Annotated in this window: 60 protein-coding genes and 3 pseudogenes; 29 read left to right on the top strand and 34 right to left on the bottom strand. The window is 35.4% G+C overall.

From position 1 onward, the window contains the following. The first annotated feature begins 353 nt into the window (after positions 1–353). Together H8B04_RS00005 and H8B04_RS00010 are read left to right on the top strand one after the other, a co-directional pair. Complete coding sequence (locus H8B04_RS00005) at positions 354–2,801, top strand: phosphocholine-specific phospholipase C (RefSeq protein ID WP_190301065.1); 2,448 nt, start codon at positions 354–356, stop codon at positions 2,799–2,801. Positions 2,802–2,856: 55 nt separating this feature from the next. Then, a complete protein-coding gene (locus tag H8B04_RS00010) occupies positions 2,857–3,774 on the top strand; it encodes a hypothetical protein (protein WP_190301066.1) in 918 nt (305 codons plus the stop codon). 35 nt (positions 3,775–3,809) lie between these two features. Here the strand turns inward: H8B04_RS00010 and H8B04_RS00015 are convergent, their stop codons facing one another. The 6 genes and pseudogenes from H8B04_RS00015 to H8B04_RS00040 form a co-directional block, all read right to left on the bottom strand. Next, positions 3,810–4,151, bottom strand: coding sequence for a cupin domain-containing protein (locus H8B04_RS00015; RefSeq protein ID WP_190301067.1), 342 nt, complete (start codon positions 4,149–4,151; stop codon positions 3,810–3,812). Beyond that, complete coding sequence (locus tag H8B04_RS00020) at positions 4,141–4,401, bottom strand: hypothetical protein (RefSeq protein WP_165292215.1); 261 nt, start codon at positions 4,399–4,401, stop codon at positions 4,141–4,143. Before H8B04_RS00020 ends, H8B04_RS00015 begins: the two co-directional genes overlap by 11 nt. Positions 4,402–4,607: 206 nt before the next feature. Continuing rightward, positions 4,608–5,126, bottom strand: coding sequence for a GNAT family N-acetyltransferase (locus H8B04_RS00025; RefSeq protein WP_165292216.1), 519 nt, complete (start codon positions 5,124–5,126; stop codon positions 4,608–4,610). An 11-nt stretch (positions 5,127–5,137) separates the two neighbouring features. Beyond that, positions 5,138–6,094, bottom strand: a pseudogene (locus H8B04_RS00030) (5'-nucleotidase). Between the two features lie 84 nt (positions 6,095–6,178). After that, positions 6,179–6,673 carry a type 3 dihydrofolate reductase gene (gene folA, locus H8B04_RS00035; protein ID WP_165292217.1) on the bottom strand — a complete coding sequence of 165 codons (495 nt, stop codon included), beginning with the start codon at positions 6,671–6,673 and terminating at the stop codon, positions 6,179–6,181. Positions 6,674–6,719: 46 nt separating this feature from the next. Further along, a complete protein-coding gene (locus tag H8B04_RS00040) occupies positions 6,720–7,541 on the bottom strand; it encodes a thymidylate synthase (protein WP_165292218.1) in 822 nt (273 codons plus the stop codon). 162 nt (positions 7,542–7,703) lie between these two features. Between H8B04_RS00040 and mtaB the strand changes: the two genes are divergently transcribed. The 5 genes from mtaB (at position 7,704) to H8B04_RS00065 (ending at position 12,088) form a co-directional block, all read left to right on the top strand. Then, positions 7,704–9,023, top strand: coding sequence for a tRNA (N(6)-L-threonylcarbamoyladenosine(37)-C(2))-methylthiotransferase MtaB (gene mtaB / locus H8B04_RS00045; protein ID WP_165292219.1), 1,320 nt, complete (start codon positions 7,704–7,706; stop codon positions 9,021–9,023). Between the two features lie 100 nt (positions 9,024–9,123). Next, positions 9,124–9,795, top strand: a complete 672-nt coding sequence (locus H8B04_RS00050) for a response regulator transcription factor (protein WP_190301068.1) — start codon at positions 9,124–9,126, stop codon at positions 9,793–9,795. Then, complete coding sequence (locus H8B04_RS00055) at positions 9,796–11,082, top strand: sensor histidine kinase (protein ID WP_190301069.1); 1,287 nt, start codon at positions 9,796–9,798, stop codon at positions 11,080–11,082. 80 nt (positions 11,083–11,162) lie between these two features. Then, positions 11,163–11,603, top strand: a complete 441-nt coding sequence (locus tag H8B04_RS00060) for a PepSY-like domain-containing protein (RefSeq protein WP_165292222.1) — start codon at positions 11,163–11,165, stop codon at positions 11,601–11,603. A 29-nt stretch (positions 11,604–11,632) separates the two neighbouring features. After that, entirely contained in the window at positions 11,633–12,088 is a 456-nt protein-coding gene (locus H8B04_RS00065) for a PepSY-like domain-containing protein (RefSeq protein WP_190301070.1), read from the top strand. Between the two features lie 115 nt (positions 12,089–12,203). Here H8B04_RS00065 and H8B04_RS00070 read toward each other — a convergent pair whose 3' ends face one another. After that, positions 12,204–13,265, bottom strand: coding sequence for an aldose epimerase family protein (locus H8B04_RS00070; RefSeq protein ID WP_190301071.1), 1,062 nt, complete (start codon positions 13,263–13,265; stop codon positions 12,204–12,206). Between the two features lie 87 nt (positions 13,266–13,352). On the opposite strand from H8B04_RS00070, the gene H8B04_RS00075 reads away from it, so the two are divergent. From H8B04_RS00075 to H8B04_RS00085, 3 genes are all read left to right on the top strand, one after another. Then, positions 13,353–13,823, top strand: coding sequence for a hypothetical protein (locus H8B04_RS00075; RefSeq protein WP_165292225.1), 471 nt, complete (start codon positions 13,353–13,355; stop codon positions 13,821–13,823). A gap of 59 nt (positions 13,824–13,882) precedes the next feature. After that, positions 13,883–15,229 carry a deoxyguanosinetriphosphate triphosphohydrolase gene (locus H8B04_RS00080; RefSeq protein WP_165292226.1) on the top strand — a complete coding sequence of 449 codons (1,347 nt, stop codon included), beginning with the start codon at positions 13,883–13,885 and terminating at the stop codon, positions 15,227–15,229. Positions 15,230–15,315: 86 nt separating this feature from the next. Further along, entirely contained in the window at positions 15,316–17,427 is a 2,112-nt protein-coding gene (locus H8B04_RS00085; RefSeq protein WP_165292227.1) for a type IA DNA topoisomerase, read from the top strand. A gap of 86 nt (positions 17,428–17,513) precedes the next feature. Here H8B04_RS00085 and H8B04_RS00090 read toward each other — a convergent pair whose 3' ends face one another. The 5 genes and pseudogenes from H8B04_RS00090 to dctA form a co-directional block, all read right to left on the bottom strand. Further along, complete coding sequence (locus H8B04_RS00090) at positions 17,514–18,119, bottom strand: DoxX family protein (RefSeq protein WP_165292228.1); 606 nt, start codon at positions 18,117–18,119, stop codon at positions 17,514–17,516. 98 nt (positions 18,120–18,217) lie between these two features. Further along, the gene (locus H8B04_RS00095) at positions 18,218–18,733 is read right to left on the bottom strand and encodes a hypothetical protein (RefSeq protein ID WP_190301072.1); all 516 of its coding nucleotides are present in this window, start codon (positions 18,731–18,733) and stop codon (positions 18,218–18,220) included. Positions 18,734–18,905: 172 nt separating this feature from the next. Then, positions 18,906–19,283: pseudogene (locus H8B04_RS00100) on the bottom strand (lysoplasmalogenase family protein); the annotation flags it as partial. Then, positions 19,168–19,416, bottom strand: a pseudogene (locus tag H8B04_RS17375) (hypothetical protein); the annotation flags it as partial. The pseudogenes H8B04_RS00100 and H8B04_RS17375, both read right to left, overlap by 116 nt. 104 nt (positions 19,417–19,520) lie before the next feature. After that, positions 19,521–20,789 (bottom strand): C4-dicarboxylate transporter DctA, encoded by a 1,269-nt coding sequence (gene dctA / locus H8B04_RS00110; RefSeq protein ID WP_190301073.1) that lies wholly within the window; start codon positions 20,787–20,789, stop codon positions 19,521–19,523. Between the two features lie 175 nt (positions 20,790–20,964). Between dctA and H8B04_RS00115 the strand changes: the two genes are divergently transcribed. After that, complete coding sequence (locus tag H8B04_RS00115) at positions 20,965–21,948, top strand: hypothetical protein (RefSeq protein ID WP_165292232.1); 984 nt, start codon at positions 20,965–20,967, stop codon at positions 21,946–21,948. Here H8B04_RS00115 and H8B04_RS00120 read toward each other — a convergent pair whose 3' ends face one another. From H8B04_RS00120 to H8B04_RS00145, 6 genes are all read right to left on the bottom strand, one after another. Next, the gene (locus H8B04_RS00120; RefSeq protein ID WP_165292233.1) at positions 21,949–22,218 is read right to left on the bottom strand and encodes a hypothetical protein; all 270 of its coding nucleotides are present in this window, start codon (positions 22,216–22,218) and stop codon (positions 21,949–21,951) included. A 41-nt stretch (positions 22,219–22,259) separates the two neighbouring features. Beyond that, positions 22,260–24,203 carry an ATP-binding protein gene (locus H8B04_RS00125; RefSeq protein WP_190301074.1) on the bottom strand — a complete coding sequence of 648 codons (1,944 nt, stop codon included), beginning with the start codon at positions 24,201–24,203 and terminating at the stop codon, positions 22,260–22,262. Between the two features lie 185 nt (positions 24,204–24,388). Further along, positions 24,389–25,162 carry a succinate dehydrogenase/fumarate reductase iron-sulfur subunit gene (locus tag H8B04_RS00130; protein ID WP_206366760.1) on the bottom strand — a complete coding sequence of 258 codons (774 nt, stop codon included), beginning with the start codon at positions 25,160–25,162 and terminating at the stop codon, positions 24,389–24,391. 79 nt (positions 25,163–25,241) lie between these two features. Then, entirely contained in the window at positions 25,242–27,176 is a 1,935-nt protein-coding gene (locus H8B04_RS00135; protein WP_165289837.1) for a fumarate reductase/succinate dehydrogenase flavoprotein subunit, read from the bottom strand. A gap of 21 nt (positions 27,177–27,197) precedes the next feature. Continuing rightward, positions 27,198–27,983, bottom strand: coding sequence for a succinate dehydrogenase cytochrome b subunit (locus tag H8B04_RS00140; RefSeq protein ID WP_165289838.1), 786 nt, complete (start codon positions 27,981–27,983; stop codon positions 27,198–27,200). Between the two features lie 186 nt (positions 27,984–28,169). Then, complete coding sequence (locus tag H8B04_RS00145; RefSeq protein WP_190301075.1) at positions 28,170–28,787, bottom strand: porin family protein; 618 nt, start codon at positions 28,785–28,787, stop codon at positions 28,170–28,172. 50 nt (positions 28,788–28,837) lie between these two features. On the opposite strand from H8B04_RS00145, the gene H8B04_RS00150 reads away from it, so the two are divergent. The 9 genes from H8B04_RS00150 to H8B04_RS00190 all read left to right on the top strand — a co-directional run bounded on the left by H8B04_RS00150 (position 28,838) and on the right by H8B04_RS00190 (position 36,569). Further along, a complete protein-coding gene (locus H8B04_RS00150; protein ID WP_190301076.1) occupies positions 28,838–29,053 on the top strand; it encodes a hypothetical protein in 216 nt (71 codons plus the stop codon). A gap of 8 nt (positions 29,054–29,061) precedes the next feature. Next, positions 29,062–29,397, top strand: coding sequence for a tRNA-binding protein (locus tag H8B04_RS00155; RefSeq protein ID WP_165289841.1), 336 nt, complete (start codon positions 29,062–29,064; stop codon positions 29,395–29,397). 1 nt (position 29,398) lies between these two features. Continuing rightward, positions 29,399–29,869 carry a nucleoside deaminase gene (locus tag H8B04_RS00160; protein ID WP_190301077.1) on the top strand — a complete coding sequence of 157 codons (471 nt, stop codon included), beginning with the start codon at positions 29,399–29,401 and terminating at the stop codon, positions 29,867–29,869. A 104-nt stretch (positions 29,870–29,973) separates the two neighbouring features. After that, positions 29,974–30,582, top strand: a complete 609-nt coding sequence (locus tag H8B04_RS00165) for a superoxide dismutase (RefSeq protein ID WP_165289843.1) — start codon at positions 29,974–29,976, stop codon at positions 30,580–30,582. Positions 30,583–30,762: 180 nt separating this feature from the next. Then, positions 30,763–31,305, top strand: coding sequence for a peptide-methionine (S)-S-oxide reductase MsrA (msrA, locus tag H8B04_RS00170; RefSeq protein ID WP_223815175.1), 543 nt, complete (start codon positions 30,763–30,765; stop codon positions 31,303–31,305). 9 nt (positions 31,306–31,314) lie between these two features. Then, complete coding sequence (locus tag H8B04_RS00175; RefSeq protein WP_190301079.1) at positions 31,315–32,184, top strand: AraC family transcriptional regulator; 870 nt, start codon at positions 31,315–31,317, stop codon at positions 32,182–32,184. A 426-nt stretch (positions 32,185–32,610) separates the two neighbouring features. Then, the gene (pruA, locus tag H8B04_RS00180) at positions 32,611–34,245 is read left to right on the top strand and encodes an L-glutamate gamma-semialdehyde dehydrogenase (protein ID WP_165289846.1); all 1,635 of its coding nucleotides are present in this window, start codon (positions 32,611–32,613) and stop codon (positions 34,243–34,245) included. A gap of 129 nt (positions 34,246–34,374) precedes the next feature. Next, the gene (locus H8B04_RS00185) at positions 34,375–35,853 is read left to right on the top strand and encodes a DUF5687 family protein (protein ID WP_190301080.1); all 1,479 of its coding nucleotides are present in this window, start codon (positions 34,375–34,377) and stop codon (positions 35,851–35,853) included. 20 nt (positions 35,854–35,873) lie between these two features. Next, positions 35,874–36,569 (top strand): ABC transporter ATP-binding protein, encoded by a 696-nt coding sequence (locus tag H8B04_RS00190; RefSeq protein ID WP_165289848.1) that lies wholly within the window; start codon positions 35,874–35,876, stop codon positions 36,567–36,569. A 55-nt stretch (positions 36,570–36,624) separates the two neighbouring features. On the opposite strand, the gene H8B04_RS00195 is transcribed toward H8B04_RS00190, so the two are convergent. Then, complete coding sequence (locus H8B04_RS00195) at positions 36,625–37,791, bottom strand: dicarboxylate/amino acid:cation symporter (RefSeq protein WP_190301081.1); 1,167 nt, start codon at positions 37,789–37,791, stop codon at positions 36,625–36,627. Between the two features lie 258 nt (positions 37,792–38,049). Between H8B04_RS00195 and H8B04_RS17380 the strand changes: the two genes are divergently transcribed. From H8B04_RS17380 to H8B04_RS00220, 5 genes are all read left to right on the top strand, one after another. Beyond that, positions 38,050–38,211 (top strand): DUF4372 domain-containing protein, encoded by a 162-nt coding sequence (locus H8B04_RS17380; protein WP_190301082.1) that lies wholly within the window; start codon positions 38,050–38,052, stop codon positions 38,209–38,211. Positions 38,212–38,456: 245 nt separating this feature from the next. Then, entirely contained in the window at positions 38,457–38,816 is a 360-nt protein-coding gene (locus H8B04_RS00205) for a hypothetical protein (RefSeq protein WP_190301083.1), read from the top strand. Positions 38,817–38,820: 4 nt separating this feature from the next. Next, positions 38,821–39,369, top strand: a complete 549-nt coding sequence (locus H8B04_RS00210; RefSeq protein WP_190301084.1) for a hypothetical protein — start codon at positions 38,821–38,823, stop codon at positions 39,367–39,369. Positions 39,370–39,414: 45 nt separating this feature from the next. Continuing rightward, positions 39,415–40,101, top strand: a complete 687-nt coding sequence (locus H8B04_RS00215; RefSeq protein ID WP_317170628.1) for an ATP-binding protein — start codon at positions 39,415–39,417, stop codon at positions 40,099–40,101. Position 40,102: 1 nt separating this feature from the next. Further along, entirely contained in the window at positions 40,103–41,614 is a 1,512-nt protein-coding gene (locus tag H8B04_RS00220; protein ID WP_190301086.1) for a contractile injection system tape measure protein, read from the top strand. A 70-nt stretch (positions 41,615–41,684) separates the two neighbouring features. On the opposite strand, the gene recA is transcribed toward H8B04_RS00220, so the two are convergent. From recA to H8B04_RS00240, 4 genes are all read right to left on the bottom strand, one after another. Further along, positions 41,685–42,710, bottom strand: a complete 1,026-nt coding sequence (gene recA, locus H8B04_RS00225; protein ID WP_165289853.1) for a recombinase RecA — start codon at positions 42,708–42,710, stop codon at positions 41,685–41,687. A gap of 108 nt (positions 42,711–42,818) precedes the next feature. After that, entirely contained in the window at positions 42,819–43,487 is a 669-nt protein-coding gene (gene nth / locus H8B04_RS00230; RefSeq protein WP_190301087.1) for an endonuclease III, read from the bottom strand. Positions 43,488–43,556: 69 nt separating this feature from the next. After that, entirely contained in the window at positions 43,557–43,733 is a 177-nt protein-coding gene (locus H8B04_RS00235) for a hypothetical protein (RefSeq protein ID WP_165289855.1), read from the bottom strand. A 71-nt stretch (positions 43,734–43,804) separates the two neighbouring features. After that, positions 43,805–45,430 (bottom strand): S8 family peptidase, encoded by a 1,626-nt coding sequence (locus tag H8B04_RS00240; RefSeq protein WP_190301088.1) that lies wholly within the window; start codon positions 45,428–45,430, stop codon positions 43,805–43,807. A gap of 340 nt (positions 45,431–45,770) precedes the next feature. On the opposite strand from H8B04_RS00240, the gene H8B04_RS00245 reads away from it, so the two are divergent. Both H8B04_RS00245 and H8B04_RS00250 read left to right on the top strand, forming a co-directional pair. After that, positions 45,771–47,927 (top strand): S9 family peptidase, encoded by a 2,157-nt coding sequence (locus H8B04_RS00245; protein ID WP_190301089.1) that lies wholly within the window; start codon positions 45,771–45,773, stop codon positions 47,925–47,927. Between the two features lie 14 nt (positions 47,928–47,941). Next, positions 47,942–48,523, top strand: coding sequence for a YceI family protein (locus H8B04_RS00250; RefSeq protein ID WP_190301090.1), 582 nt, complete (start codon positions 47,942–47,944; stop codon positions 48,521–48,523). 62 nt (positions 48,524–48,585) lie between these two features. Here H8B04_RS00250 and H8B04_RS00255 read toward each other — a convergent pair whose 3' ends face one another. The 5 genes from H8B04_RS00255 to H8B04_RS00275 form a co-directional block, all read right to left on the bottom strand. Next, the gene (locus tag H8B04_RS00255) at positions 48,586–48,741 is read right to left on the bottom strand and encodes a FeoB-associated Cys-rich membrane protein (RefSeq protein WP_165289859.1); all 156 of its coding nucleotides are present in this window, start codon (positions 48,739–48,741) and stop codon (positions 48,586–48,588) included. A gap of 134 nt (positions 48,742–48,875) precedes the next feature. Further along, positions 48,876–50,978, bottom strand: coding sequence for a ferrous iron transport protein B (gene feoB, locus H8B04_RS00260; RefSeq protein ID WP_190301091.1), 2,103 nt, complete (start codon positions 50,976–50,978; stop codon positions 48,876–48,878). Beyond that, positions 50,978–51,217 (bottom strand): FeoA family protein, encoded by a 240-nt coding sequence (locus H8B04_RS00265; protein WP_165289861.1) that lies wholly within the window; start codon positions 51,215–51,217, stop codon positions 50,978–50,980. The genes feoB and H8B04_RS00265 overlap by 1 nt, the downstream gene beginning before the upstream one ends. A gap of 176 nt (positions 51,218–51,393) precedes the next feature. Further along, the gene (locus tag H8B04_RS00270; RefSeq protein ID WP_190301092.1) at positions 51,394–52,245 is read right to left on the bottom strand and encodes a ZIP family metal transporter; all 852 of its coding nucleotides are present in this window, start codon (positions 52,243–52,245) and stop codon (positions 51,394–51,396) included. A 3-nt stretch (positions 52,246–52,248) separates the two neighbouring features. After that, on the bottom strand, positions 52,249–52,842 hold the full coding sequence (locus H8B04_RS00275; protein WP_190301093.1) for a phosphatase PAP2 family protein: 594 nt from the start codon (positions 52,840–52,842) through the stop codon (positions 52,249–52,251). A 187-nt stretch (positions 52,843–53,029) separates the two neighbouring features. Between H8B04_RS00275 and glmM the strand changes: the two genes are divergently transcribed. Further along, on the top strand, positions 53,030–54,415 hold the full coding sequence (gene glmM / locus H8B04_RS00280) for a phosphoglucosamine mutase (RefSeq protein WP_190301094.1): 1,386 nt from the start codon (positions 53,030–53,032) through the stop codon (positions 54,413–54,415). Positions 54,416–54,450: 35 nt separating this feature from the next. On the opposite strand, the gene H8B04_RS00285 is transcribed toward glmM, so the two are convergent. The 4 genes from H8B04_RS00285 to H8B04_RS00295 all read right to left on the bottom strand — a co-directional run bounded on the left by H8B04_RS00285 (position 54,451) and on the right by H8B04_RS00295 (position 55,541). Then, a complete protein-coding gene (locus H8B04_RS00285) occupies positions 54,451–54,696 on the bottom strand; it encodes an NADPH-dependent FMN reductase family protein (RefSeq protein ID WP_190301095.1) in 246 nt (81 codons plus the stop codon). Positions 54,697–54,714: 18 nt separating this feature from the next. Next, complete coding sequence (locus tag H8B04_RS00290; protein WP_190301096.1) at positions 54,715–54,951, bottom strand: flavodoxin family protein; 237 nt, start codon at positions 54,949–54,951, stop codon at positions 54,715–54,717. Between the two features lie 86 nt (positions 54,952–55,037). Beyond that, positions 55,038–55,238, bottom strand: coding sequence for a YqaE/Pmp3 family membrane protein (locus H8B04_RS17385; protein WP_394354865.1), 201 nt, complete (start codon positions 55,236–55,238; stop codon positions 55,038–55,040). A 12-nt stretch (positions 55,239–55,250) separates the two neighbouring features. After that, on the bottom strand, positions 55,251–55,541 hold the full coding sequence (locus H8B04_RS00295; RefSeq protein ID WP_165289866.1) for a DUF4342 domain-containing protein: 291 nt from the start codon (positions 55,539–55,541) through the stop codon (positions 55,251–55,253). Between the two features lie 228 nt (positions 55,542–55,769). On the opposite strand from H8B04_RS00295, the gene H8B04_RS00300 reads away from it, so the two are divergent. After that, on the top strand, positions 55,770–56,216 hold the full coding sequence (locus tag H8B04_RS00300; RefSeq protein ID WP_165289867.1) for a hypothetical protein: 447 nt from the start codon (positions 55,770–55,772) through the stop codon (positions 56,214–56,216). Between the two features lie 64 nt (positions 56,217–56,280). On the opposite strand, the gene H8B04_RS00305 is transcribed toward H8B04_RS00300, so the two are convergent. After that, positions 56,281–57,012 carry a tRNA threonylcarbamoyladenosine dehydratase gene (locus tag H8B04_RS00305; RefSeq protein WP_165289868.1) on the bottom strand — a complete coding sequence of 244 codons (732 nt, stop codon included), beginning with the start codon at positions 57,010–57,012 and terminating at the stop codon, positions 56,281–56,283. Continuing rightward, complete coding sequence (locus H8B04_RS00310; RefSeq protein WP_190301097.1) at positions 57,009–57,665, bottom strand: TatD family hydrolase; 657 nt, start codon at positions 57,663–57,665, stop codon at positions 57,009–57,011. Before H8B04_RS00310 ends, H8B04_RS00305 begins: the two co-directional genes overlap by 4 nt. Positions 57,666–57,671 lie beyond the last annotated feature (6 nt).

Consider the following 57,671-nt stretch of genomic DNA (forward strand, 5'->3'; position numbering starts at 1 on the left):
GTACCACCCATCTTTTTGCCTTCGTAAAGGCCTTTCATAGCTTCTTCTTTGAAGCGCTCAAAATCAAATTTCTCGTTGTTCATTATACTGTGTCTAAAAATAAGTATTTATTTAATGACACAGTTTAATTTACACCCTCTTTATTAAGAACTCATTCGATATTTTTAAATTGATTATTCCTTTCAAATAATAATAGTGTGTGTGTTAGGGGAGTTCTCTGCCTAGAGGCTCATCTTTATTGATCTATAATTTATTATTTACTTCATCTTTGTACAGCTTCTAATAGATTTTACTATATTTTCTTTTGAAGGTTTTATATCTTGTACACATTATAACCAATATGTTTCTCTTGCATGGAAAACAGAAGATCATTTATTAAAAAAGCTGGAATATTAGCTGGTTCATTCGGAATATTTTCACATTTACCCAAATCTATTGAAGCGGCATTGGCCATAGACCCTATTGAAGGTTCGACCTTTTTAGATGCCGAACACATCGTTTTGTTGATGCAGGAAAACCGTTCTTTTGACCATTCTTTTGGTACATTGCGAGGCGTGCGAGGATTTAATGATCGTCGTGCCATCACGCTTACAAATGGTAATCCTGTCTGGCTTCAATCGAATAAGCAAGGACATACATTCGCACCATTTCGCATGGACATCAAAAATTCGAAGGCAAGTTGGAGTGGTGATTTACCCCATTCATGGGAAAATCAGATCGGAGCCTGGAATGAAGGTAAGTTTGATAAATGGTTGGATTGGAAACAATCTGGTCGCAAAGAATATAAATATTTACCGCTGACATTGGGGTATTACACACGCGAGGATATTCCATTTTATTATGCTTTTGCGGATGCTTTCACCATATGCGATCAGCATTTCTGCTCCTCTATCACAGGAACAACGACTAACCGCCATTATTTTTGGACAGGTAAATGTACGGAGTCTGCTGATTTAAAACCGTTAGTGCGCAATTCTGATACCTATTATAACAACATGGCGAGCTGGAAAACTTTTCCCGAACGCCTGCAGGAAAGCGGAATCAATTGGAAAGTTTATCAGAACGAAATTAGCTTACAAAATGAAGTGTCTGGTAATGACGAAGGATTATTGGGCAATTTTACGGACAATAACTTGGAGTGGTTTGAGCAATACAATGTACGTTTTAAGAAAAGCCATATCGAGTTCTACCAACGTAGAATAAAGGAGCTTCCAGCAGAAATAGAAGCACTGGAAAAAGAACTTGCTGCTGATCCAAATGCCCAAAAGGTTAAAAATACGCTGACGCAAAAACAGAATCAGTTAGAAAGTTTCAAACGTGAGGCGGAACAATATTCCGCGGAAAACTATGCTAAGTTGTCAGATTTTGAAAAAGAATTACACGAACGAGCTTTTCAAACCAATGAAGGAGAGCCTTTTTATCACGAAACAGAAGAAATAGAATTCGAAGGTACTACGATTCGTGTGCCAAAAGGTGATGTATTGCATCAATTTCGCCAGGATGTAGAACAAGGCAAATTACCTACAGTAAGTTGGTTGGTCGCTCCTCAACATTTCTCCGATCATCCAAGTGCACCGATGTATGGTGCTTGGTATGTTTCGGAAATATTGAATATTTTGACCAAGAATCCAGAAGTATGGAAGAAAACCATCTTTATTCTCAATTACGATGAAAACGATGGGTATTTTGATCATATTCCTCCTTTCGTAGCGCCTAAACCATCAGATATTACTTCAGGTATGGTATCGGAAGATTTAAAATCAGATTTGCTGACAGAATATGTAACCAAAGAACAGGAATTGGCTTCGGGAGTAAGTGAATCCAATGCCACGGAAGGGCCAGTAGGATTGGGCTATCGTGTTCCGCTTATTGTAGCGTCACCGTGGACAAGAGGTGGATGGGTTAATTCCGAAGTATGTGATATTACTTCCACTATTCAGTTTTTGGAAGTGTTTCTGAATAAAAAGTATAATAAGAATGTTTTAGAGTCAAATATTTCTAAATGGCGCAGAGCTATTACGGGGGATTTAACCTCGGTGTTCCGAACATACAATTCACAAGAGAAAATGAATTTGCCAGATTTTCTGGATATGAAACGGCAGATTTCGGAAATAAATAGTGCTAAGAATAAACCCCTTCCAGATGGCTACAAAGAATTTACTCCCGCAGAAGTAGAAAAGATAAAGGCAGGGGAAAAACTACCGCAGCTGCCTTTTCAAGAGCAAGGTACCAAACCTTCCAATGCATTGCATTATGAGTTATATGTTCATGAATCTCAGCAACAGGGGCAAGTAGAATTGACTTTTGAAGCATCAGATAAGCTCTTTGGAACGAAAGCTTTGGCATGTGCTTTCAATGTATATGATCTGTCGGGCATGAACCGTTTTAGTAAATCTTTTGCTGTAAAAGCGGGTGATAAAATAAATCACCTTTGGAGAAAGGCAGAGAAGGGTACATATAACCTCGCCGTACATGGACCAAATGGATTTTATAGAAAATATCAGAGTACGCACGATAAAACCCACATTAAGGTAACGGTAAGTTATTCTGCTAAAAGTAATCTTATTTTACAACTGGAAAATACAGGCAGAGGTACACAAAATATCGATTGTTATAATGCTTATACAGGCAAAAAACTGACCGTGTCTCTGAAATCAAAAAAATCCATGACCTTGGAAGTTGATACACAGGAATATGGTCGCTGGTATGATTTTACCTTAAAAGCTGACGGTTGGGAGAGACAGTACGCGGGTAGAATAGAGAATGGTCAGCCTAGTATTTCAGATCCGTTAATGGCATAATGTTTTTATCTAGGAAAAATTTATTTATATTTAAGAAGATACTACAATTATATTCATGCGAAATTTACTATCCTTTTTCTTAATATTGATAGTCTTGGTCTCAACGGCTCAAGAAGGAAATTTAAAATTATCTTCAAAACGAAATTCGGATAAATCTATAGATATTGAATGTGAGAAGATGGAAGCTGGTTCTTCAACCGTCATCCTTAAATTCAAAGAGCTATCCAATAGTTCATTGCGGAATACGGTTTTTACTGTTAATGGTTTTTCTGGAAATATCGTAACATTACAACCTATCAATAAAGACCAGTCTATAACTTATTCGTACACATACAGGTATGTGAGAGGTAAATTGAATCCCAAAATCTCGAAGGATTTTGTTTACGCTTTACCCTATCCTGTTTCAACAGAAGTAGCAGTACGAGAAGCCGGATTTTTACGTTCTAAATATTTTGGAAGCAAACAACCTGAGGATTGGAAAGTATTTTACTTAGTAACGAAAGAACAATCGGTAGTGACCGCTTCGCGCAAAGGATTGGTGTTACAAGTAGAAAATGATAAAGAAGAAATCGATGAAGAGCGTGTTTCTTATTCTTCAGAATCCAATAAAATAATCATTGAGCATGAAGATGGTACCTTGGCTATGTATTCGGGTTTTGCTAAAGGAAGTATTAATGTAAGAGTAGGGGAGACAGTCATTCCTGGACAAGAGCTCGGTAGAAATATGAAGCGTGGTAATAATCAATATGCTATTTCTTTTTCTGTCTATTACCTAAAGAATGTAGACCAAATATTTGAAGAAAACAAAAATGTAACTACAGCAGAAAGTTATTATGGTTGGGTAAATCCACTATTTATAACTAATGCTGGAAATATAAATCTTGAAGGAAAACAAAAATACGAAGTTCAGCTTTCGGATGAGATTATTCAAAAAGAACTTTCTAAACGTGAACTCAAAAAATTAGGCAAATAAAGATCAAAGGCTTCCATTAAGGAAGCCTTTGTGCATTAAATAAAATCTTCTCGATAAGGGGAAAAGCTATCAATAAGCTCTCCATCTTTAAGACATTCACATCCGTGAATTATATTTCCTTGAATAATACAGCTATCACCGGCTTCTATAATTTTTGTTTCTTCCCCTATGGTGTATTTAAATTTACCCGATTGTACGAAAGAGATTTGAGTATGCGGATGCTGATGTAATGCGCCAATGCCTCCTTTTGTAAATCTGACTTTGACCAGCATAAGATCTGGCGTATAGACACAGATTTTTCGTTTTACATGGGCATCTATTATTTCCCAATCGTTTTCTTTATCCGAATAAAATGGTTTTGATAATTTATTTTGCATTTCGCAATTCAAGTTCTTTTTCTATTTCTTTGGCAAGCGTATTGCTTTTGTTTGCATTCCTGATGAAAAAATAGGCTACTAATAATGTCAAAATTGATCCGAATCCCAATCCTCCTTTGAAGGCACTGAAAGCAAAAACGCCAATGGTGAATCCTACAAGTACGGCATTAATGATTTTTTCAGTTTTAAGTTGTTTTAGTTTCTTGTTTAGTTCTTGTGTGCTCTGTTCGAATAGACTTGTTAATTCCATAGTGTATATGTAGGCTAAGCTAATTTTTAGACGTAAAAATAAGCATTATAAATGACTAAAAATGTGCCCTACATTACTAATTGCTTGATTTATTATATTCTTTGAGCGCCTCTAATATTTTTTTCTTTTCTAATAGTTTGAGTGCTTTCGTATTATCCAAAATCATGGGCTTCAGATTTTCTCAGTGGTTTCATCTATAATATATTTTAAACCTCATTAAATTCTTTTGGGTATTGTACCGTTCCATTTACATCTTCTAAGGCGTTTGGAATTAATTCAAGTGCCATAAAAACTTCATCAGGTACCTCAAAAGGCGCTTTAATTTCCCATTTGGACGCAGGTTCAAAACCAAATTTCGGGTAATAATGTTCATGACCCAGGACTATAACAGAACCAAAACCTAATTCCTCCGCACGTTTTAATCCTTCGCGAATGAGTTGTCCGCCAATGCCTTGCTTTTGAAAATCCGCACTAACTGCCATTGGCGCTAACGCTAAAGATTCGATTGCTGAATCGCCATTTACAATTTTAATCTTGGTAAAAAGTATATGCCCAACCAGTTGATTATCTAGTTCTGCAACTAATGAAAGTTCGGGTATAAAAGTATCACTGTGACGCAAAGCATCGACTAAATTTGCTTCAGCTTCTTGTTCAAAAGCTTGTTTATTAATTTGATAAACCGCTTGGATATCTTTGGGTTGTTCTTGTCGGATGGTAGGAGGCATGGTGTCTTTAATTATTGATTTTTAATTAATGTTATGTTTTCCATATCAGGGGTATATAAAGGAGAGTCAGATGCATAAGGAACTCTACCCGATGGAACATATTTTGAAGAGTCTTTGAGATGAACATCTTGATCATCAAAGAAAATATGAGCACCAAAAGCTTTAAGAACTTTATCTTTTGAAAGACCTCCTAAAAAATAAGCTTCATCAACGTATACCCCCCCCCATTTTCTTAATGTTTTAATAACTCTCATATGAGCAGGTGCATTTCTTGCAGTTACTATCGCTAGTCTCAAAGGTGATAATTCAATAGTTGTATGAAATTGTTCTTGAATTTTTGAAAGTTTAATAAGAAGTTTTGCAAACGGACCTTCACCAAGTTCGACATCTTCATTCTCTAGTTCAAATTTATGAAAAGCATCTAACCCTTCTTTTTTATATCTGCTTTCGGAATCATCTGAGAATATTACAGCATCAGCATCGAAAGCTATTTTCACTCTATTATCAGTTGATTTAAACTCTGTAGGAGGAGAATATATATATGCTGCAGCGCATTGTTTGGAATCTATTACAGATTGAACATCTTTTGAATCTTTACTTAGAAATAAATCTATATCAAATGCATCAATATAGGGGGCTAATGGCTCACCTCCACTGAAAGCCATTCTAGAAATATCTAACTTGTATTGTCTGACTGAGTTCATTATCCTTACTCCTGTTTCTGGACTATTTCACGACATTACTACAACCTCTACAATCCTTTTTTTAGCATCATTGTTTAAATGTAGCAAGCTTTGAACTAAATGAAACGCAGTTCCTGGATTTAAAGGCTCATTTTCGTTTTCCTGCTGAAACTTCCTATATCCTGCAATACCTTCACTTTCGAAAATTTGATTTTCTTTTTCAAGATCAAATAGAGCTCTACTTGAAACTCCAATTACTAAGATTTCTGACAAATCAACAGGCATAATTTCAATATTTTATTGGTTCTTAAAAATTCTTTCCTTCCAAAAGTATCGGGGAGTTTGTTTTGGAAGGAAAGTTAAATATTATTACGCTCTTTCGTATACTTCGAACGTATAATCAAAAGTGTGTTTTTCGTCTTTTTCGTGCTTTTCAGCGCTTACTAATTTCCATTCATGATCTAATAATTCAGGGAAATACGCATCGCCATCTATTGTGGTATGTACACGAGTCAACAATATTTTATCTGCTAAAGGCAAAGTTTGCTTGTAGATTTCTGCACCACCGATAATAAAGATTTCGCGCTCGTCACGGCAATAGTTTAATACCTCTTGCACACTATTCGCTACATCCACTTCATCGTGGCTATAGTTCATATCACGCGTCAAAATAATATTGCGACGCTCAGGAAGTGGTTTTCCAATCGATTCAAAAGTCTTGCGACCCATCACGACAGAATGTTCTAAGGTATTTTTCTTAAAGTATTTAAAATCATTCGGCAAATGCCAAGGCATCTGATTGTTTTTGCCAATGGCATTATTTTCCGCAGCAGCTACGATTAATGTTATTTTAGTATCACTCATTGATTGTTAATTTTCAAATCTCCAAATTATCTCATTCTCTAAAGCTCTATACCGCCACCGGAGCTTTGATATGCGGATGGAATTCATAACCCACCAACTCAAAATCCTCAAATTTAAAATCAAAAATATCCTTCACTTCTGGATTGATTTTCATTGTAGGAAGCGGTTTTGGCTCACGAGACAATTGCAATTCTGTCTGTTCGAAGTGATTGCTGTAGATATGGGCATCCCCAAACGTATGTATAAATTCACCAGCTTCCATATCACATACTTGCGCTACCATCATCGTCAATAGCGCATAAGAAGCAATATTGAACGGTACTCCTAAGAAAATATCCGCAGAACGTTGGTACAATTGACAGGAAAGTTGCGGTTTCAAAATTCCTTTTTCTGGTTGTGCGGGAGCTACATTGAACTGGAAGAAAGCGTGACAAGGCGGCAAAGCCATGTTTTCGATTTCCGCGACATTCCACGCTGAGACAATAATACGGCGTGAATCCGGTGAATTTTTCAACTGATTAATCACTTGCGTGATTTGGTCGATATGTCTGCCATCCGGTGTTGGCCAAGAGCGCCATTGCGAACCGTATACCGGTCCTAAATTACCGTTCTCATCTGCCCATTCATCCCAAATGCTTACCCCATTATCCTTAAGGTATTTGATATTAGTTTCTCCTTTCAAAAACCAAATCAATTCGTGGATAATCGACCGTAAATGCAGTTTTTTAGTCGTTATAATCGGAAAACCTTCTTGAAGATTGAAACGCATTTGATAACCAAAAACACTGCGTGTACCCGTACCCGTTCTATCTGTTTTGTCCACTCCTGTGGTGTATACGTGTTTTAGTAAATCTAAATATTGTTTCATGTTTCAGTAAGTTTTAAAGATTTTCTACGATTTTAGAATATTCAAAACTACTGAAATTAGCGGGAAGGAAAAAGTGCTTTTACTTTTAAAAATGTCATTGGCATCTCAAATCTTATAACTATAAAGGTAAGTCTAAAAAAAAGCGTATTTTTGCAACTTATTATGAATAAAAAAGTAGCTTTCTATACACTGGGTTGTAAGTTGAATTTTTCGGAGACTTCATCTATTGGACGTCAGTTCAAAGATGCAGGCTATGATACCACGCCATTCAATTCGCCAGCAGACGTTTATGTAATCAACACGTGTTCGGTGACGGACAATGCGGATAAGAAATGTCGAAAGGTGGTGAAGGAAGCGTTGAAATATTCGCCAAATGCATATATCACAATTGTAGGCTGTTACGCGCAATTGAAACCGCAAGAAATCGCAGAAATTCCTGGTGTGGATATGGTATTGGGTGCTGCGGAGAAATTCAATATTATTGAGCATATCAATGACTTGACCAAACAAGAGAAAGCGGTTGTTCATAATGCACCGATTGATGAGACGAACCAATTTGTGACGGCTTATTCGATTGGTGACCGTACGCGTACTTTCCTAAAAGTACAAGACGGATGTGATTATTCATGTACATTTTGTACGATTCCATTGGCACGTGGGGCTAGTCGTTCGGGTAAAATAGAAGATATTGTGCGTCAAGCGGAAGAAATTGCAGCTTCCGGTGTGAAAGAAATTGTGTTGACGGGTGTGAATATTGGAGATTTCGGTATTCGTGATGGCAAACGTCAGGACAAATTCTTGGATTTGGTAAAGGCATTGGACGAAGTAGAAGGTATTGACCGTATTCGTATTTCATCGATTGAACCGAATTTGTTGGCTAATGAGATTATCGAATTTGTAGCACAGTCCAAACGTTTTGTTCCGCATTTTCATATGCCATTGCAATCGGGAAATAACAAGGTGTTGGCAAAAATGCGTCGTCGCTATAAACGTGAGTTGTATGCAGAGCGCGTAGCGAAAATTAAATCGTTGATGCCAAATGCTTGTATAGGTGTGGATGTGATTGTGGGTTTCCCTGGTGAGACACGAGAAGATTTTATCGATACCTACAATTTCTTGAATGATCTGCCTATTTCGTATTTGCATGTATTTACTTATTCAGAACGTGAAAACACGATTGCGGCACAGATGGAAGGTGCCGTACCGGGAGCGCAACGTTCGGATCGTAGTAAGATGTTGCATATCCTTTCGGAGAAAAAGCGTCGTGCTTTCTATGAAGAAAATTTGGGTGCCATCGGAGAGGTGTTGTTTGAATCAGATGAGAAGGATGGTTATATGCACGGATTTTCTAAAAACTATGTGAAAGTACGTACACCTTACGATCCATTGTTAGTTAATGAGATTGTTCCGGTCAAATTCACTTCCATTTCTGAATCAGGAGATGTTGATATAGAAGAATTGCCAGAGCTTTTGGCACACTAAAATAAACAGAAAGGGATGAGTAATCATCCCTTTTTTATGTCCGAATATTTCGGTAAATTCCTAAAATATTCCCAATTCTTATTGTAATATTGTTTCTGCTATGAAAGTATTAATTGTCGAAGATGAATTAGCACTACAACAGGGCATTCGTGAATTTTTGGAAGGAGAGAAGTTTTTGGTAGAAACCGCTTCGACATATTTGGAAGCGGTGGACAAAGTGATGAACTATCCTTATGATTGTGTATTGCTGGATATTATGCTTACTGGAGGTTCGGGAATGGATGTGCTGAGGGAAATGCGTGCTAATCAGGTCAAAAGCTCAGTTTTGATTCTTTCGGCCAAAGATTCTGTAGAAGATAAAGTTGCTGGATTAGAAATTGGAGCAGATGATTATTTAGCAAAACCATTTCATTTTGCGGAATTATTGGCGCGACTAAAATCTATTATTCGTCGCAATGCACAGGATGGTGAACAGCTTTTGCGATACAAAAATGTAAGCTTGAATCCCGAAACTAGAGAGGTGAAAATTAATGGTGTGAATCTTACTTTGAATCGAAAAGAGTACGATCTTTTTTACTATTTCATGCTTCGTCCAAATAAATTACAGGAAAAATCTACATTAGCTGAAACGGTGTGGGGTGACCATGCTGATCAAGCGGATAATTTAGATTTTATCTACTCGCAAATAAAAAACCTTCGTAAGAAATTGAAATCTGCCAATGCCGATTGTGATATTCAAGCGGTGTACGGTGTGGGATATAAATTGATTTAAATGGCTATTTCTGTAAAAAATTATACCAACAGATATGTTAGTATTGCTATCTTAATTGTAATGGCTGTGTGGGCTGCATTGTTCTATGCAGTCATTATGGATGAAGTCTATGACAATATCGACGATGGGCTGAAAAATCAAAAAATCCTTATTATCCGTGAGGTGTATAGCAATCCAAAACTGATTGAAGAATCCAAAGAATTTGGTATCAATCAATTTGTGATTCGTAAGGTCGAAAATCTGGAAGAAACCGTCGACCAAAATAAATTCTCGAAAGAATTTATCTACATGCCATATGATGCAGAAGAGGAGCCTTACCGAATTTTACGTACGGGCTTTTATGATGCATCAGGAAAACCTTATCATTTGGAAATTCGCACTTCCACCGTTGAAGAGGATGATTTTTTGATTAATCTGGCTATTTCTTTATTGGTGCTGTACGTGGTTATTGTGTTGAGTATTTTGATTATTAACCACTATATGTTGGGACGTGCATGGCAACCTTTCAAACAAATTTTAAAGAATCTTTCCAAATATCGTTTTGGTAAAGCGAACAGTTTTGAAGCGGTATCTTCACCGGTTTCCGAGTTTAATGACTTGAACAATCATATTTCGCATATGATTCAACAAAATGAAAAGGTCTTTGATAATCAAAAGCGTTTTTTGGAAAATGCTGCGCATGAATTACAGACACCATTGGCTGTTGGAATCAACAAACTCGAACTTGTGCTTGAAAACTCCCATCTAAATGAAGATGATACGGTTCGAATCGTAGAGGCAAAACGTTCTTTGCAACGGATGGTAAACCTCAATAAGAGTTTGTTAACGCTTTCACGTATCAACAATCAACAATACGCCGGCAACGATAACGTACTAGTTAATACAATAGTCCGAGATTTATTAATGGATTACGAAGATGTATTGCAATACAAAGATATCAAAGTGGATTTTCAGGAGAAGGGAGAGTTCCTAGTGGATGCGAATACCGATTTGATGCAGATTTTATTTTCGAATCTGTTGAGCAATGCAATTAAGTATAATTTGAAATCGGGATCGATTGCTATAGATATTTCTAGTAATGCTATTTCTGTTTCCAATACCAGCACAGAGCGAGCCTTAAATCCAGATTATATCTTTGAACGATTTTATAAAGGCAATCAAGATCATAATTCTAATGGTCTAGGCCTGTCTATTGTGCATACTATTCTGGAGAAATACCCTACTTTAAAGATTCAGTACGCTTACCAAAATAATATGCAAGTGTTTGAAATTAAAAAAGTTGAGTAATTTTTTTTAAATAGGTTCGATTTTCCCAAATCTTTCCCAAATCTGTTCTGAATTTTGTAGTGTAATCAAAAGGATAACAGATGAAAACAATGTTTAAAACACTTTCAGTAATAGGATTAATGGCAGCAAGTTTAGCTGTTAATGCCCAAGATAAAATTATTCAATTATCTCAATTGCCTAAGCAAGCGCAAACTTTCTTAAAAGCGCACGGTGCTACAAATGGTATTTCCTATATCAAAATGGAAGATGAGCTTTTCAAAAAATCATACGAAGTAAAAATGAATGATGGCTCGGAATTTGAATTTGACAAAAATGGAAATTGGAAAGAAATTGATTTGAAACATAAAGCTGTACCTGCGGCGTTAATTCCACAGCCTATTAAAGTTTATGTAGCGAAGAGCTTTCCAAATAACAAGATTGTGAAAATCTCGAAAGAATCTTCTAAATATGAAGTAGAATTGTCTAATGGATTGGATCTGGAATTTAATTCTAAAGGAAAATTCTTACGTATTGATGATTAATTATTGAATAACACACTAATATATAGACTATGAAAAATTTATTTTCTAAAATCGCTTTGTTATCTGCAGTCGTATTTACAATGACTTCATGTGATAAAGACGATCAGTTAATTTCAAATGAAGAATTACCAACAGTATCTAAAACTTTCGTAAACGAATATTTTGGAAGTGCTAAAATTATCTCCACTGTCAAAGACAAAGAAGGCATGTCATCTTATGAATATGAAGTGAAATTAGATAATGGTGTTGACATTAAATTTGATAATGCAGGTTTATGGCAAGATGTAGAAATGAGAAATGACACACAAGCATTACCTAATACAGCTTTTATCTTACCCACAATTGTTGATTATGTTACGACTAATTACGCATCAGCTGGTATAAATGGTATCGATAGAGAGTTGAATGGTTTTGATGTAGAATTGACGAATGATGTGGATTTAGTATTCGACAAAGAAGGGAGCTTCATCCGTATTGACAGATAATCCTAACACATACACTATAATTTCATTTTGGTAAATGAGGAAAGGGACAACCACTGTTGTCCCTAATTTTTTTTATAATATTCCAATGTCGCTCTTATTGGCTTGTTTTGAAATTTTATTTACGAATACAGAACTTATATTTCATATTGAAATTGTATTCTTTCCCTGGTTCTAAGATAAATTGTGGGAATGCTGACTGATTTGGATGATCGAGGTGATGCTGCGCTTCGAAACAAAAACCACCATTTTCTAAATATTTTTTACCTGATTTACCTAAATCATCTGATAAATAATTGCCAGAATAAAGATGTACAGTAGGGTAATCTGTATACAATTCCAAAGTAATACCTGACTCAGGACTATAAGCTGACGCAGCTACTTGAGAGTACGCATTTTCATTGATGTAGCTGTGGTCAAAACCTTTGGCAATATGTAATTGATTGTCTTCAGCACCAATTCTATCCGCTATTTTAGCTTCTTGTGTAAAGTCGAATACTGTTCCAGTAACATCTTTCAAATGTCCTGATGGCAACTGATTTTCATTTATTTCAATGAATAGGTTCGAATTAATTTGAACGAGATGATTCAGAATATCGCCATTTCCTTCTCCATTTAGATTGAAATAAGCATGATTCGTTAAATTGATAATAGTACGTTTCTCAGCAGTCGCTCTAAAATTAATTATGATTTCGTTATCATCAGTTAGTTCGTAGGTAACCGAAATTTTTGCTTCCCCTGGAAACCCAGCCTCACCGTCAGGTGATACATAATAAAAGGTTACTTTTTTACGAAAACTCACTTGTCTATCCCACACTTTCGTATGAAATCCTTCTGGCCCACCATGCAAGCAATTAGTTCCATTGTTTTGCGGTAAGGTGTATTCTTGTCCATCAATTACGAATTTACCATTAGCGATGCGGTTGGCAAATCTACCAATTGTGGCACCATGATATAATTCTTTAGCCTTTAGATAACCTTCTATGCTATCAAATCCCAATACCACATCGATTAAATTGCCATTCTTGTCGGGTACTAAAGCACTAACAAGTCTTGCACCATAGTCTGTCAATGCGATTTGCATTCCAGCTCTATTTTTTAAAGTAAATAAGTGGGTGTTCTTACCGTTTAGATTTCCTTCAAATTTCTCTACCTCGGGTAATATATAGCTAGTGCTCATTAGTCTAATTGATTATACTTTTTGCTAAAAATAAGAAAAAACGTTGACAAGATGAAGAAAAGGAATTTTTGTATTATATTTAGGAGTATGGAAAAAAAGTACGTTTACCTATCATTTGCTTTTTTGGCAATCCTGTTATTCATTTATACGTTTATTTTTGTCGATGAAACGCATCATTTGGTGCTTAATGCAGGTTGGGAGACGAATTTAATAGAAACCAAATGGCTTCTTTATTTAGTGGTGGGTATAGGTATTTGCTTGTGGGGCTTTTATCATTTTTTTGGTTCAATTTTATATAGCGAAGGCCTGATTTATCTCCATTTAATATCGTATTTAATATTAGCCTTAGTCTTAATTCTTTGGGACAATAATACATTTTCTCTTCAAGAAGCTGTAGAGTCACAAACGTATAATTCTGTACATGATTTACGCAGTGATTACCACAATGTTAGCGGCCGTGAAACCATTTACCGATCTTTGTTTTGGCTATTTTTATTAATTCAGCCTATTGGTTTGGTTAATTTGTTGATGGGCTTTCTCAAGCCAAATGAAAAATAGCGCACTAATGTTATAAGTCAGAAAGCGTATATTTGTCGCTGAAAAAATCCGATATCTTAATGAACTGGAAACAACTTATATCTGCTAAACGGTGGGGCTATGAAAGACGTGAGTCACATGAGCAATTTGATGCAAGATCTGAATTTCAACGGGATTATGATCGTTTAATATTCTCCTCGCCATTTCGACGTTTACAGAATAAGACACAAGTTTTTCCTTTACCAGGAGCTGTATTTGTACACAATCGTCTGACTCATAGTTTGGAAGTCGCTTCGGTAGGACGATCTTTGGGGCGTTTGTTTTATAATTTGATGAAACAAGAATACCCTAAAATCGATGAAGAAGTACCTTATTTGCAAGAGGTAGGAAATATTATTTCTGCTGCCTGTCTATCGCATGATTTGGGAAATCCAGCATTTGGACATTCGGGAGAGGCAGCGATTTCATCTTATTTTACCGAAGGTGAGGGAAAAAAATATCAGGAGCAGGTTACACCAAAACAATGGTCAGATTTAACCCATTTCGAAGGTAATGCTAATGCATTGCGTATTTTGACACATGCTTTCAATGGGAAAGATCCAAAAGGATTTGCATTGACATATGCTACCTTAGCATCCATCGTAAAATATCCTTGCTCGGCGATTGATGGACATGTGAAAGGTAATCATCACCGCAAAAAATATGGTTTTTTCGAAGGAGAAAGAGAATCATTTGAGAAAATAGCGCTGGAATTAGGCCTACAAAAAGATCCTACCAATCCAAACGGCTATTTACGTCATCCTTTGGTGTATTTGGTCGAAGCGGCAGATGATATTTGTTATAATATCATTGATTTAGAAGATGCACATCATTTAAAAATATTGTCTTACGAAGAGGTTGAGGATTTGCTACTTCCATTGTGTGGTAGCGAAAGCCTGAAAGCGCGTTTGGAAAGTTTAGGTGATAAAGGATCAAGAGTTGAATTATTACGAGCGAAAGCCATTAATACCTTAATTCAAGGTTGTGCTTCTGTATTTGTCCAAAATCAAGATAAATTTCTTACAGGAGCTTTTGAAAGTTCATTAGTGGATGCTTTAGATACAGAAATCGTGAAACAAATGAAGAAGATTGAGAAAGTTTCTGTGGCACGTATCTATAATGCTCCGACAGTTGTGCAAATAGAAATTGCAGGTTATAAAGTAATGAATGCTTTATTGGAAGAATTTGTGCCAGCGTATTTGAAAACAAATAAAACGATGTTCGATAAGAAATTGGTGGCTATGATACCTGAACAGTTTCATACAGATAAGGAAGATGCGTATTCTAAAATACGTGCGGTATTGGATTTCGTGTCAGGAATGACCGATGTCTATGCTGTAGATTTGTATCGTAAAATAAAAGGGATTTCAATTCCTTCATTAGATTAAAGTAGATAAACAGATGTTAGATTTGAGATGAAAGATAAATAGTTAGTCTATTGTCTTTTGTCTCAAATTTCTTGTCTAAAAGATATATGAAAGTAGTAATAGCAGAAAAACCTTCCGTCGCTCGAGATTTAGCGCGTGTAATGGGGGCGAAGGATGTGAAAGATGGATATATTGAGGGAAATGGTTATGCCTTCACTTATGCTTTTGGGCATTTGGTGCAGTTGTGTACGCCTCAAGCCTATGGCTATAACACTTGGTCAGTAGCTAATTTGCCTATTATCCCACAAAAATTTGGCTTAGAGGTAAAGAAAATTCGTAAAGACGGAAAGCAAGTTGATGATACGGGCGCTTTGAAACAAGTCAATATCATCAAAGGCTTGCTGGATAAAGCTGAAGAAATCATTGTGGCAACGGATGCTGGGCGCGAGGGTGAATTAATCTTTCGCAATATCTATTATTATTTAGGATCTAAAGTCCCTTTCAAGCGTTTGTGGATTTCTTCTCAAACCGATAAAGCTATTAAAGAAGGTTTTGCTAATCTGAAAGATGGTACAGAATACGACAGCTTGTATCAATCTGCGCGTTCCCGTTCGGAATCGGACTGGTTGATTGGTATCAATGCTACCCAAGCTATTACGTTGGCTGCTGGAAATAAAGGATTATTGTCCTTAGGACGTGTACAAACGCCCACTTTGGCAATGATTTGTTCACGTTACTTAGAGAATAAGGATTTCAAACCGCAGGCTTTTTATAAGATTCAGGCAGGTTTTGAAAAAGATAATATATCGTTTAAAGCTACTTCAGATAAAATCGATAAAAAAGATGTAGCCGAAGAAACTGTTGCTAAAATAACGGTTGGTTCGGAAGCTAAAGTCGTTAAAGTGGAAGCTAAAGAAACCAAAGAACAACCTCCGTTGCTTTTTGATTTGACTTCGTTGCAACAAGATGCCAATAAAAAGTATGGTTATTCTGCAGATCAAACATTGAGTATTGCCCAAACTTTATACGAGAAAAAGGTGATTACTTACCCTCGTACAGGTTCGCGTTATATTGGTGAAGATGTTTTTGAACAAATTGAATCATTATTCCAGCATTTAGCGGACACAGCAGATGAAAGTATTGCTGCTATTTCGCGTAATTTAATTGGCGCAAAGCTTAATAAACGTTCTGTCGATGATAAAAAAGTAACGGATCACCACGCTTTATTGGTGACGGATGAGAAACCGGGTCCGATGCTCAAGGAGCAGCAAAATATCTACAATATGATTGCGAAGCGTATGGTCGAAAGTTTTTCGGAAGTCTGTTTGAAAGATATTACGACTGTGACCATTGACGCAGCAGGCGTGGAGTTGATTGCCAAAGGAACCGTGATAAAGCAATACGGTTGGCGTTTGTCTGCAGATCAAGTCGAGCTTCCTGATGAAGATAAAAACAATGATGATCAGGACAATGAAAATGCGCAGTTGCCTAAGTTGACAGCAGAAGAAATGTTGGAAATTCTTTCCCTAGAGTTATCTGAACGTTTTACGAAGGCTAGACCCATACATACTGAGGCTTCTTTATTGAAAGCAATGGAGACTTCGGGTAAGGAAATCGAAGACGAGGAGATGCGTCAGGCGATGAAAGACTGTGGATTGGGGACACCCGCGACACGTGCTGCAACGATTGAAACATTGTTTCAACGTGATTATATCAAACGTGATAAGAAGAAATTGATTCCTACGGAAAAAGGATTAGCAGTTTATAATTTGGTCAAAGACCGCTCGATTGCTAAAGTGACATTGACTGGTAAGTGGGAACAGAAATTGGAGGAAATGCGTGCTAATAAAGTGTCATATGATGTCTTTATGAAGCATATCAAGGATTATACGGTAAAAATCACCAAAGAACTTTTACAACTTCGTATGTCGATTCCGCAAGAGGAGATAAAACCCCAACAAAAAGGTAAAATCAAATGTCCAAAATGCCAGCCGGGAAATATTCATTTGTACGATAAAGTCGCGCAATGCGATCATTATGCGCGAGGTTGTGATTTTAAAATCTGGCGTACGTTAAATGGTGTTTTCCTTGAAGAGAAAGAAATGAAAAATCTCTTAGAAAAAGGCAAAACTTCAGAACTAAAAGGTGTAAAAACCAAAGAAGGTCAAACAGTGAATGCGCCTTTGGTTTTTCAGGATTTTAAAGTTAGTGTAGGATAAAGAAGGATTTATGCGTCATTTCGAACGAAACGTAGCGAAGTGAGAAATCTAATGGTAAGATATTTCTCCATTTGAGATGATGTAAACTATTTGAATGATTGTTGGATGTTTTCTATAATCTTATCGGTATGGAATACCAAACCATATATAAACATGAAGATTTCTGGAAGATAAGTTAATAGTGGGACAATTATAATTAAATAAGCATACTTCCATTTTAATTTAATTGGATTTTCAAAATTGCGAATTCCTCGTATCTTATTCCATACATTTAAAAATGTATATCTAAAATACCATATAATAAAAGCTATATAAAGCAAATAAGTTGACAGTCTAAATAAGAAACTCACTTTTAAACTATAGGGCATAATCGTAAGATCTATTATTAGAATATTTAGTATTATAGGTGTCAAAATGAGTAAACCTAAAACAAATGTTCTGTTAAAAAGTAATAGACATGCAGCAACAATTTGACTTATTCCTATAAAGGCTTTGAAAGGTTGATGGTCGAAAAGATACCAGCCAATTTTGAATAAGCTTAACTCTTTAATAGGCGTATTAAGTTCCTCTGGTGTAAGATTTCCGAATTGTCCACCTGTTAGCTTTCCAACTCCATAGAACATAAATACAATAAAGAATAAAATCCGAATACCTAAAATAATAAATTCCTTAAGTTCTTTTTTAGTTACCATGGCTAGCTTTGTTTTATCTAAGATGCTTTCGGTAACCATTTTCCATAGATTTTTTTATATTTTAAAAACCTTAAGGTTAGCTATTTTATTAATGAAATTTATTCAATCTTAACTGTTTTAAAGAATTCTTCAAACTTTGGTTGATTTGTTGTGAATGTTCCTGGAGTAGCGGTGAAATTGATTATATAACCAATACCATTTCTATGAATGAAATATTGCTTTGTAACATAAGATTTCATTTTTATAATACTACTTGTATAGTATGCTAAAATCTCACTAGAATCTGCTTTTTGACGGTGAATTTTTTGTGCAAATCCACTTACTCTTTTATAATCTTTTTCCGCTAAGTCTTCTGCATCTTTGATGTTAGGTGATTTTATACAGGTAATAGATACGGAGTTTTCTATTTCCTCCTTTTCCATTTCGGAATATAATTTTGGCATACCCCAAGCTATAATCATATAATTACTCGTAGGTGCTGGAGTTTCCTTGTAAACTGACCATTCCTTAGGAATAACAGCTTCAAATCCGAAATCTTTATTTAAGTATTGTTCTTGACCATTAGTTGTTGATAAAAAGACTAATAGGGTAAGTAAAAGAAGAGTTTTTTTCATTTTGAAGGATTATAATAGGTTATTTATCCAATTAAATATACAATAATTAATTTAATTATATAGATTAATCAATTACCCCAAAATGTCCAAGTGTATTATTAAAATACGAAAGGTTTATTGTGTTGTGCTATAGTTTTAGTATGTGTATACTAATAGCTTTGCATAAGTATTTTTATTCGATCTCTTTTTTTATCATCTCCTTTACCAAGAAATATTGTGCTAGGACATAAGTCATCATCACAACTAAGCTACCCCATAAGGATTCTTGATAGAATATATTTATTGCCAAAATCGAGTCCGATAGAACAAATAATCCAGCGCCAATAATTAACCATTTCTTATTGGTGCCAAGAGCTACATATAGCATTGTGCCAATGGTCATTGCATATAAGAATACTGGTGTTTTCATTGCTCCTAAATGCGGATATAAGAAACTACATAAGCCAATTATAAAAAGCAATATTGCAGGAAGGTACAATAAGTTTTGTCTTTTGAATAGCTTTTTGAAGGTTAAAATATAGAGAATATGTGCGATTAGAAAACTTGCTAGACCTGCAAATAAATCCTCCCGAAAACATTAAAAATAAGTCACCGAAGAAACTTAGTACTAAGCCTGATATAAATAACCACTTCTTCTTCTTAACACTACAAGCATAGTAACTAATGAGAATCGGAATCAATAAAGGCTTTGTAAAAGAACCGTAAGTATGTACTTAATTCAAAACCTATGATTACTTGGTCAAGAATTAAAACAATTATTAATAAGAGCAGATGTACTCGCTTCATTTTATTCCGATGTCAATTCTTCTTTATTCAACACCTTATTCAACTGTTCCATATCCAGTTCATTTTCCCATTTCGCCATTACAAGACCTGCGGTAGCATTTCCAATAATATTAGTTAATGCACGTGCTTCACTCATAAAACGGTCTATTCCGAATACAATAGCAATCGATTCTACTGGAATATGCCCAACAACAGGCAGAGTAGCAGCTAGGATAATAAATCCTGAGCCTGTAACACCTGCAGCACCATTAGACGTGAAAGTTAGGACGAATAATAAGAAAAGTTGTTCACTTAATCCCATGGGTTGGTTGATAGCTTGAGCCAAGAACACGGAAGCCATAGTCAGATAAATAGCAGTCCCGTCAAGATTGAATGAATACCCAGTTGGTATAACCAAGCGAACTACGGATTTATTACATCCTGCGCGTTCTAGTTTCTCGATTATTGCGGGTAACACAGATTCTGAAGATGAAGTGCCCAATACAATTAGAAGTTCTTCTTTAATGTATTCTAAGAATTTCCATAGATTGATTTTATTGCGATATAGGATTAATCCTATAAAAACGAATATATAAATTAAACAAGCTACATAAAACCAAAGCATCATCATGCCTAGAGATTTTAGGATATCTAATCCATATCGACCAACAGTAAATCCTATGGCCCCCATAGCCCCTAAAGGTGCTACTTTCATAATCATTTTGATGACTAAGAAAATACCATCAAGAAAAGATTGGAAAACAACTTTTACAGGCTCTGCTTTTTCACCCATTTTAGCAAAAGCAAAACCTAATAATATTGCAAAGAATAATACTTGAAGAATGTTTCCCTCTGCTAAGGAGCCAATAATGTTATTAGGAATGATGTTGAGTAAGAATTGAACTATACCTTTTTGCTCTTTGCCTCCTTCAATGTAATTTCCTACTTGAGAAGTATCGAGATGCGCTACATTGATATTCATTCCAGCACCAGGTTGAGCTAGATTGACAACGAGTAGTGCTATAAACATAGCTGTAAAAGTGGTAATTTGAAAATAGATCATCGACCGAATACCTATTTTTCCCACCTTTTTTACGTCCTGCATTCCTGCAATACCCAATACTATACTACAAAAGATTAATGGAGCAATAATCATTTTGATAAGCTTGATAAAACCATCACCAAAAGGTTTCAGTGCAACGCCTAAATCGGGATAAAAATGACCTAAAGCAATACCAATTAGGATGGCAATGATTACTTGGAAATATAAGGTTTTAAAAAGCTTCTTCATGTGATGGTTTTAGGTGTATGCATTATTTATGAGCCTAAAATAACTTTAATTTTTGCAACTTGAAAGCGCTAAAGATGTCTTGCTCTTTAAAAGTATTATTTTTTTCGTCACTTCATCGTAATAAGGAAAAGTAAGGATTCAATAACGTAAGAATTGTATTACCTTTGCTCTCGATATGACAACAAAACTCTACAATCCATTTTTAGATTTCAAATTTGATAATACGACGTGTTTTTTGACAGGAGAGAAGTTGACTTCGGCAGATGAGAAGATTCAGGTGTTTCCAGTTTGGATGATGCATGCTTTTTTTTTGGAGGAGAAACCATTTAAAATGTTGGATGAAAGTTTTGTGACGTACAAGCAGTTGCAACTACCTTGTTCCGCGAATGCAGCCTTGGCTTTTGAACAAGTTGAATCACAAGTCGAGCGTGCGATGCAAAATGGATACGCTGCGGTGAAGGAACTTTCGCAAGAAACTCTTTTTCAATGGGTAGCCAAAATATTGTATGGTGTTGTGTTTAATGAGATTCAAGCTGGTATTCGTCAAGCGGTGATGTCTGGTGAAGAGATGAATTTCTCACAAGCTTTGGTACATAAATTCCGTAATCTGCATGCTATGTTGCAGTCTATTGTTGTTCCGATGGAATTTGAGCATAAAAATCCTTTTACGGTTCAGATTTTTGAGGTAGATAATGCGGATAATACATTTTTGTATCGTGATGAAATCAATACGTTGATTTTCTCCTTGCGTATGAAGAATTTTGCGATTATTGCGACACTGCAAGATAATGGTACGCATGCGATTTATCATGACGAAGTGTTAGCAAAAGTTGAAGGTAAGAAATTGCATCCAGTGCAATTTGAGGAAATTTGTGCAAGATATTTCTATTCGGCTTATTTATTCAATCGCTTGCCAGAGTATACTTACATGGAAACTCCGCAAAAAGTCTTTGTAGAACCAATGCCGTTGAATGATTGGACACTCAAACCAATCTTTGATAACTGGGTAGTGAAAACTTACGGACAGGTATTGGAGAATTTCTGGAAACCGTGGGGGTTCTTATTGTTCGAAATCATTCAAAATCCTGAAAAGCCAATGTCTTTTATTGAAGACGAAAACGGCAATTTTAGAACGGATATTGACTTAACAAAAGGATAATTACTTATTCTTTATCTTTTTGTACTTCCGTGAAGTTGTAAAGGCTTGTTTTTTATTTGTTTCTGCAACTTGCTGCTTTTTAGCTTGATTGTTATAATAAGCAATCAATGCTGAGGGCCCTATTACAGGAATAGTTAAAGCAATAAAGGTTAAGATAAGCTGGCCACCAGTCGCATTCTTCAATTTGAATAACCGAAACAACATGATGCCAGTAAGCGCCATGTGTATCAGCAATACAATATTTACTAAAAGTCCCTTATTTATATCCATAGGGACAAAGATAAGGATATCTAACTTATTCGAATCATTAATTAATTCAATCGATACGCTGTTTTATTTCCAGTTTTATTTTCGTTCACGCTGTTTTGTACCTTGCTTTTCTTAATATAAATGTGAAAAGTCGTGCCTTGACCGATTTCTGATTCTACTTCTAACGACCAGCCTAAGCTCTCTACAAAATCATAACAAAGCAACAGTCCAATTCCAGCTCCTTGTTCATTTAATGTGCCTTTCGTACTTTTTCTGGATTCGTCATGAAGAAACATCTTTTGTAAATGGTCGTCCGAAATTCCAACTCCATTATCTTTTATGTAGAAATCCCAAACAATATGTTTATCATGAGCACCAATTTCAATTTCTTGGTAAAACTCACTGTATTTAATGGCGTTGTGGAGTATATTTCGAATCACAAATTCACAGCGCATTTCATCTCCTGTAATAATAAATTCTTTTGGCAGATTATTTCTTACATGTAATTGTTTTACTCTTATACTGGAGGATAATGTGATTATACATTTTTCTGTTATCAAATTTAAGTCAAAATCTTCCCATTTGACCGAATTGGATTTCATCTGTGCTTTAGACCAAAATAGGAGATCATTGAGCAAATTAGATGTGATATCCAATTCTTGTTTGACATTACTCATCAAATAAGCATAATTTTCTAGTGAGAGCTGCTGCTCTGTTGACATCTGTACGATTAAGCTAAGGGAATTGATGGGCGATTTAAGGTCATGCGAAATGATCGAAAACAATTTTGCCTTAAAAGCTTCTGATTGTTTTAACATGTTGTTTTGTTCGTACAATTGAGCAGCTTGTTGCTTGATAGATTGTTCGGATTTTGAAATCGCTTTATTTTTCTTGATTAGATTCAAAATAAGTAAGAGTAAAGCTAAAGCGAAAACTGAAGATATTATGCTAATTAACTTGTTTTTTTCCGCTTTATCTTGTGCTATTTTATTTTTTAATGAAAGATTGACATTTTCTAATTCTTTCTTCTCTGTCTCGTATTTGATATTGAGCTCTTCTCGTATTTTTTGACGAGAAAGAAGTAGGCTGTTATAGTTAGTTTCTTGGACAGAATCGATTTCCTGCGTATTAGATCTCAAATTTCGGATTTTGTCCCGTAAAATAACCATCTCCTCATCATACATATTCAAAATGTGAAAGGCTTTATTATTTGCAATGTAGCTATACAAATCATCTAAGGTTTTTTCTGCTAATTTCGCATCCTTTTGAGCAAACGCAATTTTACTTATATACATTTTACTACTTCCAACAGCTTCATCATTCTTATAATGAAGAGCTAACTCATTAGCTTTCTCGGCAAAATGCAAGGCTTTTGTGTAATCTTTGGCTTCAAAATAAACCCCTGCCAAAATGCAGTAAGTTTTTTCTAAAGTGCGATCTGTGCTAAGTTTTTCTTTGTATAAAATTGCTTCTTTTAAATGTTTTATAGCGGCATTCTTATCTTTATCCTTGCCTGTTTCGAGATATTTATCTTTATAATAATTTCCTAGATTATTGTTTAAACTGGATAATAACTTGATATTATTATATTTTAAAGCATAGTCGCGGCTTTTGTGGTAAAATTTGATGGCTTGCTCTTTATCTTGGCCTCGATAATATACATTACCTATATTCAGCAAGGTTTCGGCAATTCCTAAAGTGTCTTTTTTTTCTTCCCTTATCTTGAGTATTTCATAATGACGGCCAATGCTTTCTTCATGTCTATCAAGTATGAATAGGCAAACTGCTTCCAAATTCATACAGCGGGTCATTAGATGAGTGTGTTCTGTTTTGGAAAAATATTTTGTTCCCAATTTCGCCCATTGTAATGCATTTTTAGTGTCATTAGCATAATTATTACGTGCAAGATCATAATATATCTGACCATTTATGGAATCAGGATTAGTCGGGTGTACACGTTTTAATAAACTATCGACATTAATCGATTGCCCATGAAGTAATGGCATGCATAATACAAGGCTAATTAAAACTACGAATAGTTTTGTTATTTGGTTTGGTAGCATGATAGGTTATAATGTAGTAATCAAATATAAATAATTATATCTAAAAATTCATTTTCACCCAATCCATTGTTATTCAATAAAAAAGGCTTGTCTATTTAGACAAGCCTTTTTTATCGTAAAGAATAATCTTAAGCGTGAACGTCTTCTTGACGGAAAATTTTAGCTGTTAAGTATTCTCTGTTTAATCTTGCGATATTAGTCAATTTGATACCTACTGGACATTCAGCTTCACAAGCACCTGTATTAGTACAGTTACCAAAACCTTCTGCATCCATTTGATCAACCATCGCTTGAGCACGCTCATAACGTTCAGTTTGACCTTGAGGTAATAATGCAAATTGAGACACTTTAGCTGATACGAACAACATAGCTGAAGCGTTTTTACAAGCTGCCACGCAAGCACCACAACCGATACAAGTAGCAGATTCGAAAGCCTCGTCAGCGATACGTTTTGGAATAGGAATAGCGTTAGCATCAGGTACACCTCCAGTGTTTACGTTTACGTAACCACCAGCTTGTTGGATACGATCGAACGCTGTACGGTCTACTGCTAAGTCTTTCAACACAGGGAAAGCTGCGGCTCTCCAAGGTTCGATTACGATAGTTTGACCATCGTGGAATGAACGCATGTGCAATTGACAAGTTGTAGTGCCTTGATTAGGACCGTGCGGACGGCCATTGATTACCAATGAACACATACCACAGATACCTTCACGACAGTCGTGATCGAAATATATAGGGTCTTCACCCTTACGAGTCAAATCGTCATTTACGATATCAAGCATTTCTAAGAATGACATATCATCCGCGATATTGTTTGCTTGAATAGTCACGAATTGACCTGTTGATTTATCATTTTTTTGACGCCAAACTTTTAGCGTTAAATTCATGTGATTACTCATATCTATATATGATTTGAGATTTGAGAGCTTAGATGTGAGACAGAAGAAAATCTAATATCTCACATCTGATATCTCAGACCTATTTATAACTTCTTTGTGTTAACTTAACGTTTTCGAATACTAACTCTTCTTTGTGAAGAACTTCTGGTTGACCTTCTCCTTTGTATTCCCAAGCAGCTACGTAAGTGAAGTTTTCGTCATCACGTTTAGCTTCACCTTCTTCAGTTTGAGATTCAAGACGGAAGTGACCACCACAAGACTCAGCACGGTTCAAAGCATCGTCTACCATCAATTCACCTAATTCGATGAAGTCAGCTACACGACCAGCTTTTTCCAAAGACATATTCATTTCTTCGTTCTCACCTAATACGTTAGCATTAGTCCAGAATTCTTTTTTCAAGTCTTGAATTAAACCTTTAGCTTTTGTTAAGCCTTCAGCAGTACGCGCCATACCACAGTATTCCCACATGATGTGACCTAATTCTTTGTGGATATCATCCACAGTCTTAGTACCACGAAGTGATAATAATTTGTTGATGTTTTCTTCTACCTCTTTACGAGTTTGCTCGAAAGCAGGGTGATTTTTATCAACAGGAGCGAAACTTCCTAAGTTAGCTAAGTAGTCACCTACAGTGTAAGGGATTACGAAGTAACCATCTGATAAACCTTGCATCAACGCAGAAGCACCTAAACGGTTAGCACCGTGGTCAGAGAAGTTAGCCTCTCCTAAACAGTATAAACCTGGTACTGTAGTCATCAAGTTATAGTCAACCCATACACCACCCATTGTATAGTGAACAGCAGGGTAGATACGCATTGGTTGTTTGTATGGATTTTCGTCTGTGATTTTAGCATACATGTCAAATAAGTTACCATATTTAGCACGTACAGTATCTTCACCCATACGGTTGATAGCATCAGCGAAATCCAAGAATACAGCGAATCCAGTTTTACCAACACCACGACCATCATCTACCATTTCTTTCGCGTTACGAGAAGCTACGTCACGAGGTACTAAGTTACCGAATGAAGGGTATTTACGCTCTAAGAAGTAATCTCTGTCCTCTTCTTTGATGTCAGCAGGTTTTAATTCACCTTTACGTAATTTAGCTGCTAATTCTTTTGTTTTAGGAACCCATACACGACCATCGTTACGTAATGACTCAGACATCAACGTTAATTTTGATTGGTGATCACCAGTAACTGGGATACATGTAGGGTGGATCTGTGTGTAACAAGGGTTTGCGAAGAATGCACCACGTTTGTGAGCTCTCCAAGAAGCTGTTACGTTACATCCCATTGCATTTGTAGATAAGAAGAATACGTTACCGTATCCACCAGTACACAATAATACAGCGTGACCTTCGTGTGCTTCGATTTTACCCGTTACTAAATCACGAGTGATGATACCTTTAGCTTGACCATCGATTTTTACTAAATCCAACATCTCGTGACGAGTGTAAGATTTAACTTTTCCTTTGTGGATTTGACGGTTCAAAGCGGAGTAAGCACCTAATAATAATTGTTGTCCAGTTTGACCACGTGCGTAGAACGTACGGGAAACCTGAGCACCACCGAATGAACGGTTATCTAATAAACCTCCGTATTCACGAGCGAAAGGAACACCTTGTGCCACACATTGGTCGATGATATTTACTGAGTTTTCAGCAAGACGGTATACGTTAGCCTCACGAGCACGGTAGTCACCCCCTTTGATCGTATCGTAGAATAAACGGAAAACAGAGTCGCCGTCATTTTGATAGTTTTTAGCAGCGTTGATACCACCTTGAGCAGCGATAGAGTGCGCACGACGTGGTGAATCTTGGTAACAGAAAGTTTTTACGTTGTAACCAAGCTCTGCTAATGAAGCAGCTGCAGAAGCACCTGCTAATCCTGTACCTACTACGATAATAGTAAACTTACGTTTGTTGGCAGGATTCACCAACTTCATGTTGAATTTATGTTTTGACCATTTCTCGGCTAATGGGCCTGCTGGTACTTTAGAATCTAACATATCTTTATTTTTAAATAGAGATTACAAACCTTTGAAAAAGAAATACAATGGCATTGCAGCGAATGCAATAGGGATAATCACACCGAATACCCAAATACCTACTGACTTAACGAATCCAATATATCTTCTGTGGTTGAAACCTATAGTTTGGAATGCAGATTGGAAACCATGAATTAAGTGGAATGCCAACGCAGCCATAGCTACTACGTATAATAATACGATGAAAGGATTTTGGAATGTATAAGCTACTTGCTTGTACAAATCTTTTGTTTGAACAGTTTCTACACCATTGTTTTCGAAGATTTTAACACCATCGTAAGTTGCAGGTAATTCGTCTGAAGAAATTGTTTGACGATTTCCTGTTGCTACTTCTGTGTTGTACTCGATGTAAGGTGTAGTACCGAATTTGTATTGGTACCAGAAGTTTTGCATATGTGTAGCTAAGAATACTAAAATAATAGTACCTAAGATACCCATATTGCGTGAGTTCCACTTACTGTTTTCATTACCTGCAGATTGGTTGTAACCAATAGGTCTTGCTGCCTTATTCTTTGTTGTCAAGATTAATGCGTAGACAGCGTGAATGATAATAGAAGCATAAAGTAAGTATGAAACTACTTTAATAGGAGCGAAGTGCGTCATGAAATACGCATAATTGTTGAATGCATAGCCTTCGTCATTCTTAAATAACTGTAAGTTACCAATCAAGTGGATTACCAGGAACGAACATAAAAATAGTCCTGTTAAGCTCATGATTAATTTCTTACCTAGAGAAGAACTAAATAGCGGCTTTGATTTACTACTCATTATCCTTTAATGTTTAAATTTTTCTTGCAAAAGTACCTAATCATTTATTAAAATGACTTTAAACACATAAAAAAGATATAATTTAGAATTGTTCTAAGTAATCTCTTTTGTAGATTAACACGTACCTTCATTTACCAAAAAAGGTTCACTTTATTCGGTGAACCTTTTAATTAAATAATATAGATTTTAAAACAAACTATAACCAACACTGATAGTCCATAGATTTAAGGTTTGCTTACCGGCAGTTTCGTTTCTGCTGATATTACCTAAACCGTATTCATAACGTAAATCCACGATCAATTTACTGAAGTCAATTCCTGTCCCTACTACTAATGAAGAAAATTTATCTTTGTAATTTTTCAATCCTTCATTTATAGTACCTGTTACGTTGTCTTTATACGAGTTATTTTCATCTACTACAAAAGAGAATAATGGGCCTGCTTGTAATTTCAATTTAATAGGGCCTACTGGAAATTTAGTTCCTAATAAAATAGGCACGTCGATATTCGTGAATTTCAAGTCGCCTTTTACAAAGTCGCTTCCTGCATTATCTGCATCAGGATGAATAGTAGCACTTTTGCTCGTAAAATATGCCTCTGGCTGAATATGGAATTGATTTCCACCAATTCTTCCCCAAATACCTGCTAAAAAGCCTACACTATTGTTATTATCAAAGATGCTTTTATCTGTTTTCAAAGTCGCGACATTAAAGCCTGCCTTTACCCCAAGCTTTAGATCTTGTGCATTTGCAGAAAATGTGCATGCACTAGCGACGAATAATCCTAATAATATTGCTTTTTTCATATTATAAATGTTATTTTAGTCAGTAAAATTATAAATTCATTCATTAAATTATGTCAGGCCTTAAAATTACTAATTCCGATTGGGAAATTCTTAAAATAAAGCTTCAACGCAAATATAATCATTTGTCTGCTGATGATCTTTCGTATAATGAAGGGGAAGAACCCCAACTTATTAATAGATTATCAAAACGTTTGAAACGTACCCAAGAGTATATTATCTTCACACTCTCAAAACAATTAGCAGATCTTTCAAGTAATAGATTGTAACAAGTAAAATGGAAATTAGTTGGGCGGATTTTGAAAAAGTTGATTTAAGAGTAGGAACGATACTAGAAGTGAATGATTTTCCAGAGGCTCGCAAGCCTGCTTATCAACTGCAAATAGATTTTGGTGAAGAGATCGGGATTCGTAAATCCAGTGCACAGATCACTAAACATTATACCAAGGAAGAATTGGTCGGAAGACAGATTGTAGCTGTAGTAAACTTTCCAAGAAAACAAATCGGAAAATTTATGTCCGAGTGTTTAGTTACAGGTTTTGCTGACGAAAATGGCGATATTGTTTTGACTAGTGTAGAACGAGAATTGCCGAATGGGGCAAAATTAATGTAGCATGAGAATATATAATTTTGAAGAGGAAGCAGAAAGTGTTAATGTAGATGAAATCTATATGAAGGAAGCTTTTAAGCTTGCCCAAAAAGCTTATGAAGAAGATGAAGTGCCAATAGGCGCGGTAATAGTATCTCAGGGTAAGATAATAGGAAAGGGATACAACCTCACAGAACGTCTCAATGATGTGACTGCACATGCTGAAATGCAAGCTTTCACAGCAGCAGCAAATTTTTTAGGAGGTAAATATCTAAAGGATTGCACCTTGTATGTAACCGTAGAACCCTGTGTAATGTGTGCCGGAGCTTCATATTGGACACAAATATCTCGTATTGTTTACGGAGCAAAAGATGAGAAACGTGGATATGCTTCTGTAAATCCGAAAATAATGCACCCCAAAACACTAATTACATCAGGTATCATGGAGGCCGAGTGTAGTGAGCTGATGAAAAGATTTTTCAAAAGCAAACGATAAACTTTTCCACAAAATGGCATTAAAATGAAACATTACGACTGACGAATTGTTATATTCGTATTGTATTTTAATATTAAAATTCGATAATTAAAAAATAAGTAACTATGGCATTTGAATTAGAAGCGTTACCATACGCAAATGACGCATTAGAACCACATATTGATAGAGAAACGATGGAAATCCATCATGATCGTCACCACCAAGCTTATGTTGACAACTTAAACAAAGCTATCGCTGGTACAGACGCTGAAAATGCTTCTTTAGAAGATATTTTGGCTAACATTAGCAAATACCCAGCTGCTGTTCGTAACAACGGTGGTGGTCACTATAATCACAAATTATTCTGGTCTATTTTAGGACCAAACGCAGGGGGTGAGCCTACTGGTGAATTAGCGGATGCTATAAATGAAGCTTTCGGTTCATTCGCTGAATTGAAAACTCAATTGCAAAATGCAGGGGCTACTCGTTTTGGTTCTGGTTGGTCTTGGTTAATCGTTACTACTGAAGGTAAATTAGCTGTAACTTCTACACCTAACCAAGATAACCCATTAATGGATGTAGCAGAAGTAAAAGGTACTCCAATCTTAGGTATTGATGTGTGGGAGCACGCTTATTACCTAAAATATCAAAACAAACGTCCAGCCTATTTAGATGCAATCTTCAATGTAATCAATTGGGATGCAGTAGCAGCAAACTACATAGCAGCTAAATAATTTGGATCTTATACAAGATTTGAAAAGGCGACATCGATGTATGTCGCCTTTATTATTTAATTTCGTGGGGATATGAAAATTTTTAGAATAATCATATTAAGCATTTCAATATTCGGTATGTTATCTTGTCAAAGCAAGGCCAAACTGAATAAGGAATACGTAAAAATAGAAGGAAGTAAAATGGAAAATAGAGAAGTTGCAATTTTAGCAGGAGGCTGTTTTTGGTGCATTGAGGCGCCGTTGTTGTTATTAGATGGTGTAGATACCGTAGTTTCGGGTTACATTGGTGGTGATGTGGAAAATCCTACATACGCTCAGGTTTGTACAGGAATGACAGGCCATGCGGAAGCCGTAAAAATAACTTATGACACGACTAAAATTTCATTTGATGAATTATTAGAAGTGTTTTTTACAATGCATGATCCTACGCAATTGAATCGTCAGGGTAATGATATTGGAACACAATACCGATCAGCGATTTTCCCAATTAACCAAGAGCAGCAAGAAAAATCCCGTTATTATATCAATGAATTGAATAAATCGGGGGCTTACGATTCTCCATTGGTTACTACAATAGAAAAAGCAGATAAATTCTATCAAGCGGAAGATTATCATCAAAATTACTACAATAACAATCCAAATGAGATGTACTGTCAGTTGGTAGCACGTCCAAAAGTCGAAAAAGTAAAGAAAGTTTTCGCGAATAAACTAAAGAACAAGTAGATTCGACGCATGAAACCGATTCAATTTACTGTTTCTGTTTACGGTGAAGGTGTTTTTGCTGTATTGGAAGACAAAAAAGAGAATTTTTACAACTATTATCATCGCCATGATGAAGCGCAGGTGACGTATATCCTACGAGGAAAAGGAACGATAATGGTTGGTAATGTCATGCAGTCTTTCCAATCTGGAGATATTTTCGTTCTGAAGCCGAATGAACCGCATATGTTTGATCGGGAAGTAGAAACAGAAGAAGAGAAAGGGGATATTCACGCCATACATATTTTTGTCAATCTCGAGCGGATGAAAAAATTGTATCACATCCCCGAATTTGAATCGGTTCGTGATTATTTGCAGGAATTGCATACCTCCAAAATGTTGGATCGTGCTATTTCCGAATCGATGATGCATTTTTTTACCAACCTTATGGTAAAGACGGGAATGCCTCGCTTCACTGAATTTTTACAATTGCTTCATGCTTTGACCCAGCATCGAAATGATGCCATATCATTGTATTCGGGAGTGCGTGATATGAGTTATTCGGATAAAGATGGCGTGCGCATAAGTCAGGTTTATAAATATACCTTTGATAAATACCAGGAGGATATTTCGGTGGATCAAGTAGCTTCTTTGGTGCATATGACACCTACTTCGTTTTGTAAGTTTTTCAAAAAGCATACAATGAAAACGTACATCACGTTCTTAAATGAGGTGCGCATTGAGAAAGCTTGTCAAATTTTACTCAATAACAAATCAGAAAATATAGCTGAAGCTGCTTTTCAAGTTGGCTTTAATAATATTGTTCACTTCAATCGTGTCTTCAAAGCGATTACCAAAATGTCACCAAAAAAATATATTCAAGCGCATAGCTTAGAGATATAAAAATTCTTTAAGCTATTATTTTAGTAAGTCATAGAATGCAGTAAGAATTCTAAACCTCGATTGAATCGGTTATATAGTTAGAGATTCCTCCTATTGTCGGAATGACGAGGTTTATTAATGTCATTTCGAACGGAACGGAGTGTAGTGAGAAATGTGAAATTTGGAGATTTAAACTTCAGTACTTCTATTTAGTACTTCATAGACTTCTCCTTATGTCGAAGTGACGCTAAAAAAGGTATCTGGACACCACTTTTTACTTTTTAATTTTGACTTCTTAATTTTACCTCGTAAACCTAAATTAGCTTGAATTTCAATAAAATTCAATTACTTATCTATTGATTTGATAGAATATGTTTATTCATGGATAAATAGAGTAAAGCCATGCGCATACTTTCTATGTAAATTTACATTCAAATAAATACGATTATGTTAAAAGGATTTTTCAACGTTCCGGCTCCTGTTAATGAGCCAGTATATACATACGCTCCAGGTACCAAAGAGCGTGCATTATTGAAAGCTGCAATTGCGGAAGCAAGAGCGCAAGAAATTGATGTTCCGATGTACATCGGAGGTGCAGAAGTGCGCACAGAAAATAAAGCTAAACTTACGCCTCCACACGATCACCAACATGTATTAGGATATTATTCTCAAGGTACAAAACAACATGTTACGGACGCTATCAACGCAGCATTAACAGCTAAAAACGATTGGGAAAACTTAGCATGGGAGCAACGTGCGGCTGTTTTCTTGAAAGCAGCGGAGTTGATTTCTACGAAATACCGTTACAAATTAAATGCTGCTACGATGTTAGGCCAATCTAAAAACCCTTATCAAGCAGAGATTGATTCAGCATGCGAAATCGTAGATTTCTTACGTTTCAATGTTAAATACATGTCTGAAATCTACCAACAACAACCTCCAGCAAATAGCAAAGGTGTATGGAACCGTGTAGAGCAACGTCCTTTAGAAGGTTTTATTTTTGCACTGACGCCATTCAACTTTACGGCAATTGCAGGTAACTTGCCTACTTGTGTGGCAATGATGGGTAACGTAGTGGTGTGGAAACCTTCAAATACACAAATTTATTCAGCTAATGTATTGATGCAAATCTTCAAAGAAGCTGGTCTTCCTGACGGTGTTATCAACTTAGTATATGTGTCGGGTCCAGATGCCGGTGATGTAATTTTCAAACACCCTGATTTCGCTGGTATCCACTTTACAGGTTCTACTGGTGTATTCCAAGATATTTGGAAAACTATCGGTGAGAATATCCACCGTTATAAAACTTACCCTCGTATCGTAGGTGAAACTGGTGGTAAAGACTTTATCGTAGCCCATTCTTCGGCTGATATCAAAGTGTTGAATACAGCTTTAGTTCGTGGAGCTTTCGAATTTCAGGGACAAAAATGTTCTGCTGCTTCACGAGCTTATATCCCTCAATCTTTATGGGGTGAGTTGAAAGGATTGATGGAAGCGGATATCAAATCATTCAAAATTGGCGGTACGGAAGATTTTTCTAACTTCATCAATGCCGTAATCGATGAGAAAGCTTTTGATAAAATCACAAAATATATAGACAGAGCAAAAGAATCAGCGGATGCAGAAGTGGTCATTGGTGGTGAATATGACAAATCAAAAGGTTATTTCATTCATCCAACAGTAATTTTAGCGAAAACTCCGGATTACGAAACATTATCAGAAGAATTGTTCGGTCCAGTATTGACTATCTATGTTTACGAGGATGCTAAATTCGAAGAAACGTTGAAATTAGTTGATTCTACTTCAATTTACGCATTGACAGGTTCGATTATCGCACAAGATAGATATGCAATTGAGAAAGCAACTTACGAATTGCGTAATGCTGCAGGTAACTTCTACATCAACGATAAATGTACAGGAGCTGTAGTAGGTCAACAACCATTTGGTGGTGCTAGAGGTTCAGGTACTAATGATAAAGCAGGTTCGATGATCAATTTATTACGTTGGGTTTCTCCACGTACGATTAAAGAAACATTTACTCCAGATACGGATTATAGATATCCATTTTTATCTGAAGAATAATATAGATGTTTGATTAGGTTGCGAAGCTCCGAGATTTTCTCGGAGCTTTTTTAGTTTATGGGATCTTAGCGAGGATTTATTAATCCAAAACATTATATTAGTACTGTATCGAAACCTAAAATTGATTCTATGTATTTAAAATTAATTGCATTAGAGTGGAAATCCCTGTTTAGATCTGCCAATGTGGGGAAAAGTTTAGCTGTAAAATTTTTCATAGGCTTTATTGCTGTATATTTTTTGGTTTCTTTTATTGGTCTTGGGATTGGATTGTACCCTATTTCACAGAAATATTTTCCCAACGAAGAACCTATAGTTATTATCAATAAAATTTTGCTCCTTTGGTTTTTGGGTGAATTTATTCTTCGATTTTTACTTCAAAATTTACCAGTAGTCCAAACAAAGCCATTGCTTACACAAAGAATTAGTAGAGGTAAGATAGCCCATGTACTACTTTGGAAATCACTATTGTCATTTTATAATGTGTTGACACTAGCTGTAGCTATTCCATTCTTCATAGTGAATTTGTATAAAAATGATTATCCTTTATTCTCTTTACTAGGTTGGTTAATCGCTCTTTTCGGATTTGTGCTAACATTGAATTTTCTTAATTTTTGGGTACAGCGAAGATTTTCTTCAGATCTCAAAGCATTAGTACCTTTTATTCTGATATGTCTAGGATTGATAGCTGTTGAATATTATAATATATATTCTGTAACTCAGCTTTTTGGAAAATATTTTAATCTTGTATTATCATATCCTGTTTTTGGAATTTTGCCATTTTGTTTATTAGCTCTATGTTATATACTGACCTATAAGGATGTAAAAGCTAATTTGTATTTAGATTCTTTAGTGAATAAAGAGCAAAAGGTCAGTGAGATAGCCGATTTAAGCTGGACTAGTAAATTCGGAAAATTAGCACCTTTTATACAATTAGATTTAAAATTACTCTGGCGTAACAAACGAGCTAAAACCGCTGTTTATACCAGTTTTGGTTTTCTTTTGTATGGCTTGTTGTTTTATACTAATCCAATGTATGCCGATTCAAGCATGCTAATTTTTGTGGGAATATTTATGACGGGGATATTTATGATAAGCTTTGGACAATTTATTCCAGCGTGGGATAGTTCATATTTTCCATTACTACAAACCAGACCGATTACAATCAAGACGTACTTGGAAGCTAAGGCGATGCTAATGTATGTTTCTATATTGATATTAACCATATTGAGCTCGTTCTATGCTTACTTTGGTTGGGATAAATTATATATGAATGTGGCTTGTGCTATTTACAATGGAGGAATAAATATTCCAATCATTTTACTTTTTGGAGCATACAATAGAAAACATATTGATTTGTCGAATGGTAATATGTTTAATTACCAAGGGATTGGATTAGCACAGTGGCTTGTGAGTCTACCGTTATTGATTATTCCAATAGTAATTTGGTTTACAGTAAAATTTTTAGGCGGGCAGAATGTTGCTAATATGGTTCTTATTGGACTTGGAGTTATAGGATTTCTGTTAAGACAGATTATCTTAAATGTGTTAGTGCAATTGTATTCAGCGAATCGTTTTAAAATGTTAGAAGGTTTTAAACAAAAAGGTTAATCCATCAAAAATCAAAGAGGATGATAAACATAACAAATCTATCAAAGGAATATAATGGTGTCAAAGTTCTTGGCATTGAAAATATAGAAATCAAAAGAGGCGAAAGTGTTGGACTAGTGGGAAATAACGGAGCCGGCAAAACAACTTTGTTTAGTCTATTGTTAGATTTAATTCTGCCAAGCACGGGACAAATACAAATAAATGAAGTCAATGTACACGAAAATGACCGTTGGAAAAATTTCACAGGTGCATTTTTGGATGAATCTTTTTTGATCGGATATCTCACTCCAGAAGAATATTTTTATTTCATTGGTGATTTGCAAGGAATGGTCAAAGATGAAGTGGATGCTTTTGTCGCTAATTATGAGGAATTCTTTAATGGAGAAGTACTTAATAAGAAGAAATATATCCGTGATCTATCCAAAGGTAATCAGAAGAAAGTGGGGATTATTGGTGCTTTAATTGGTAATCCTGATCTAATTATTTTGGATGAACCTTTCGCGAATCTTGACCCAAGTTCACAGTTTCGTTTGAAAAAATTGATTCGAGAATTAATTGAACAAAGAGAAGTTACGATTATAATTTCCAGTCATGATCTTTCGCATACCGTAGAGATTTCGGATCGAATAATAGCCTTAGAAAAAGGGAATGTTATTAAAGATATTCAAACTTCTGCTGAAACGTTAGAAGAATTGAATGCGTTGTTTTCAGTTTAACATATAAGGCTTCGATCATCGAAGCCTTATATGTTATTTAGTAATATATAAATGTTTAACTTCCTTTCTTCCCGAAAAGTTTATCAACAACAGTAGCAATAGCTCCGTCTCCCGTTACGTTACAAGCTGTTCCAAAGCTATCCATTGCAATGTATAGCGAAATCATCAAAGCTTGATTTTCAGCATTAAATCCTAACATTGATGTTATAATTCCTAATGCCGCCATAATTGCGCCACCAGGTACACCAGGAGCAGCAATCATCGTCACACCAAGCATACAAATAAAACCAGCCATCTGTCCAAATTCAATAGGCATACCTTGCATCAGCATCAGAGCAATCACACAGGCAACAATCTTCAATGTACTACCCGCCAAATGTATAGTAGCACATAGCGGAATTACAAAAGAAGCTACACTATCGGATATGCCAGTTTTTTTGGCTTGTGCCAAGGTTACAGGAATTGTCGCAGCGGAAGATTGCGTACCTAATGCTGTAAAATAAGCAGGTAGCATAGTAGCCAATAGCTTAAATGGATTCTTTTTAGTAACAGCTCCTGCTATGATATATTGAATGAGTAACAATATGATATGAAGAGCGAAAATCACCCCAATTATTTTCACAAATACATTTAATATCATAATTACTTTCCCAGAATAAGTCATGTCAAGGAATATTCCGAAGATAAACAAAGGCAGTAAAGGAATAATTACCTTCTCAATGATAAAGGAAATGATATTTTCGAAATCGTATGACACCTCGGCTAATTTGGAGTTTTGTAATCGCGATAATCCGATGCCTATTAGAAAAGCGAAAACTAATGCGCCCATGACATCAAAGAAAGGAGGTATTTCTAAAGTAAAATATGGAGTCAAACTTTTGCTTCCTTCTTCGATAGTCGAAACGGTTTGATTTTCTACTAATGATGGGAAAATAGATATGCTTGCAAAATAGGTCGAAAATCCTGAAAAAAGAGTGGATCCATAAGCTATTGCTACTGTGGTCAAAAGCATTTTTCCTGCAGTATTACCCAATTTTGCAATAGCTGGAATGATTAGACCTACAATGATTAATGGAATTAAAAATTTAAGAAGTTGGTCAAATAGTCCATTGAATGTTGCGAATATATTTCCAATTGCTTCAGGTATTACGCTGCCTAAGAGGATTCCTAAGGCGATGGCTATGACAACACGAAAAAGTAGATTATCAAATATTTTTTTCATAGCCTAAAGTACAAAAATATTATAAGTATAAGAGGGTGAGTATAAGTATTTAAATACGTAAAATGTTTACGAGGCATGTTTTGGTGATCAATAAAATATTGTATTAAAAAAGGTGTTTTTCCTGTTTTTTAAATTATTTTCTCTTTTAGTGATATTTATATATAAATTTACAGTAGTGTCCAAAATAAGGGAAAAAATGGCGGTGTATTTATATAGCAGGGATTGCTATATTTAATTCGCTAAAATTCCATCACCGCCATGGTAAATATAAACGTATTTTCTCAGATATTAGGACTAGTAGATCGCAATATTTTTAACAAATTAGTTCAACAATATCAGTCCGATAATCACTTTGCCCGGACGAGATGCAGCAGCTCAAAATGTAGCAGATGGAATTTATATTACTTTATTGACCATTAATGAAAATCCTTAAGTAAAAGTTCCTTTTGTATATGCCCCTAATGCCGAAAATAAAATTACCAAACAGGATCCACCCATTATTTTGGAATTAGGGATTATGATATCCGCTTATTACAAGGACTATATAGAAAGTCTGAAAGCAATATCAAAGGTCATTCAAAAATTGGCGGATAAAAGAAAGTTCGTGACTCAAGATTTTTCATTTAATCTAGAAATGTTCAATCTAAGTATGGATCAATCGAATAATGTTAAATCATAATTTAGGAGGAAGTGGGCGAGACTTTCGTAATCTTACACCAATTAATCGTTCTGCGAATGCGAGCATGAGTGCAAGAATAGAAGAAAAAGCTAAAGCAGATCTAGATGATGGATTTATTATTAAAGAATATAAAGTTACTGCGAGTTATGGGCAAGGAAAAGTAGATAAATCAAACTTTTCTAATATTAAATCAAGAACAATAGAAACCGAAGAAAAGACACCAAATATCATTAAATATAAATATGAAGCTATCAAAAAAGCAGAGAATTCATCAGTGGTTAAAAGGTTTGAAGGCGAAATCAAAAACGAACTTAAAATAAATGAAGGTAATTATTTAGAATCATAATTTTATGTCATTAGATGTTTTTAGGAATTATCTATTATCCAAATTTACAAGCAAGGAGGTTACTAAATATAATTTCGCTAATTCATTTTCTTTAGAACTTCATCATGAGACCACACATGAAGAAGCCGTAGTTCTCTTATTAGCTCTGGCTCCACATATTTTGCCTAATTTTTTGGATAGTTTGATTAAGGAGATTTATCCTGATGGAGGTGAATTGCCTGAAATAGGCGGTGTACGTCTGAATAATCATCGTGGATTACTGCCTACTGGTGAGACTGTACAATGGATATTGGCAGGAGAGGAGGTCAGTGAAAGATTGGAAATTATAGAGCTCTTGAAAAAAGATCATTGGTTTTATATGGAGGATATATTATACTTAGAGCAGGTACAAGAAGGAGAACCTTTTATGAGTGGAAGGATTATTCTTTCGCAAAAAGGAATATCCTTATTGATTTATGGCTCAGATACTGTAGAGGCGAATTATAATTTTCCTGCACAACTATTAATGACGGAATTGGAATGGGAAGATTTAGTACTACCAGACCTTACTTAAAAGCAAATTGATGAAATCATTAGTTGGGAAAAAAATAAAGAACGGATTCTCAAGGACTGGAAACAAAATAAGTTTTTCAAAAAAGGTTATCGAACATTATTCTATGGTCCATCTGGGACAGGGAAGACTATGACCGCTTCCTTAATCGGGAAGGAATTATCAAAAATACTTAATGCTGATATACCTGTATATCGCGTAGATCTGTCTCAAATTGTCTCCAAATACGTTGGAGAAACCGAAAAAAACTTGGCAAAGCTTTTCGCAAAAGCAGAGCAAAAAAAATGGATTTTGTTCTTTGATGAAGGCGAAAATTTTTTCAGTAATCGTACTAATATTAAAGATTCTAATGATAAATATGCCAATCAAGAAGTATCTTATCTTTTGCAACGAATAGAAGATTATGATGGATTGGTTATTGTCGCTACCAATCTAAAGAGTAATATTGATGATGCTTTTGCAAGGCGTTTTCAGTCCATGATAGAATTCAAATTACCCAATGAGCAGGAGCGAGAGGCTCTTTGGAGTAATATTTTGCCTGATGAAAGGATAATTTTGAGGGAAACTCAGCTTATACCAAATCTGTTGAAATATAATCTAAGTGGTGGAAATATCGTGAATGTTGTTCAATACGCGTGTTTGAAAGCTGCAAAGGAGAATCAACCGATTATTACTTTGGAGAATTGTTTAACCGGCATTCGAAGAGAATTGGCTAAAATGGGCAAAACATTATAGTATGTCTCAAAATCATTTTATACATACAATTCATTTTGATTTAAAGATTCTATTGGAGAATACTTCATTGGAAAGCGCAAATGCATTGGTAGATGAGTATAAGCAGGCTGCCTTAGAAACACTTACAGCTTTTTTCGAATCACTAGAGATAGATTCTCCCATTTTAATTGAACATTTACATATCCAGCTTGAACAAGTTCATTCTCTAGAACAGTGGAAAGAAAAATTGGAACAGCAACTTCGAAGTAATTTTGAGAAATATTTGTTAGCTGATGCCTCAAAAAATAAAAATTATCAGGAAACTATTCATATAGAGTCTTATGATGTGAAAAGCAATCCAACTTTAGATGATATTTTGTTCTTTTTAACAAAGGGATATTTTAGCTGGCAATATCATAAGCTTTTGTTTAAAGAGAATGCGGTTGAAAGGGAACGACTTCAAAAATTATTGGAAGAATATTTTCATCAAATAGCCCTTGATGATTTTCTAAAACTGATTCTCTCTAATCCTCAAATTCTTGATAGATTATTTTATTATTTCCCCCGATTAAATGATGTTGTCTTTACTTTACTAATTCCAAAATGGTATAGACCGGATGCTACGTTGTTCTCATTTGTCAAAGAACGGTTGCATGGCCTTGTAGATTCTGGAATTATTAGAGACAATACCCGTACCACTAGTTCATTATGTACGCTTTTATATATAGTCCATCATCAGAAAGTGCATCCTTATCTTTTGATTGTATTACTATATGTGCTGGATGAAGTAATGGGAAATAATCGTCATTCTTATTCCAATTTCATATCTCAATTGGAGTTAGCTTTTACTTCCTTATCTTCTGAGAGAATTCAGCGCATTATTAAGAAGTTGTATCATGAACATTCAATTACACTTTCCGAAGAAGATGTAAAGTATTATCTAAATATATATAGAATAGAGGCAAAATCTTCCACAGCAAATAATCTTCTTCTAGAAACTCAATCCATTAAATCAATCGATAATAATCACGAAAAGTCTGAACAACATTTCAAAAATTGTGGTTTAATTTTTCTTCATTCTTATGGGAATGAATTATTTAATAGATGCGATTTGTTAGATGTTAAAGCTTTTAAAGATGTAGAATCGCAAATCAAGGCGATCTACTTACTACATTATTTAGCTACTTTCCAAACCGAAGCTGAGGAAGATGAATTCCAATTTTTGAAAATACTAGTTGGTTTAAAGGAAGAGTTATTTATTCCGCCAATTTTTAAGTTAAATGAAAATGAAAAAAAGCTTTGTAAATTTCTCTTAGATAATTTAATCAAAGAATGGGCCATTCTGAAAAGTACTTCGATAGAGACAGTTCAGCACAACTTCTTACAACGTAACGGAGTGATAAAGATTGAGGATAGAACAATCGATATTTATTTGGAAAAATCTGCTTTTGATGTATTGTTGGATCATTTGCCGTATAACTACAGTTTGATCAAATTGAAATGGTTGGATAAGTTGTTGTGTGTAGTTTTATAAAATAGTAGTAAAAGTAAAATGGCTTCTCAAGCGCAGTTGAAAAGCCATTTATACAGCATATTAAGAATGATTATTCTTCATTTTCTAATGCAGCTTGATCTAACGCTTCGCCAGAAACTTCCGCTCTGATTTTTGCTTCTAATTCATCTGCTAAATCTGGGTTATCTAGTAATAGATTTTTCACAGAATCACGACCTTGACCTAATTTAGTATCGCCATAGCTAAACCAAGAACCTGATTTTTTGATGATATTGTACTCTACTCCTAAATCGATGATTTCACCTACTTTAGAAATACCTTCACCAAACATAATATCGAATTCCGCGATACGGAATGGAGGTGCAACTTTGTTCTTAACGATTTTAACTTTCACGCGGTTACCTGATACTTCATCCGAATCTTTGATTTGTGAAGTACGACGGATATCCAAACGTACAGATGCGTAGAATTTCAAGGCGTTACCACCTGTAGTTGTTTCTGGGTTACCGAACATTACACCAATTTTTTCACGCAATTGATTGATGAAGATACAACAACAGTTTGTTTTTGAGATAGTACCCGTCAATTTACGTAATGCTTGAGACATCAAACGTGCCTGAAGACCCATCTTAGAATCACCCATTTCACCTTCGATCTCTCCTTTAGGGACCAAAGCTGCCACAGAGTCAATCACGATAACATCGATAGCACCCGAACGAATTAAGTTGTCTGCAATCTCTAATGCTTGCTCACCGTTATCTGGCTGTGAAATCAATAGGTTCTCTACATCAACTCCTAATTTTTGCGCATAATATTTATCAAAAGCGTGCTCCGCATCAATGATGGCTGCGATACCACCTTTTTTCTGTGCTTCGGCTACTATGTGTGTTGCTAAAGTAGTCTTACCCGAAGATTCTGGACCGTATATTTCGATGATACGGCCTTTTGGCACACCACCGATACCTAATGCAATATCCAATCCCAAAGAACCAGTAGAAATAGCTTCGATTGGCTCTACTGCCGAATCACCTAATTTCATGATGGTACCTTTACCGTAGGATTTTTCTAATTTATCTAGAGTAAGCTGTAAAGCTTTTAATTTGTCTGCGTTGCTCATATTTTTAGTATTAACGTTTCAAAAGTAAGATTATATTTTGTATTTGCAAAACTTTTTGCTAAAAAAATTAGTTAATCGTAATTCTATTAAAAATACAATGAAATTTTTTTATTCTTCGATGGTGTTGATAACTTTTGCATTGTAAGTCTTTTCAAAATATTTGCAAAAATGCGTGATAGGACAGACTTCACATTTAGGTCTGCGCGCTAAACAAATATATCGTCCATGAAGAATTAACCAATGGTGCGCTATTTTAATCGTATCAATAGGTAAGAACTTAACCAGCTGTTTTTCTACAGCAAGAGGAGTGGTCGCACGGGTAGTTAAACCCAAGCGATTGCTTACACGGAAGACATGTGTATCCACTGCCATTGCAGGTTTATCATACACGACAGAGGAAATTACATTCGCTGTTTTGCGTCCTACACCTGGTAGTTTGACTAGATCTTCTACTTTCTCTGGTACAATTCCATTGAATTCAGAAAGAAGTTTTTGAGCCATTCCTACTAAATGTTTGGCTTTATTGTTAGGATAGCTTATCGATCGAATATATCCGAATACTTCTTCTACAGAACTTTCTGCTAAAGATTCAGGGGTAGGATAGCGTTCGAATAATGCTGGTGTGACTTGGTTGATACGTTTATCCGTACATTGTGCAGATAGAATTACGGCGATTAATAATTCAAATGGATTGCTATAATGAAGTTCTGTCTGGGCGTCGGGATTGTGTGTAGAAAAATATTCTACAAAAGCTTTGTACCTGTCTTTTTTCAACATATACAAAGATAAGGTTTAATACAAAGTTTAGAAAATAACAAAGTCTCTAAAACCTTAGAGACTTTGCCTTTATTTCTTACTAAACGTTTTCGAATATTGAAGAATACGACCAATCACATTTTGATTTGGTTCTATTACTAAATTTTTGATTTCCTCTTTAATTTTTGCCTCGAATGTATCTTCAATTAACTCTTCTACTTCGTTTGTGTAAGTTTCATGTTCTGTTTGAGTAAAGTTTTCTACCATAAGCAATTGATTCTTTGTTTACTATATAAACGCAGGACCTTAAGCTTTATTGTGAAAAATTTAACTTTTTTTTACTTTTTCTTATTGATGTAATTGTTAGCTTCTACGATTGCATTATAAGCATTCACAATACCACCACTTACAGAGATTTCATCCAGGTAAACTTTCTTCGAACTACCGTCTTTTTTGATTTTAACCTTTTGATCTACTTTAGTAACGGATTTAAGAATAATTTCTTTTACTTCTTTAGCGGACAATTGTGGATAGTACGCTCTTAATAAGGCCGCAACTCCTGATACTACTGGTGCAGCCATACTCGTACCTTGTTGTTCTTTGTATTTGTTTTCAGGCATAGTAGAATTAATTTCTACACCTGGAGCAAATACATCTACAGATTTATAACCAAAGTTTGAAAAGCTCGCTAACAATTCATCATTTAATTTCCAAGAAGTAGCACCTACAGTAATCCAATTACTCGCTTCGCCTGTAATAGCTTCTTGATCATTAGTAAAGTATTTTGTTGGGAAGTTCGGATTAATATCAATATCTTTTCCGTCGTTACCTGCAGCATGCACTAGCAATACATCTTTTTCTTGTGCATAACGAACTGCTTCGTCTACAGCTTTTTTATTGCTTACGTAGCCTTTACCAAAACTCATATTGATGACTTTTGCCCCATTGTCTACTGCGTAGCGAATGCCATTAGCAACATCTTTGTCACGCTCATCACCATTCGGCACTACACGGATAGACATAATCTCTACATTGTCAGCCACACCATTCACACCGATATTGTTATTGCGTTTAGCTGCAATGATACCAGCGACGTGCGTACCATGACTCGCGTCAGGCCCTTTTACGTCTGGATTGCCATAATATCTTTCAGTAGCGTCTTCATAATTGTCACCTACGATATGACGGGGATCAAATTCTTTGTTTAAGTGATATTTGATTTGGGAGCCGAAATATTCGTCTGCCTCTTTGATATCTTCATAGAATTTCTCGAAACTGTCTTTTTCAGTAGCTTTTTTAATAATTGAAATTGCCGTTTTGATATCTCTATTCTCTGTTTTGTAATTTTCTATATCAGTTTTGGTGATATCTTTTGGTTCTTTCCCGATTTCTGCGACAAATTTATCTACGTTTAATTTTAATCTACCGTAATTTGTGTTTCCAAAATTAGCTTCATCATACTTAGAAGTATAGTCGGCGATCATCTTTTGGTAAGCGACAAATTCACGACGTTGTGCTTCATTCAATTTTGTCGAAGGAAGTACTGATGCATAAATAGGATCTAGTTTTTTGATTTGACGCGTTACTTCTAAATTGTCATAATTGACATTCTCTCCATTAGCATTTCCGATAAAATTCCAACCAAATTTGTCGTCGATATATCCATTTTTATCGTCATCTTTACCGTTGGCGTTAGCCTCTTTTTTGTTAATCCAAAGGACGTCTTTCAAGTCTTCGTGGTATACATCTACACCGCCATCTATTACCGCTACAATAACAGGTGTAGCCTTTCTTCCTTTTAACAATTCGTAAGCTTTCTCCGTACTGACACCCATAATGCCGTCAGATTTGTAATCAAGATTGTACCAGTTGGCCGGTGCTTTATCTTTTTTATCTTGGGCGAAACCTGTAAATGGTAATATTCCAATTCCAAGTAAAGCAATGAAAAGTTTTGTTTTATGCATACTTTATGATATAAAATTTTTAAACAAATATAATGCTATTATTATGCCACTAAGACTCTATTAAGTAAGAAAAGATTAGTTGTAACTTAAATATTGCATTGTTAACTATTATGCGTTAGCATGATTTGTTTTTTCAAATTAAGAATAAATTTCTTTTTTAAGAAATTGATGTGATAAAAGGTTTTACTACTTCCATCCAGAACCTTGTTATAAGATTTTATAAATCTTATGAAAAAAGAGATAGAAAGTTAAAGGGGTGATCTTAATATCTTTAAAAAGTTACTCATTTTCAAATGAGGGAAGCGGAATATAAAGTATATTTATTAAAATATATTTTACTATGTTAGCCTCAAAAAACAACTGGATGATTATTTTAAGTATGGCAGTAGCGTCTTGTTCACAAAAAGCTGAAAAAACACCTGTCACTTGGCCTGAAGCCCAGGCGCCTATAGCGGATATTAAACCGCATAATCGTATAATTCATGGAGATACTGTAGTAGATAATTACTATTGGTTGAATGACTTTTTTAAGAAAGGTCCAGATTCAGCGAATGTAGTGAAGTATCTGGAAGCTGAAAATGAGTATACCAAGCAGGTAATGGCGGGTACGGAGGATTTTCAACAAAAACTTTTTGAAGAAATGAAAGGTCGCATCAAAGAAAAAGATGAGTCTGTACCTTATTTCTATAATGGATACTACTATTATAATCGTACTGAAGAAGGTAAACAATATTATAAAGTTTGCCGTAAGAAAGGTTCATTAGATGCACCAGAAGAGATATTGTTGGATGTGGATAAAATGGCCGAAGGAAAGCCATATTATGCTATTGGCGGTTCTTCGGTAAGTCCAAACAACAAGTTGTTGGCTTATGGTGTGGACGAAGTTTCGAGAAGGGAATATGTCTTGCATATCAAGAACCTGGAGACAGGAGAGATTTATAAAGATAGGATAGAGCGTACAAGTGGTGGTGCTACATGGGCTGCCGATAATAAAACTATTTTTTATACTTCTAAAAATCCTGTAACGCTCTTATCCGAAAAAATAAAACGTCATACTTTAGGAACAGATGCATCGCAGGACGTCGTGGTGTATGATGAAAAGGATAATACGAATTATATTGGCGTAGGAAAATCCAAAGATGGTAAATATATTTTTATACAATCGCAGAATACACTTAGCTCCGAAATACGTTATTTAGCAGCGGATAATCCGAATGGTGATTTTAAAGTTTTCCAACCACGTTTGAAAGAAGTGCTTTATTCTGTGACTCCATTAGCAGATAGGTTCTTAATCCGTACTAATGCGGATGGTGCGAAAAACTTTAAGATTGTAGAAACACCTTTGGATAAAACTACCAAAGAAAATTGGAAAGATTTTATTCCGCATCGCAATGATGTGTTAATCGAAGATATCGATGAGTTCAAAGAATTTTTGGTTGTTTCTGAACGTAAAAATGGTTTAACAAATCTTTCTGTTCGTAATCTAAAAGATAATTCAGTACATGATTTGGATTTTGGTGAAGCAGCTTTTACTGTTTATCCAAGTGTTAATGCCGAATATGATACCGATGTAGTGCGTTATGGTTATACTTCTATGGTAACACCATCCTCTACTTTTGATTACAATATGAAAACGAAGGAAAAAACCTTATTGAAACAACAAGAGGTTTTGGGTGGATACAATCCAGAAGAATATGTGACCGAACGTACTTTTGCGACAGCAACAGATGGTACTAAAGTCCCAATTTCATTGGTGTACAAGAAGGGTACAAAGAAAGATGGTTCTGCGCCATTGTTCTTATATGCATACGGCTCGTATGGTGCTTCCATGGATCCAACATTTAGTTCGATTCGCTTATCATTATTGGATAGAGGATTTATCTACGCAATAGCGCATATTCGTGGAGGTGAGGAGATGGGACGTCAATGGTACGAAGATGGTAAGATGATGAAAAAAATCAATACGTTTACCGATTTCATTGACTGTGGTAAATATTTAATTGAAAACAAATACACATCTAAAGGTCATTTGTATGCGGAAGGTGGAAGTGCAGGAGGTTTGTTGATGGGTGCTGTTGTTAATATGGCTCCTGATCTTTGGAATGGTGTTATCGCAGCAGTTCCTTTTGTGGATGTCGTGAATACGATGTTGGATGAAACTATTCCTTTGACTACAAATGAATACGATGAATGGGGGAATCCAAATAATAAAGAAGCTTACTTCTATATGAAATCCTATTCACCATATGAAAATATCGAGGCGAAAGAATATCCAAATATGTTAGTGACGACAGGACTTCACGATAGTCAAGTGCAGTATTTCGAACCTGCAAAATGGGTGGGAAAATTGCGTGCAACGAAGAAAGGAAATAACTTGTTGTTGTTAAAAACCGATATGGACTTCGGTCATGGAGGAGCATCTGGTCGTTTTGATTATCTGAAAGACCAAGCTTTGGAATGGGCATTTATTTTGAAACTAGAAGGGATTACTAAATAATTTAAATTTTATATATGTTGAAAACACGCGTTTTATTCGCTTTTTTTATTCTTTTTAATTTAGCCGCTTATGCGCAGAAATCAGAAACTTTTGTCGTTAACCCGACTAAGTCTTTGGTGAAATGGGCTGGAAAGAAGATTGTTGGTGGAAATACAGAAGGTACTATTCTGGTGTCAAAAGGTTCTTTGGTATTTTCAAATAAGCAATTAAAATTCGGTGAAATCGTCATGGATGCGAAGAGCATTAATTCTGAAAAAGCTCCTTCTCGATTAGTAGCTCACTTAAAAAACGAAGATTTCTTTGATGTCGAGAAATTTCCTACAGGGACTTTTGTTATTACTTCTGTGAAGACAGAAAAAACTACTGCACAAGTTTCGGGCAAAATGACAATTAAAGGTATTACTAAAGATTTGTCTTTTCCAGCGGAAATCACATATGGCAAAGATGTAGTTGTTGCCAAAGCAACAGGAGTAAAAGTAAACCGTACGTTATTTGACGTAAAATATCGCTCGGGGAGTATTTTCTCAGGATTAGGCGATGGTGCTATCGAAGATGATTTTGTATTGGATATTACTTTAGTTGCAGAGAACAAATAAAACTTCTTGAATAAGATCAATAATTCATAATAGAAAAGGCTGCAAATTTGCAGCCTTTTCTATTATATAGTTTTAGAACTTTTATCTAATTCACATCCACAACCTTTGCCACAGCCTCCTTGCGGTTTGGATTTAGAAGGGATAAATTTTCGAATGACAGACACTACAGCAATAATAAATATTACCACGATAATGATGTATTGAAGTGTTAGTGACATAATTTTTTACTTTGTATGATTTGATAATCAAATGTTAGAATAAAACGTCCTTTCGAATGTAGTAAAACGGAATGAGAAATCTCATTGTTTAGATTTCTCCCTTTCGGTCGAAATGACGATTAATGTAAATCACTTTATTTTAAAAGTTGATATGCAATTAAAGCAGCAACATAGGCTAATCCTGTCATAAAACCAGCTTGAATGATTGTCCATTTCCATGAGCCAGTTTCTTTTCTCACGACCCCAATGGTAGCCATACATTGCATTGCAAATGCGTAAAATAATAATAACGATATACCCGTCGCAAAATTATATGTAGGTAATCCGGTATTTCTGTTGATTTCGGATTTCATGCGTTCAAACAAAGTAGCTTTTTGTGCATCATCCTCAATATCGACATCTTCTCCCAAAGAATACACCACAGCTACAGTTCCGACGAATACCTCACGAGCTGCAAAAGAAGCTAATAATCCGATTCCTATTTTCCAATCATAACCCAAAGGTCTGATTACAGGCTCAATTCCTCTACCTAAATAACCCAAATAAGAATATTCTGTTTTGTATGCTGAAACTTCTAATTGAATTTCTTCATCCGAAAGGTGAGGTTTTTCTGTTGCGATGTATTTTTCTGGTTCTGAAAAACGGTCATTTGGACCGAAATTACCCAATACCCAAAGAATAATGGAGATAGCCAAAATAATCTTACCAGCACCCACTAGGAAACCTAAAGATTTCTCCCAAACGGTATTTAAGACATTTTTTAAATCTGGTTTTTTATATGTAGGTAATTCGAATATTAAGAAGGAATTACGTACAGATTTTATGATTTTGTTTAATATCAAAGCCGAAAGCAAAGCCCCGATAATCCCCAATAAATACATTCCAAATAGTGTGATTCCTTGAAGATTAAATCCTAAGAATTCAGTGTCTGGAATGACCAAGCCAATAATCACAATGTAAATTGGCAACCTAGCAGAACAAGTCATAAAAGGAGTTACCAGCATGGTTAAAAGGCGTTCTTTTGGATTTTCGATATTACGCGCCGACATCACGGCTGGAATAGCACATGCCGCACCAGACATTAATGGAATTACGGATTTGCCATTTAAACCAAAAGGTTTTAACCAACGGTCCATCAAGAAGACTACACGGCTCATATAACCTGTTTCTTCCATCAAAGCGATAAAAAGAAATAGAATAATAATCTGAGGCAAGAAAATCACGATACCACCAATACCCGCTATGATTCCGTTGACCAATAAGTCATTTAATGGACCTTCTGGGAAGTTACCCGCTACATATTCACCTAATGATGCGAATAATCCATCTACAGCATCCATTAAAGGTCCCGACCAAGCATAGATAGCTTGGAAGATTAAGAATAAAATGCCAAAGAAAATAATATAACCTAATATCGGATGAATAAGGATATTGTCTATTTTCTCAGTAAAAGAAAGCTTTTTGTTTACAGATTTAGTTACAATAGCAGCTAAATCTCTTTGTATCTTATCGTGACGAAGAATTGCTTCTTCTTTTTGCAATTGTTGGGTGGAAATTTGGTGATTAGCGCGGATAGCCTGTAATTCTTTACACGTTTCCACCGGAAGAATATTTTGATTATCCAATGCCAAATGCATCCACGTCTTATATTCTGTATCTAAAGGAAATAATTTTTTAGCCGCTGATAGTGCTTCAGCATATTGCGTAGGCAATTCCAAAGATCCAAAATATGGTCCTACTTGGGTTTCAAATCCTTTGATTAGTGCATCTACACCTTTTCCCGTGCGTGCATTGGTACGATAAAAAGTAGTTTTAAGATAAGCTTGTAGTTTTTCGTAATCTATCTCCAAACCTTTATCTGCAATTTCGTCTTCCATATTAATGACGAAAATAGCAGGTAAACCAATTTCACGAACCTGTTGATAGATAATTATACCACGGTTGATCGTACTTGGTTCAGACACAACTACTACAAGTTCTGGATATTCCTTCCCATTCTTATTCAATAAGATATTTAATACAACCTCTTCATCCAATGAATTTGGGAAAAGTGTATATGTACCTGGAAGGTCGATAATATGATATTCATTGTTATTAGCTTTGATGGTACCTTCTCTTTTTTCAACAGTGATACCAGGGTAATTACCTACTTTTTGATTGAGTTTGGTGATTCGATTAAAAAGAGATGTCTTACCTACATTCGGATTACCCAATAAAGCTATAGTCTTTTTCTTCATTATATTTTCGTTGCTAAAATTAAAGCCGCTTCGGATTTACGGATGGCAATTAATGAATCATCGTGTTTGATATTGATGCAGATAGGACCATTAAATGGCGCTTTATGCTTTATCGTAATGGCAGATCCAGGTGCAAAGCCTAATTCATAAAACTTAGCAGGAAGTGAATCATTGATGAAAGAATCAATTACGGCTTCATCACCTTTATCAAGTTTGTCAAGCGATACTTTATTTTGCATTATTGTTATTTTAAACAAGAATTAACTGATTTGAATGGTCAAATATACTCAAAATAGCCATAGAGCTAGGCAGAGTTATTGTCAAATCTTTGTTAGTTATTTAGAATGATTAAAAATAAATCAAATAGAAAGCAAAAGTCCAAATCTTTTGAGATCTGGACTTTTATTTATATTGTTTAATGATTATGGTCTTCGTGATTATTATGATCATGTCCTTCGTGATTGTGGTCGTGATGTTCATCCTTGTGTTCATGGAGATCATGTTCTTCAGTGCCGTGTTGATGTCCTCCGTGACTATGGTCGTGAGCAGGGAACAAGAATGTGGTCAAGGATAAAGCTATACCTAAAAATACAGCTGCCATCTTCTTTTTGTTGAAATGATGGTGGTCGGCAGATCCCGATTCAAATAAAATCGTAGTGGAGATATGTAAAAATATACCAATAACCACAGCCATGATTTTATCAAAATGTTGGGATAAATTGCTCACCTCTCCATCGCTCAACACATTACTCGTTAAGAATCCTAGTGGTGTCATCGAAGCAAAAACTAACAACAAGACAATGATTGCATTTTTAGATAGTCTAGTGTTCAGCAATAAACTTCCTAAGGCAAATGCTGCAGGAATGTGGTGCACTGCAATACCAAAAACCAATTGGGATTGATGACCTGATACCAAAGGCATCCCTTCTAGGAAGGCGTGCAGACATAAACTTATCATAATGCCTAACGGAAAACCTGCTTCATGGTGGTGTATATGTCCATGCTCAATTCCTTGCGAAAATTGTTCTAATAACAATTGGAATATAAAACCGCCCAAGATGTAAAGACCAATTACTTCAGGACTTGTATTTCCTTCTGTATAAGCATGAGGAATTAGATGCAATACCGTAATAGCAAATAAGTAAGCTCCACTAAATGACAGTATCAGCTTTAAGTAATTTGTGTTGTCGCGTTTTACAAAAAATACTGCCAATCCTGCGATCGAAGCAGATATGAAAAGTATAGCAACAATAAGAAAAGGACTCATATATTATTGTGTCGTTAAATTCTGTTTTTCTTCTACGAAAGAGGGAACAAAGCGATTAAACAAATAGCCTGTCGTTAATCCAATGAGTATTCCCAATATGGATCCGCAAAGTACGTCGAAAGGATAGTGTACACCTACATAGATTTGTGAAAAGGAAATAGCTGCCGCCCAAAGGATACATAACCATAGGGTATGACGCCATTTGCGACGGAACAATACAATCCAAAAGAAAGCCATTGCAAAATGATTCGTGGCATGTGAACTGGTAAAACTATAACCGGTTCCGCAACGTACACGTACATTTACGTCATGTTTGAACTCAATGTCATTACATGGACGTACTCTTTTTATATTCTTTTTGATGAGATGTGACGAAACAGCATCCGAAATTCCAAAATTCAATAGGGTACAAGCCACTATAATTATCCCTAATTTGCCATAATGCTTAATGAAAAAGATAATCAAGAATAAATATAATGGAGCCCACGTGTAAGGGTTTCTTAAAATCGGCAGTAGCCAATCAAATACAGGATTGCTCATTCCTTGGTTGATAGCCAAGAAAATTTCCTTATCTAATTCGATGATTTGTTGTAACATATATTTGATTGTGGTTTATGTATTGAATGCTAAAAATACATTATTTTCCATCAAAGTGAAATAGTATTAATCTGCAAAATACACAAAGTTGCAACAAAGGTAGTCTTTTTGAGATTATTTTGGAATAATAACTTGTCTTTTTTTTAGATTGTCTTATTTTTACAGCTCATAAACTTGAAAGAAAAATATGACTTTAATAAAATCCATTTCTGGAATACGTGGTACTATTGGGGGACGAGCTTCAGAAGGTCTTACACCTATAGATATCGTTAAGTTTACAGCTGCTTTCGGAAAAATTCTTATAGGCAAATCAGGTAATAAAAAAATTGTAGTAGGTCGCGATGCGCGTGAATCGGGAGAGATGGTAAGTAATTTAGTAGTAGGTACTTTGCAAAGTATCGGTGCTGAAGTTATCAACTTGGGATTGTCTACAACTCCTACCGTAGAGATTGCTGTTCCTTTGGAAAAAGCGGCTGGTGGTATTATTTTAACAGCTTCACACAATCCTGGTCAATGGAATGCCTTAAAATTGTTAAATGAAAAAGGTGAGTTTATCTCTGATATTGAAGGGAAAGAAGTTTTGGCGTTAGGAGAAAGCCTGGATTTTGATTTTGCAGAAGTACAAGATTTAGGTCAGGTAATAAACGATGAATCATATTTACAAAAACATATTGATGCCGTAATAGCATTAGAATATGTAGATGTAGAAGCTATAAAAAATGCAAACTTTAAAGTTGCGGTAGATGCGGTAAATAGTACAGGTGGTATTTTTATCCCAGCATTATTGGAAGCATTGGGCGTTCAAACCATTTACAAAATTCACTGCGAACCAAACGGTAAATTTCCGCACAATCCTGAGCCATTAAAAGAGCACTTGACGGATTTATCTGCTGCTGTATTGGAAAATGGTGCGGATTTGGGTATTGCTGTTGACCCCGATGTAGACCGTTTAGTGTTTATGATGGAAGATGGTGAGTTGTTCGGTGAGGAATACACGTTAGTTGCGGTAGCGGATTATATTCTTTCAAAACAAAAAGGTAATACAGTTTCTAACCTTTCATCAACTCGTGCATTGCGTGATGTAACGTTGAAACATGGTGGCGAGTATTTTGCAGCCGCAGTAGGCGAGGTTAATGTCGTTACTAAGATGAAAGAAGTTGATGCCGTTATTGGTGGTGAAGGTAATGGAGGTGTTATCTATCCGGCTTCGCACTATGGTCGTGATGCTTTGGTTGGCGTGGCTATCTTATTATCGCACTTAGCAAAATTGGGTAAGAAAATGTCCGAATACCGTGCTGAATTGCCGCAGTATTATATGTCTAAAAACAAAATCACATTGACTCCTGATTTGGATATTGATGGTTTGTTGGATGCGATGCAAAAGAAATATGCACACGAAAATCATACAACTATAGATGGCTTAAAAATTGACTTCGAAAACGAATGGGTTCACTTACGTAAGTCAAATACAGAACCTATTATTCGTATTTATTCAGAAGGTCCAACACCTGAAGCTGCCGAAGCAATAGCGCAGAAAATAATGAACGAAATGCAAGAAATTATTTCGAAATAACATGTAAAGCCTTCCAAATTTGGAAGGCTTTATTTTTATATATTCTCCGCAATTTTATTTAGTTGATCTGCTGAAATATTATTTTCTATGCAGTGCATTCCCAAGGAGAAGTTCATGCCTAAATAATTACACGTGGCTTTTATAGGAATCCAAAAGTCATCGTCCAAGTGATTGACTATGGATGAAGTAACAAAAATTACACTCTTACCTCTCAACTTTCTTCCCAATACCGTCTCAATTGTTAAAAGATCAGATATTCTATCGAAAAAAGTTTTCATCATAGCACTCATCGCATACCACTAGACTGGTGTGACAAAAATAATAGTACCATAATTTTCAATCAGTTCCGTAATTAATGGAAAGAAATCATCGCTTTTATTTTGATGCGTATAATCGAAATTTGATATGTTATAGACTGCTAAATTATAGAGTTTAATTTTTAGTTTATCAGCAATTGAGTGAGCAATATTGTAAGTATTTCCTTGATTGTTGGAGCTTCCGAATACAACTGCAGATTCGAGTTTTTTAACTGCCATTATACTAAAATACTCATTAAAGTAAAACAACAAAAGCCCTATCAAAATTTTGATAGGGCTTTTAATAGAATAATTAAACATGTAAACTAAACAAAGTGTGCTTGCTGATAATATCTTTGTAATCTCTTTTTATTTCTCGCGTCAAGATAAGCTGCAACTGCCCAAATGGCTGCTGGCAACCATCCAATTAATGTACACTGAAGGATTACGCATAGTATTCCTATTAAGATTCTTCCTCTCAAAAAGAAAGATAACCACGGAAATAAAACGGCTATAAGTATCATCATGCTGGGCGAAAATTAAACTAAAGGATTTTCTTCTTGAGCTACAGTTTCTTCAGCTTTAGGCTCATCGTCTTTACGCTCAACAATGATTTTACATTCAGCAACGATAGCTGCAATCGCACCAACAGCAGCAAAAATTGGAGCTAAAAATACACCTACAATACCTATAGAAACTGGAAAGCTGATAATTTCTTTTTCGTTTTTGTCGGCTATAGTGATTTTAGTGACGTTAGCTTCTTTGAAAAGGTCTTTTACTTTCTTAAGTAAGTTTTCACCCGAAATATTAAAAGTTTCTTTGTATGCCATAATATTAAAATTTATATGTTTCTAACAATTATCTTTCTGATTATGTTTCAAATGTAGACGATGATTTATCTTTTGATAATGTGAATTAGGTGAACTCGGTACGTTACTCGGTGAATGGCTGTTTTGACTCGGTTAAGATTTACGGTTTCAGCAGTCTTTTTGGTAAATTTATGATAAGTAAAAAAGAAGTAATTAACATTATATTAGGAGGATAGGACAATGCTGTACATGCTAAAGCGAAATTTCTGGAACAACCACATTGAATTGTTAAGAGATAATCATGTAATCGGAAAAGTAGAGAAATCGGGTTTCTGGGGAATACATGCGAAAGGATATTTATTGGACAAAAACTATACTTTCTTAAATAAGGGAAATTTCTCATCTCGTACAGAGATTAGGGATGATAATAATAATTTAATAGGAGAAGTTATATATTCTATATGGTCTTCTAAGGCAAAAATAGATTTAAACGGTAAAAAATATTATTGGGGACCTAAAAATTTCTGGGGTACTAAATGGAAGTTGACAGATGAGCTGGGAAGAGAAATTTTTATAGAGAAAAATGAGTTTACCGTAAACTTTGCTTCTACAGAAAATTTGGAATTTATATATTTCTTGTCCGCTTTTTTACTGTATAATTCTTATAAAAGAATGGCAGCAGCTACTGCTGCATAAGCTAATATATTTTGAGTTTATAATCTAAAATAATAAGAGCGAGATTTTGTCTCGCTCTTATTTGTTATACTGTTTTCATATCAATTAAATCTCGAATGGCAACCGAAGCAATTGCACCACCAAAAGCAGCAGGCAAATACGACATTGTACCATAAGCAGATTTTTTGTAGTTACTTCCATCTGTGTACAATAAAGAGGCTTTGTCAGGTAATTCTGTAGAGAAAGCGACTTTTACACCTTTACGAATATCGTGTTTACGTAGTTTTTTGCGAATATGTTGTGCTAATTTGCAGTTGTACGTATCGCTGATGTCGGCAATTCTGATTTTTGTAGGATCTACTTTACCACCAGCCCCCATTGAGCTCACGAAAGGAATATTTGCCGCATAAGCTTGACGAATCAAGAATAATTTTGGTGTGATACTATCAATAGCTTCTACAATATAATCTGGTTTTTCAGCAATCAAGGCTTCCACACGGTCAGGAATTACAAATTCTTCATATACTGTCAAATCCAATTCTGGATTGATATCCAACAGACGTTGCTTCATAATTTGCGCTTTTGCTACGCCGTGATTAGTTGCCAAAGCAGGAAGTTGTCTGTTGCGGTTTGATGGATCTACGGTATCGCCATCGATAATAGTCATTTTTCCTACACCTGCTCGTGCGATGAATTCTGCAGCAAATGATCCTACACCACCCAATCCTAACACCAATACATGCGAATTTGCTAATTTTTCTAAAGCCTCACGGCCGATTAAAGCTTCTGTTCTTGATAACCAAGATAAATCTTTCATTCTACTATTGTGTATCTAAATATTTTCTTAAAATTTTGAATGATTTGTTCTTGCAATGCAGACATTCTGATTTTTCGAACGCTGCAAAAATAAGAATAAATATCTACTACATTGGTAGATTTATCATCCGTTTCGAAGAAAATTTTTTCTAAATCTACGGATTGAATAAAATCATCCTGATTTCCTTGGAGGATAGAAGTGCCAAAGCTAATGTAATAGCCTTGCAGCAGTATAGAATTTCCTAATTCCGCTTTTTTATTAAATCCATGAAAAATAACGGGAACCGTAACTTTTTGTTCTCTAAGCGTCGCAAACACTTCCTGATAAGCTTTTACACTGTGGATAATCAATGGCTTTTGCAATTCATTTGCCAATTGAATTTGCTTTTCAAAAATTTCGATTTGTAATTGCCAATTGGTTTCTGTGAGCTTGTCCAATCCGCATTCGCCAATGGCCAAAGCATTTTCTTTAGAAGCCTGCAATTTTAGCGTTTCATACTGCGCATTGACATCTTCAAGCACATACCAAGGATGTATTCCCACCGAACAAGGTATCTCTGGAAAATTCTCTTTACCACTGATACAATTCAGCAATTGAAAGCTGTTTGGAGCTTCTTGAAGTCGATGGTTATGAATGTCTATGTAGGGCAACATACCTGC

This window comes from Sphingobacterium litopenaei (genome assembly GCF_014692495.1).
In the GTDB taxonomy this organism is placed as follows: Bacteria; Bacteroidota; Bacteroidia; order Sphingobacteriales; family Sphingobacteriaceae; genus Sphingobacterium; species Sphingobacterium litopenaei.

Bases quoted from the DNA above. Each gene is read 5' to 3' on its own strand.
- H8B04_RS00005 (WP_190301065.1), top strand. From the start codon at position 354: ATGGAAAACAGAAGATCATTTATTAAAAAAGCTGGAATATTAGCTGGT.
- H8B04_RS00010 (WP_190301066.1), top strand. From the start codon at position 2,857: ATGCGAAATTTACTATCCTTTTTCTTAATATTGATAGTCTTGGTCTCA.
- H8B04_RS00015 (WP_190301067.1), bottom strand. From the start codon at position 4,151: ATGCAAAATAAATTATCAAAACCATTTTATTCGGATAAAGAAAACGAT.
- H8B04_RS00020 (WP_165292215.1), bottom strand. From the start codon at position 4,401: ATGGAATTAACAAGTCTATTCGAACAGAGCACACAAGAACTAAACAAG.
- H8B04_RS00025 (WP_165292216.1), bottom strand. From the start codon at position 5,126: ATGCCTCCTACCATCCGACAAGAACAACCCAAAGATATCCAAGCGGTT.
- folA (WP_165292217.1), bottom strand. From the start codon at position 6,673: ATGAGTGATACTAAAATAACATTAATCGTAGCTGCTGCGGAAAATAAT.
- H8B04_RS00040 (WP_165292218.1), bottom strand. From the start codon at position 7,541: ATGAAACAATATTTAGATTTACTAAAACACGTATACACCACAGGAGTG.
- mtaB (WP_165292219.1), top strand. From the start codon at position 7,704: ATGAATAAAAAAGTAGCTTTCTATACACTGGGTTGTAAGTTGAATTTT.
- H8B04_RS00050 (WP_190301068.1), top strand. From the start codon at position 9,124: ATGAAAGTATTAATTGTCGAAGATGAATTAGCACTACAACAGGGCATT.
- H8B04_RS00055 (WP_190301069.1), top strand. From the start codon at position 9,796: ATGGCTATTTCTGTAAAAAATTATACCAACAGATATGTTAGTATTGCT.
- H8B04_RS00060 (WP_165292222.1), top strand. From the start codon at position 11,163: ATGAAAACAATGTTTAAAACACTTTCAGTAATAGGATTAATGGCAGCA.
- H8B04_RS00065 (WP_190301070.1), top strand. From the start codon at position 11,633: ATGAAAAATTTATTTTCTAAAATCGCTTTGTTATCTGCAGTCGTATTT.
- H8B04_RS00070 (WP_190301071.1), bottom strand. From the start codon at position 13,265: ATGAGCACTAGCTATATATTACCCGAGGTAGAGAAATTTGAAGGAAAT.
- H8B04_RS00075 (WP_165292225.1), top strand. From the start codon at position 13,353: ATGGAAAAAAAGTACGTTTACCTATCATTTGCTTTTTTGGCAATCCTG.
- H8B04_RS00080 (WP_165292226.1), top strand. From the start codon at position 13,883: ATGAACTGGAAACAACTTATATCTGCTAAACGGTGGGGCTATGAAAGA.
- H8B04_RS00085 (WP_165292227.1), top strand. From the start codon at position 15,316: ATGAAAGTAGTAATAGCAGAAAAACCTTCCGTCGCTCGAGATTTAGCG.
- H8B04_RS00090 (WP_165292228.1), bottom strand. From the start codon at position 18,119: ATGGTAACTAAAAAAGAACTTAAGGAATTTATTATTTTAGGTATTCGG.
- H8B04_RS00095 (WP_190301072.1), bottom strand. From the start codon at position 18,733: ATGAAAAAAACTCTTCTTTTACTTACCCTATTAGTCTTTTTATCAACA.
- dctA (WP_190301073.1), bottom strand. From the start codon at position 20,789: ATGAAGAAGCTTTTTAAAACCTTATATTTCCAAGTAATCATTGCCATC.
- H8B04_RS00115 (WP_165292232.1), top strand. From the start codon at position 20,965: ATGACAACAAAACTCTACAATCCATTTTTAGATTTCAAATTTGATAAT.
- H8B04_RS00120 (WP_165292233.1), bottom strand. From the start codon at position 22,218: ATGGATATAAATAAGGGACTTTTAGTAAATATTGTATTGCTGATACAC.
- H8B04_RS00125 (WP_190301074.1), bottom strand. From the start codon at position 24,203: ATGCCATTACTTCATGGGCAATCGATTAATGTCGATAGTTTATTAAAA.
- H8B04_RS00130 (WP_206366760.1), bottom strand. From the start codon at position 25,162: ATGAGTAATCACATGAATTTAACGCTAAAAGTTTGGCGTCAAAAAAAT.
- H8B04_RS00135 (WP_165289837.1), bottom strand. From the start codon at position 27,176: ATGTTAGATTCTAAAGTACCAGCAGGCCCATTAGCCGAGAAATGGTCA.
- H8B04_RS00140 (WP_165289838.1), bottom strand. From the start codon at position 27,983: ATGAGTAGTAAATCAAAGCCGCTATTTAGTTCTTCTCTAGGTAAGAAA.
- H8B04_RS00145 (WP_190301075.1), bottom strand. From the start codon at position 28,787: ATGAAAAAAGCAATATTATTAGGATTATTCGTCGCTAGTGCATGCACA.
- H8B04_RS00150 (WP_190301076.1), top strand. From the start codon at position 28,838: ATGTCAGGCCTTAAAATTACTAATTCCGATTGGGAAATTCTTAAAATA.
- H8B04_RS00155 (WP_165289841.1), top strand. From the start codon at position 29,062: ATGGAAATTAGTTGGGCGGATTTTGAAAAAGTTGATTTAAGAGTAGGA.
- H8B04_RS00160 (WP_190301077.1), top strand. From the start codon at position 29,399: ATGAGAATATATAATTTTGAAGAGGAAGCAGAAAGTGTTAATGTAGAT.
- H8B04_RS00165 (WP_165289843.1), top strand. From the start codon at position 29,974: ATGGCATTTGAATTAGAAGCGTTACCATACGCAAATGACGCATTAGAA.
- msrA (WP_223815175.1), top strand. From the start codon at position 30,763: ATGGAAAATAGAGAAGTTGCAATTTTAGCAGGAGGCTGTTTTTGGTGC.
- H8B04_RS00175 (WP_190301079.1), top strand. From the start codon at position 31,315: ATGAAACCGATTCAATTTACTGTTTCTGTTTACGGTGAAGGTGTTTTT.
- pruA (WP_165289846.1), top strand. From the start codon at position 32,611: ATGTTAAAAGGATTTTTCAACGTTCCGGCTCCTGTTAATGAGCCAGTA.
- H8B04_RS00185 (WP_190301080.1), top strand. From the start codon at position 34,375: ATGTATTTAAAATTAATTGCATTAGAGTGGAAATCCCTGTTTAGATCT.
- H8B04_RS00190 (WP_165289848.1), top strand. From the start codon at position 35,874: ATGATAAACATAACAAATCTATCAAAGGAATATAATGGTGTCAAAGTT.
- H8B04_RS00195 (WP_190301081.1), bottom strand. From the start codon at position 37,791: ATGAAAAAAATATTTGATAATCTACTTTTTCGTGTTGTCATAGCCATC.
- H8B04_RS17380 (WP_190301082.1), top strand. From the start codon at position 38,050: ATGGTAAATATAAACGTATTTTCTCAGATATTAGGACTAGTAGATCGC.
- H8B04_RS00205 (WP_190301083.1), top strand. From the start codon at position 38,457: ATGTTAAATCATAATTTAGGAGGAAGTGGGCGAGACTTTCGTAATCTT.
- H8B04_RS00210 (WP_190301084.1), top strand. From the start codon at position 38,821: ATGTCATTAGATGTTTTTAGGAATTATCTATTATCCAAATTTACAAGC.
- H8B04_RS00220 (WP_190301086.1), top strand. From the start codon at position 40,103: ATGTCTCAAAATCATTTTATACATACAATTCATTTTGATTTAAAGATT.
- recA (WP_165289853.1), bottom strand. From the start codon at position 42,710: ATGAGCAACGCAGACAAATTAAAAGCTTTACAGCTTACTCTAGATAAA.
- nth (WP_190301087.1), bottom strand. From the start codon at position 43,487: ATGTTGAAAAAAGACAGGTACAAAGCTTTTGTAGAATATTTTTCTACA.
- H8B04_RS00235 (WP_165289855.1), bottom strand. From the start codon at position 43,733: ATGGTAGAAAACTTTACTCAAACAGAACATGAAACTTACACAAACGAA.
- H8B04_RS00240 (WP_190301088.1), bottom strand. From the start codon at position 45,430: ATGCATAAAACAAAACTTTTCATTGCTTTACTTGGAATTGGAATATTA.
- H8B04_RS00245 (WP_190301089.1), top strand. From the start codon at position 45,771: ATGTTAGCCTCAAAAAACAACTGGATGATTATTTTAAGTATGGCAGTA.
- H8B04_RS00250 (WP_190301090.1), top strand. From the start codon at position 47,942: ATGTTGAAAACACGCGTTTTATTCGCTTTTTTTATTCTTTTTAATTTA.
- H8B04_RS00255 (WP_165289859.1), bottom strand. From the start codon at position 48,741: ATGTCACTAACACTTCAATACATCATTATCGTGGTAATATTTATTATT.
- feoB (WP_190301091.1), bottom strand. From the start codon at position 50,978: ATGAAGAAAAAGACTATAGCTTTATTGGGTAATCCGAATGTAGGTAAG.
- H8B04_RS00265 (WP_165289861.1), bottom strand. From the start codon at position 51,217: ATGCAAAATAAAGTATCGCTTGACAAACTTGATAAAGGTGATGAAGCC.
- H8B04_RS00270 (WP_190301092.1), bottom strand. From the start codon at position 52,245: ATGAGTCCTTTTCTTATTGTTGCTATACTTTTCATATCTGCTTCGATC.
- H8B04_RS00275 (WP_190301093.1), bottom strand. From the start codon at position 52,842: ATGTTACAACAAATCATCGAATTAGATAAGGAAATTTTCTTGGCTATC.
- glmM (WP_190301094.1), top strand. From the start codon at position 53,030: ATGACTTTAATAAAATCCATTTCTGGAATACGTGGTACTATTGGGGGA.
- H8B04_RS00285 (WP_190301095.1), bottom strand. From the start codon at position 54,696: ATGATGAAAACTTTTTTCGATAGAATATCTGATCTTTTAACAATTGAG.
- H8B04_RS00290 (WP_190301096.1), bottom strand. From the start codon at position 54,951: ATGGCAGTTAAAAAACTCGAATCTGCAGTTGTATTCGGAAGCTCCAAC.
- H8B04_RS17385 (WP_394354865.1), bottom strand. From the start codon at position 55,238: ATGATGATACTTATAGCCGTTTTATTTCCGTGGTTATCTTTCTTTTTG.
- H8B04_RS00295 (WP_165289866.1), bottom strand. From the start codon at position 55,541: ATGGCATACAAAGAAACTTTTAATATTTCGGGTGAAAACTTACTTAAG.
- H8B04_RS00300 (WP_165289867.1), top strand. From the start codon at position 55,770: ATGCTAAAGCGAAATTTCTGGAACAACCACATTGAATTGTTAAGAGAT.
- H8B04_RS00305 (WP_165289868.1), bottom strand. From the start codon at position 57,012: ATGAAAGATTTATCTTGGTTATCAAGAACAGAAGCTTTAATCGGCCGT.
- H8B04_RS00310 (WP_190301097.1), bottom strand. From the start codon at position 57,665: ATGTTGCCCTACATAGACATTCATAACCATCGACTTCAAGAAGCTCCA.